At 41.1% G+C, this 57,671-nt stretch carries 55 protein-coding genes, 1 tRNA gene and 1 pseudogene (2 of these 57 only partly in view); 37 read left to right on the top strand and 20 right to left on the bottom strand.

The window, feature by feature from the left end; all coding sequences use genetic code 11:
- Positions 1 to 432, bottom strand: partial view of a DUF2062 domain-containing protein gene (locus tag LRQ06_RS02515; RefSeq protein WP_232764865.1) — the 5' portion only. The gene continues 78 nt to the left of window position 1, outside the view; the window shows 432 of its 510 coding nt (coding positions 1-432); its start codon is at positions 430 to 432; the stop codon falls past the left edge of the window.
- 8 nt (positions 433 to 440) lie between these two features.
- Between LRQ06_RS02515 and LRQ06_RS02510 the strand changes: the two genes are divergently transcribed.
- The 5 genes from LRQ06_RS02510 to kdsB are packed head-to-tail and all read left to right on the top strand — an operon-like array spanning position 441 to position 6,387.
- The gene (locus LRQ06_RS02510; RefSeq protein ID WP_257794076.1) at positions 441 to 2,690 is read left to right on the top strand and encodes a DNA internalization-related competence protein ComEC/Rec2; all 2,250 of its coding nucleotides are present in this window, start codon (positions 441 to 443) and stop codon (positions 2,688 to 2,690) included.
- A 32-nt stretch (positions 2,691 to 2,722) separates the two neighbouring features.
- A complete protein-coding gene (gene msbA, locus LRQ06_RS02505; RefSeq protein WP_232765459.1) occupies positions 2,723 to 4,471 on the top strand; it encodes a lipid A ABC transporter ATP-binding protein/permease MsbA in 1,749 nt (582 codons plus the stop codon).
- 2 nt (positions 4,472 to 4,473) lie between these two features.
- Positions 4,474 to 5,469, top strand: a complete 996-nt coding sequence (gene lpxK / locus LRQ06_RS02500) for a tetraacyldisaccharide 4'-kinase (protein ID WP_232764863.1) — start codon at positions 4,474 to 4,476, stop codon at positions 5,467 to 5,469.
- Positions 5,459 to 5,638, top strand: coding sequence for a Trm112 family protein (locus LRQ06_RS02495; RefSeq protein WP_232764862.1), 180 nt, complete (start codon positions 5,459 to 5,461; stop codon positions 5,636 to 5,638). The genes lpxK and LRQ06_RS02495 overlap by 11 nt, the downstream gene beginning before the upstream one ends.
- The gene (gene kdsB / locus LRQ06_RS02490) at positions 5,638 to 6,387 is read left to right on the top strand and encodes a 3-deoxy-manno-octulosonate cytidylyltransferase (protein ID WP_232764861.1); all 750 of its coding nucleotides are present in this window, start codon (positions 5,638 to 5,640) and stop codon (positions 6,385 to 6,387) included. The genes LRQ06_RS02495 and kdsB overlap by 1 nt, the downstream gene beginning before the upstream one ends.
- A gap of 111 nt (positions 6,388 to 6,498) precedes the next feature.
- Here the strand turns inward: kdsB and LRQ06_RS02485 are convergent, their stop codons facing one another.
- From LRQ06_RS02485 to pflA, 5 genes are all read right to left on the bottom strand, one after another.
- On the bottom strand, positions 6,499 to 8,034 hold the full coding sequence (locus tag LRQ06_RS02485) for a SpoVR family protein (RefSeq protein ID WP_232764860.1): 1,536 nt from the start codon (positions 8,032 to 8,034) through the stop codon (positions 6,499 to 6,501).
- Positions 8,035 to 8,048: 14 nt separating this feature from the next.
- Positions 8,049 to 9,320, bottom strand: a complete 1,272-nt coding sequence (locus tag LRQ06_RS02480) for a YeaH/YhbH family protein (protein ID WP_232764859.1) — start codon at positions 9,318 to 9,320, stop codon at positions 8,049 to 8,051.
- A 140-nt stretch (positions 9,321 to 9,460) separates the two neighbouring features.
- Positions 9,461 to 11,395, bottom strand: coding sequence for a PrkA family serine protein kinase (locus tag LRQ06_RS02475; protein WP_232764858.1), 1,935 nt, complete (start codon positions 11,393 to 11,395; stop codon positions 9,461 to 9,463).
- A 285-nt stretch (positions 11,396 to 11,680) separates the two neighbouring features.
- Complete coding sequence (locus tag LRQ06_RS02470) at positions 11,681 to 12,181, bottom strand: YfbU family protein (RefSeq protein ID WP_232764857.1); 501 nt, start codon at positions 12,179 to 12,181, stop codon at positions 11,681 to 11,683.
- A 186-nt stretch (positions 12,182 to 12,367) separates the two neighbouring features.
- On the bottom strand, positions 12,368 to 13,108 hold the full coding sequence (pflA, locus tag LRQ06_RS02465; protein WP_232764856.1) for a pyruvate formate lyase 1-activating protein: 741 nt from the start codon (positions 13,106 to 13,108) through the stop codon (positions 12,368 to 12,370).
- A gap of 208 nt (positions 13,109 to 13,316) precedes the next feature.
- Here pflA and LRQ06_RS02460 point away from each other — a divergent pair, with 208 nt between their 5' ends.
- Complete coding sequence (locus LRQ06_RS02460; protein WP_232764855.1) at positions 13,317 to 15,197, top strand: methyl-accepting chemotaxis protein; 1,881 nt, start codon at positions 13,317 to 13,319, stop codon at positions 15,195 to 15,197.
- 84 nt (positions 15,198 to 15,281) lie between these two features.
- Here the strand turns inward: LRQ06_RS02460 and pflB are convergent, their stop codons facing one another.
- The gene (gene pflB, locus LRQ06_RS02455) at positions 15,282 to 17,558 is read right to left on the bottom strand and encodes a formate C-acetyltransferase (protein ID WP_232765458.1); all 2,277 of its coding nucleotides are present in this window, start codon (positions 17,556 to 17,558) and stop codon (positions 15,282 to 15,284) included.
- Positions 17,559 to 18,151: 593 nt separating this feature from the next.
- On the opposite strand from pflB, the gene LRQ06_RS02450 reads away from it, so the two are divergent.
- From LRQ06_RS02450 to LRQ06_RS02435, 4 genes are all read left to right on the top strand, one after another.
- A complete protein-coding gene (locus LRQ06_RS02450) occupies positions 18,152 to 18,922 on the top strand; it encodes an ABC transporter ATP-binding protein (protein WP_232764854.1) in 771 nt (256 codons plus the stop codon).
- 46 nt (positions 18,923 to 18,968) lie between these two features.
- Positions 18,969 to 19,745 carry an L-arginine-binding protein AotJ gene (aotJ, locus tag LRQ06_RS02445; protein WP_232764853.1) on the top strand — a complete coding sequence of 259 codons (777 nt, stop codon included), beginning with the start codon at positions 18,969 to 18,971 and terminating at the stop codon, positions 19,743 to 19,745.
- Positions 19,746 to 19,830: 85 nt separating this feature from the next.
- On the top strand, positions 19,831 to 20,571 hold the full coding sequence (locus tag LRQ06_RS02440) for an ABC transporter permease (RefSeq protein WP_232764852.1): 741 nt from the start codon (positions 19,831 to 19,833) through the stop codon (positions 20,569 to 20,571).
- Positions 20,572 to 20,573: 2 nt separating this feature from the next.
- Positions 20,574 to 21,251, top strand: coding sequence for an ABC transporter permease (locus LRQ06_RS02435; protein ID WP_232764851.1), 678 nt, complete (start codon positions 20,574 to 20,576; stop codon positions 21,249 to 21,251).
- Between the two features lie 84 nt (positions 21,252 to 21,335).
- Here LRQ06_RS02435 and xthA read toward each other — a convergent pair whose 3' ends face one another.
- From xthA to dinG, 8 genes and pseudogenes are all read right to left on the bottom strand, one after another.
- The gene (gene xthA, locus LRQ06_RS02430) at positions 21,336 to 22,148 is read right to left on the bottom strand and encodes an exodeoxyribonuclease III (RefSeq protein ID WP_232764850.1); all 813 of its coding nucleotides are present in this window, start codon (positions 22,146 to 22,148) and stop codon (positions 21,336 to 21,338) included.
- A 123-nt stretch (positions 22,149 to 22,271) separates the two neighbouring features.
- Positions 22,272 to 22,475, bottom strand: a pseudogene (locus LRQ06_RS02425) (tyrosine-type recombinase/integrase); the annotation flags it as partial.
- 84 nt (positions 22,476 to 22,559) lie between these two features.
- Positions 22,560 to 22,814 (bottom strand): ogr/Delta-like zinc finger family protein, encoded by a 255-nt coding sequence (locus LRQ06_RS02420; protein WP_232764849.1) that lies wholly within the window; start codon positions 22,812 to 22,814, stop codon positions 22,560 to 22,562.
- A gap of 71 nt (positions 22,815 to 22,885) precedes the next feature.
- Positions 22,886 to 24,004: a hypothetical protein gene (locus LRQ06_RS02415; RefSeq protein ID WP_232764848.1), complete on the bottom strand. Its 1,119-nt coding sequence runs from the start codon at positions 24,002 to 24,004 to the stop codon at positions 22,886 to 22,888.
- Positions 24,005 to 24,501: 497 nt separating this feature from the next.
- Positions 24,502 to 24,906, bottom strand: coding sequence for a hypothetical protein (locus LRQ06_RS02410; protein WP_232764847.1), 405 nt, complete (start codon positions 24,904 to 24,906; stop codon positions 24,502 to 24,504).
- A gap of 730 nt (positions 24,907 to 25,636) precedes the next feature.
- Positions 25,637 to 25,813 (bottom strand): pleiotropic regulatory protein RsmS, encoded by a 177-nt coding sequence (gene rsmS / locus LRQ06_RS02405; protein ID WP_232764846.1) that lies wholly within the window; start codon positions 25,811 to 25,813, stop codon positions 25,637 to 25,639.
- A 2-nt stretch (positions 25,814 to 25,815) separates the two neighbouring features.
- A complete protein-coding gene (gene priC / locus LRQ06_RS02400; RefSeq protein ID WP_232764845.1) occupies positions 25,816 to 26,370 on the bottom strand; it encodes a primosomal replication protein PriC in 555 nt (184 codons plus the stop codon).
- A 45-nt stretch (positions 26,371 to 26,415) separates the two neighbouring features.
- Positions 26,416 to 28,500, bottom strand: coding sequence for an ATP-dependent DNA helicase DinG (gene dinG / locus LRQ06_RS02395; protein ID WP_232764844.1), 2,085 nt, complete (start codon positions 28,498 to 28,500; stop codon positions 26,416 to 26,418).
- A gap of 505 nt (positions 28,501 to 29,005) precedes the next feature.
- Here dinG and LRQ06_RS02390 point away from each other — a divergent pair.
- Together LRQ06_RS02390 and LRQ06_RS02385 are read left to right on the top strand one after the other, a co-directional pair.
- Positions 29,006 to 30,037, top strand: coding sequence for a porin (locus tag LRQ06_RS02390; protein ID WP_232764843.1), 1,032 nt, complete (start codon positions 29,006 to 29,008; stop codon positions 30,035 to 30,037).
- Between the two features lie 114 nt (positions 30,038 to 30,151).
- Positions 30,152 to 30,790: a YccT family protein gene (locus LRQ06_RS02385; protein WP_232764842.1), complete on the top strand. Its 639-nt coding sequence runs from the start codon at positions 30,152 to 30,154 to the stop codon at positions 30,788 to 30,790.
- Positions 30,791 to 30,835: 45 nt separating this feature from the next.
- Here LRQ06_RS02385 and LRQ06_RS02380 read toward each other — a convergent pair whose 3' ends face one another.
- From LRQ06_RS02380 to LRQ06_RS02365, 4 genes are all read right to left on the bottom strand, one after another.
- Positions 30,836 to 32,056 carry an EAL and HDOD domain-containing protein gene (locus tag LRQ06_RS02380; RefSeq protein ID WP_232764841.1) on the bottom strand — a complete coding sequence of 407 codons (1,221 nt, stop codon included), beginning with the start codon at positions 32,054 to 32,056 and terminating at the stop codon, positions 30,836 to 30,838.
- Positions 32,057 to 32,145: 89 nt separating this feature from the next.
- On the bottom strand, positions 32,146 to 32,538 hold the full coding sequence (locus LRQ06_RS02375) for a YchJ family protein (RefSeq protein WP_232764840.1): 393 nt from the start codon (positions 32,536 to 32,538) through the stop codon (positions 32,146 to 32,148).
- Positions 32,539 to 32,719: 181 nt separating this feature from the next.
- A complete protein-coding gene (lpxH, locus tag LRQ06_RS02370) occupies positions 32,720 to 33,454 on the bottom strand; it encodes a UDP-2,3-diacylglucosamine diphosphatase (protein WP_232764839.1) in 735 nt (244 codons plus the stop codon).
- An 82-nt stretch (positions 33,455 to 33,536) separates the two neighbouring features.
- A complete protein-coding gene (locus tag LRQ06_RS02365; RefSeq protein ID WP_232764838.1) occupies positions 33,537 to 34,034 on the bottom strand; it encodes a peptidylprolyl isomerase in 498 nt (165 codons plus the stop codon).
- Positions 34,035 to 34,193: 159 nt separating this feature from the next.
- Between LRQ06_RS02365 and cysS the strand changes: the two genes are divergently transcribed.
- From cysS to nadA, 16 genes are all read left to right on the top strand, one after another.
- Positions 34,194 to 35,576, top strand: coding sequence for a cysteine--tRNA ligase (gene cysS / locus LRQ06_RS02360; RefSeq protein WP_232764837.1), 1,383 nt, complete (start codon positions 34,194 to 34,196; stop codon positions 35,574 to 35,576).
- 91 nt (positions 35,577 to 35,667) lie between these two features.
- Positions 35,668 to 36,189, top strand: a complete 522-nt coding sequence (gene ruvC / locus LRQ06_RS02355) for a crossover junction endodeoxyribonuclease RuvC (RefSeq protein ID WP_232764836.1) — start codon at positions 35,668 to 35,670, stop codon at positions 36,187 to 36,189.
- Positions 36,190 to 36,294: 105 nt separating this feature from the next.
- Complete coding sequence (gene ruvA, locus LRQ06_RS02350) at positions 36,295 to 36,915, top strand: Holliday junction branch migration protein RuvA (RefSeq protein WP_232764835.1); 621 nt, start codon at positions 36,295 to 36,297, stop codon at positions 36,913 to 36,915.
- Positions 36,912 to 37,916 (top strand): Holliday junction branch migration DNA helicase RuvB, encoded by a 1,005-nt coding sequence (gene ruvB, locus LRQ06_RS02345; protein ID WP_232764834.1) that lies wholly within the window; start codon positions 36,912 to 36,914, stop codon positions 37,914 to 37,916. Before ruvA ends, ruvB begins: the two co-directional genes overlap by 4 nt.
- Before the next feature lie 437 nt (positions 37,917 to 38,353).
- Complete coding sequence (gene cydA / locus LRQ06_RS02340) at positions 38,354 to 39,940, top strand: cytochrome ubiquinol oxidase subunit I (protein ID WP_232764833.1); 1,587 nt, start codon at positions 38,354 to 38,356, stop codon at positions 39,938 to 39,940.
- An 18-nt stretch (positions 39,941 to 39,958) separates the two neighbouring features.
- Positions 39,959 to 41,095, top strand: a complete 1,137-nt coding sequence (gene cydB / locus LRQ06_RS02335; RefSeq protein ID WP_232764832.1) for a cytochrome d ubiquinol oxidase subunit II — start codon at positions 39,959 to 39,961, stop codon at positions 41,093 to 41,095.
- A 19-nt stretch (positions 41,096 to 41,114) separates the two neighbouring features.
- Positions 41,115 to 41,228: a cytochrome bd-I oxidase subunit CydX gene (cydX, locus tag LRQ06_RS02330; RefSeq protein ID WP_232764831.1), complete on the top strand. Its 114-nt coding sequence runs from the start codon at positions 41,115 to 41,117 to the stop codon at positions 41,226 to 41,228.
- The gene (locus LRQ06_RS21000; RefSeq protein ID WP_257794075.1) at positions 41,218 to 41,520 is read left to right on the top strand and encodes a cyd operon YbgE family protein; all 303 of its coding nucleotides are present in this window, start codon (positions 41,218 to 41,220) and stop codon (positions 41,518 to 41,520) included. The genes cydX and LRQ06_RS21000 overlap by 11 nt, the downstream gene beginning before the upstream one ends.
- 145 nt (positions 41,521 to 41,665) lie before the next feature.
- Complete coding sequence (gene ybgC, locus LRQ06_RS02320) at positions 41,666 to 42,064, top strand: tol-pal system-associated acyl-CoA thioesterase (protein WP_232764830.1); 399 nt, start codon at positions 41,666 to 41,668, stop codon at positions 42,062 to 42,064.
- The gene (gene tolQ / locus LRQ06_RS02315; protein WP_232764829.1) at positions 42,064 to 42,753 is read left to right on the top strand and encodes a protein TolQ; all 690 of its coding nucleotides are present in this window, start codon (positions 42,064 to 42,066) and stop codon (positions 42,751 to 42,753) included. The genes ybgC and tolQ overlap by 1 nt, the downstream gene beginning before the upstream one ends.
- A 2-nt stretch (positions 42,754 to 42,755) precedes the next feature.
- Positions 42,756 to 43,202: an ExbD/TolR family protein gene (locus tag LRQ06_RS02310; RefSeq protein ID WP_232764828.1), complete on the top strand. Its 447-nt coding sequence runs from the start codon at positions 42,756 to 42,758 to the stop codon at positions 43,200 to 43,202.
- A gap of 9 nt (positions 43,203 to 43,211) precedes the next feature.
- On the top strand, positions 43,212 to 44,267 hold the full coding sequence (gene tolA, locus LRQ06_RS02305) for a cell envelope integrity protein TolA (RefSeq protein ID WP_373054803.1): 1,056 nt from the start codon (positions 43,212 to 43,214) through the stop codon (positions 44,265 to 44,267).
- 18 nt (positions 44,268 to 44,285) lie between these two features.
- A complete protein-coding gene (gene tolB, locus LRQ06_RS02300) occupies positions 44,286 to 45,644 on the top strand; it encodes a Tol-Pal system beta propeller repeat protein TolB (RefSeq protein ID WP_232764826.1) in 1,359 nt (452 codons plus the stop codon).
- A gap of 35 nt (positions 45,645 to 45,679) precedes the next feature.
- Positions 45,680 to 46,198, top strand: coding sequence for a peptidoglycan-associated lipoprotein Pal (gene pal / locus LRQ06_RS02295; protein WP_232764825.1), 519 nt, complete (start codon positions 45,680 to 45,682; stop codon positions 46,196 to 46,198).
- Positions 46,199 to 46,217: 19 nt separating this feature from the next.
- Positions 46,218 to 46,988, top strand: coding sequence for a tol-pal system protein YbgF (gene ybgF, locus LRQ06_RS02290; RefSeq protein ID WP_232764824.1), 771 nt, complete (start codon positions 46,218 to 46,220; stop codon positions 46,986 to 46,988).
- Positions 46,989 to 47,141: 153 nt separating this feature from the next.
- Positions 47,142 to 48,203 (top strand): quinolinate synthase NadA, encoded by a 1,062-nt coding sequence (gene nadA, locus LRQ06_RS02285; RefSeq protein WP_232764823.1) that lies wholly within the window; start codon positions 47,142 to 47,144, stop codon positions 48,201 to 48,203.
- Positions 48,204 to 48,278: 75 nt separating this feature from the next.
- Here nadA and LRQ06_RS02280 read toward each other — a convergent pair whose 3' ends face one another.
- Positions 48,279 to 48,839 (bottom strand): UPF0149 family protein, encoded by a 561-nt coding sequence (locus LRQ06_RS02280; protein ID WP_232764822.1) that lies wholly within the window; start codon positions 48,837 to 48,839, stop codon positions 48,279 to 48,281.
- A gap of 373 nt (positions 48,840 to 49,212) precedes the next feature.
- Here LRQ06_RS02280 and LRQ06_RS02275 point away from each other — a divergent pair, with 373 nt between their 5' ends.
- From LRQ06_RS02275 to citF, 9 genes are all read left to right on the top strand, one after another.
- On the top strand, positions 49,213 to 49,662 hold the full coding sequence (locus LRQ06_RS02275; protein WP_232764821.1) for an L-alanine exporter AlaE: 450 nt from the start codon (positions 49,213 to 49,215) through the stop codon (positions 49,660 to 49,662).
- Positions 49,663 to 49,792: 130 nt separating this feature from the next.
- Positions 49,793 to 49,880: transfer RNA gene (locus LRQ06_RS02270), tRNA-Ser, on the top strand.
- Between the two features lie 314 nt (positions 49,881 to 50,194).
- Positions 50,195 to 51,052, top strand: a complete 858-nt coding sequence (locus tag LRQ06_RS02265; protein ID WP_232764820.1) for an ion transporter — start codon at positions 50,195 to 50,197, stop codon at positions 51,050 to 51,052.
- 165 nt (positions 51,053 to 51,217) lie between these two features.
- Complete coding sequence (locus LRQ06_RS02260) at positions 51,218 to 52,141, top strand: aldo/keto reductase (RefSeq protein ID WP_232765456.1); 924 nt, start codon at positions 51,218 to 51,220, stop codon at positions 52,139 to 52,141.
- 343 nt (positions 52,142 to 52,484) lie between these two features.
- Positions 52,485 to 53,762 carry an Nramp family divalent metal transporter gene (locus LRQ06_RS02255; protein ID WP_232764819.1) on the top strand — a complete coding sequence of 426 codons (1,278 nt, stop codon included), beginning with the start codon at positions 52,485 to 52,487 and terminating at the stop codon, positions 53,760 to 53,762.
- On the top strand, positions 53,734 to 54,183 hold the full coding sequence (mntR, locus tag LRQ06_RS02250) for a manganese-binding transcriptional regulator MntR (protein ID WP_232764818.1): 450 nt from the start codon (positions 53,734 to 53,736) through the stop codon (positions 54,181 to 54,183). Before LRQ06_RS02255 ends, mntR begins: the two co-directional genes overlap by 29 nt.
- An 853-nt stretch (positions 54,184 to 55,036) precedes the next feature.
- Positions 55,037 to 55,333: a citrate lyase acyl carrier protein gene (gene citD, locus LRQ06_RS02245; protein ID WP_232764817.1), complete on the top strand. Its 297-nt coding sequence runs from the start codon at positions 55,037 to 55,039 to the stop codon at positions 55,331 to 55,333.
- A complete protein-coding gene (citE, locus tag LRQ06_RS02240) occupies positions 55,330 to 56,205 on the top strand; it encodes a citrate (pro-3S)-lyase subunit beta (RefSeq protein WP_232764816.1) in 876 nt (291 codons plus the stop codon). The genes citD and citE overlap by 4 nt, the downstream gene beginning before the upstream one ends.
- A gap of 9 nt (positions 56,206 to 56,214) precedes the next feature.
- A protein-coding gene (citF, locus tag LRQ06_RS02235; protein ID WP_232764815.1) for a citrate lyase subunit alpha crosses the window boundary here: on the top strand, positions 56,215 to 57,671 show its 5' portion. It continues 55 nt past the right edge of the window; the window shows 1,457 of its 1,512 coding nt (coding positions 1-1,457); its start codon is at positions 56,215 to 56,217; its stop codon lies off the right edge, out of view.

Genomic DNA, 57,671 nt, shown 5'->3' with positions numbered 1-57,671 from the left:
AGCACAAACTAAACCACAAATCATACAGCCAACCAATAGTGGGGTTGCAATAGTGGACATTTGTTCATAAAGGAATTGCCAGGATAATTCAAAATGAAAATGTGTTGGTGGCTCACTCAGAACCCAAGCCCCCAGTTTATAAGCAAAATAAAAGAGAACCGGCATTGTGATGGGGTTACTTACCCAGACAAGAGCAATAGAAAGAGGCAGATTCACTCCACACAGAACAGCAAGGCCGGCAGACATGATCATTTGGCTTGGAAGAGGGACGAACGCAATAAATAGCCCGATAGCAAATGCGCCAGCTGCAGAGCGACGGTTTAAACACCACAAATTGGGGTTATATAACAGGCTGCCAAAAATTCTGAGAGCTTTTTGTTTTTTGATTAACTCTCTGTCTGGCATAAAGCGCTTAATAAATTTTCTAGGCATTGGAAATTATGACTCTCTATAAGAACTTATGGTTTCTTAGTTCTTTTTGTATGACTTTTTTTACCATACCTTACTGGCCGTTAATGCCGTCTAAAATATGGATTATAATTTTTAGTTTTCAATTGTTCTTTTGTTGCGTATTTTCTCAATTACGCTGGGTTTCTGGGGTAAGTGTCGCATTAATCCTTATTATTGCAAAGGGTAATATTCTTCAGTACCAACACGACCACCTCTTCCAGTTTGGTCAGAATATTACCATAACTGGAAAAGTTGACAGCTTTTTTAAAGAAAATAACTTTGGTTTTAGGGGGAGAATTGAGGTATATCAGGTTAACGATTATCAATTCCCCTGTTACCTGAGACCTCGGATACTGCTGTATGTTCCCAATGGCTTAAAATTACACGACAAAATTCACGTTGAAGCAAAGTTGAAGTCGATTGTCGGTTTGAAAAATGAAGCAGGGTTTGATGCTGAAAATTATTATTTTTCACGCGATATTATCGCCAAGGCTTTTGCCAGAAAGGTCGCGAATAAATTTCAAGATGATGCTTCCGGGTATCATCTGCGAAGCTGGTTGTATGAACATTTTCTGGATAAAACTAATAACCTGAAAAATCAGGGGCTTGCCCGGGCAATATCATTTGCCGATCGTTCCGGATTAACAAAAACTGACTGGAACTATTTGAAAACCAGTGGATTGGCTCACCTTGTGGCGATTTCAGGGCTACATATTGGTATTGCTTATTTAATTGGTTATGGCATTGGTGGAATCGTGATTCGGTTTGGGAAAATCTCGTTATGGTTCCCTGCTTTTCTGGGCTTTCTCACTGCCTTTATTTATGCCTGGCTGGCCGGTTTCAGTGTTACAACTTCCAGGGCTTTGGTTATGGTTGCTATTAATGTTGTTCTATCTATGACCAGAGTCAAAGTCGTGGCGAGTTACCGGCTGCTATTAACGTTATCTCTGACCCTTTGTTACGCACCATTTGCTTTGTTTTCTTCCAGCTTCTGGCTTTCTTTTATCGCGGTTACTCTTGTTTTTATCAATGGCCATTCAACGCAACGATATCAGATGAAACTGACCAGATTGATAGTCGCCAATTTATTCATGGCTCTTGTTATGATGCCTGTCAGTGCCTGGTTCTTCGGTGGTATCAGCCTGCTATCTGGTCTGTATAATTTTATTTTTATTCCGTTATTTACTTTCTTTATTGTTCCTTTGTTATTTCTTCTTTTATTAATGACCGCATTACAGGTTTCACAGTTTGGATTATTGTGGACTGTATGGGATCACTTGTTGGGATTTGTGCCTTATTTTAGTACGTTATCTGAGGATTACTGGGTTCCGGTTTCATCTGTGCTTACGTTATTTATGATTTGTGTAAGTCTTGTCTTTTTTGTTCGTGGAATGCTCGGAGTAAAGAGCTTCTCTCTGATGTTGTTAACCGTATTCTTAATATTTGAGTGTCGTCATGAACCTGACTCCATGTGGACTCTTGATGTTTTGGATGTCGGACAGGGGAGCGCCATGATTTTGCAAAAAAACGGACATTATCTTTTATATGATACAGGCAAAAGCTGGCCCGGTGGCAGTATTGCTGAATCGGTTATTTCTCCCGTACTTTCCGGCAGGGGGGTTAAAAAACTGGATGGATTAATCATTAGCCATGTTGATAACGACCATGCAGGAGGTGAGCAGAGTATTGTTAAAAAGTGGGGACCGGACTGGATCTTAAGCAGTCGTAAAGAAACAACAGATAGACAGTGTATTGCCGGGGAACAATGGCGTTGGCAAGGGTTGATATTGAAAGTGATTTGGCCGGAAGAACGGATTCTTGTTCCCAGAAACGCCCATTCATGTGCCATCAGAATATCGGATGAAGACGGTCACTCCGTACTGATGACCGGCGATATTATGAAAAAAAATGAATGGGAAATCGTAAGCAAAGTGAGCCCGTTACAATCAACGATTTTGATTGTGCCACATCATGGAAGTGGTTCCTCATCTTCTGAAGATTTTGTGAAGGCAACACATCCTGAATACGCTATTGCCAGCCTTGCAAGAGATAATCCATGGTCTTTTCCTAAAAAGCAGGTAGTTGAAAAATATCATAAAATGAATGCAATATGGCTTGATACCGGACACACCGGACAAATTCACATTACTTTTTTTTCAGATAATTACCAAATCGTGACAATGAGAAACGTTAAGGGGGAGCAATGGTATAGGCAGATGCTACGTAAAAAGGTAGAATAACGGCTCGAATGAAAAAGAGAATACAACGATTTATGTCTAACGGAAAGGATGAAACCACCTGGAAAACGTTTAAGCGTTTGTGGACTTACATACGCCATTACAAATCGGGTTTAATTGTCGCTAGTATTGCACTGGTTGTTAATGCTGGTTCAGATACTTATATGGTGTCATTACTGAAGCCTCTTCTTGATGAAGGCTTTGGGTCAACCGATTCCAATTTCCTGAAAATCCTTCCATTTATTATTCTGGGAATGATTATTTTAAGGGGTACAAGTGGTTTTGTGTCCAGTTATTGCCTTAGCTGGGTTTCCGGGCATGTGGTTATGCGCATGCGACAGAATCTTTTCAATAAATTTATGCATATGCCGGTGAGTTTTTTTGATAAAGAGTCTGCCGGTGGGTTACTTTCCAGAATTACGTATGATTCTGAGCAGGTTGCTGGAGCGACCAGCCGAGCATTGGTCAGTATTGTCCGGGAAGGCGCCAGTATTATTGGCCTGCTGTTTTTGATGTTCTGGAATAGCTGGGAGCTGTCATTAGTATTGCTCATCGTTGCTCCGATGGTCGCTTATGCGATACGTGTGGTGTCCAAGCGATTCAGGCATATTTCCAAAAACATGCAAACTGCAATGGGTGAGGTGAGTTCTTCGGCCGAACAAATGCTGAAAGGACATAAAGTTGTTCTTAGTTATGGCGGCCATGATGTGGAAAGAGCCCGCTTTGGTTCCGTTAGTAATAAAATGCGACAACAGACGATGAAGCTGGTTGCCGCTCAGTCCATTGCAAACCCGGTTATTCAGTTGATTGCTTCTATTGCGGTTGTGACAGTTTTGTTCCTGGCCAGTGTCGATTCTATCCGGGATCAGTTGACAGCCGGGACGTTCACTGTTGTTTTTTCTGCTATGTTTGGGCTGATGCGGCCACTGAAAGGGTTAACAGGGGTTACATCCGAGTTTCAGAGGGGAATGGCAGCGAGTCAGACATTGTTTGATTTAATGGATCTGGAAGCTGAAAAAGATAATGGGGCATTGATCAAAGATCACGTAAATGGTGATATTAGTGTAGAAAACGTTACTTTTACTTATCTGGGGAAAGAAAAGCCTGCGTTAAAGAATGTGTCGTTTTCACTTCCTAAAGGAAAAACGCTGGCATTGGTGGGGCGTTCGGGTTCCGGCAAAAGTACCATCGCTAACCTGTTTACCCGTTTTTACGATGTGGATGAGGGTGAAATCAAGTTAGATGGCGATAATATTCAGGATTATCAGTTAGCTAATTTACGTCAGCATTTTGCATTGGTATCGCAGAATGTGCATTTATTTAATGACACCATCGCCAATAATATTGCATATGCTACGGATGATAAATATAGCCGGGCAGAAATTGAACATGTCGCAAAGCTGGCTCATACCATGGAGTTCATTCAGAATATGCCGGATGGGCTTGATACGGTCATCGGTGAAAACGGGGCCAGCCTGTCAGGTGGTCAGCGTCAGCGTATTGCTATTGCCAGAGCGCTTCTTCGTAATGCTCCGATACTGATTTTAGATGAGGCAACATCGGCTCTTGATACGGAATCGGAACGTGCTATTCAGTCTGCATTGGAAGAATTACAAAAAGATAAGACGGTTTTAGTTATTGCGCACAGGCTTTCCACTATTGAAAATGCTGATGAAATATTAGTGATTGATGAAGGTGAAATTGTGGAAAGGGGAACACATTCTGAACTGGTTAATCTGAATGGACCGTATTCTCAATTGTGTAAGATTCAGTTTGGTGACTAATTGTGATTGAGAAACTTTGGTTTCAACGCTCTTTAATTGCCTGGCTTTGTTTCCCGGTTTTGTATCCTCTCAGCAGACTGTATAAGTGGATAAGTGTTAAACGAAAGAATGACTTTTTATCTGGAAAGAAAGTCTCTTACCGTAGTCCTGTTCCTGTGGTTATTGTGGGTAACATTACGGCTGGAGGAAACGGTAAGACTCCGGTTGTCATCTGGCTTGCTGAAACTCTCAAGGCAAAAGGATATAAACCGGGGATTATTTCCCGGGGTTATGGTGGGAAGTCAGAACATTATCCGTTAAGGGTTTCGGATGGCGTTCAGCCGGCAGAGTGTGGTGATGAGCCGAAATTAATTGCTGTCCGGACCGGTTTACCTGTTATTGTTGCACCAAAACGGACTGATGCAGCCAGAGAGTTATTACAGTACGATGTCGACATCATTATTTCCGATGATGGACTACAACATTATGCGTTGACCCGTGACATTGAGCTGATCGTTGTTGACGGGAAGCGGCGTTTTGGTAATGGGCATTTTATTCCTCTGGGACCGATGAGAGAGTCATTGGAAAGGTTGGATAGTGTTGATTTTATTATCAACAATGGTGCGGAGAAATCCCGGGAGATGTCAATGACCCTGTGCCCTGAGCGGGCTGTTAACTTAGTCACCGGAGAGACAGAAGATGTAGCAAGTCTGTCCAGTGTAATAGCGTTTGCCGGAATCGGTCATCCTCCGCGTTTTTTTATGACACTAAAAGGGCTGAATACAGATATTGTGGAAACGGTGTCTTTTAGTGACCATCAGGTATTTACTGAAGCTGACTTAGCCCCCTTTCTGGCACATGACGGAGACGTTGTTATGACAGAAAAAGATGCAGTGAAATGTCGTCAGTTTGCCAAAGATAACTGGTGGTATCTTCCTGTGAGTGCTAAGTTCAGTACCACGGATGAAGCAAAGATTATTCACAAAATTGAAGAGGTCATAAAGCAGTATGGACCATAGACTGTTAGAAATTGTCGCATGCCCTGTATGCAAAGGTAAATTAGCGTATGACAAGGAGCGTCAGGAGTTGGTTTGTAAGTTTGATCGACTGGCATATCCTATCAAAGGTGGTATTCCTGTGTTGTTGGAGCCAGAAGCAAGAACGATGTCGATGGATGAGGGACGATAATGTCTTTTACTGTTGTTATACCGGCCAGATATCAGTCTACACGTTTACCGGGTAAGCCATTAGCTCTTATCGGTAAGAAACCGATGATTCAGTGGGTCTATGAACAGGCGATAAAATCCGGTGCGGATGATGTCATTGTTGCAACGGATGACGAACGGGTGCAAAAGGCTGTTGAGAGTTTTGGTGGAAAGATTTGTATGACATCTGCTTCTCATGAATCCGGTACGGAAAGGTTGGCTGAGGTTGTGAAAAAAATGGGTATTGAAGACAATCAGATTGTTGTTAATGTCCAGGGGGATGAACCCCTTATTCCGCCTCAAATTATTTGTCAGGTTGCCAGAAATCTGGCAACCAATTCGGCACCGATGGCGACGCTTGCCGTTGAAATTGATACTGAAGAAGAAGTGTTTAATCCTAATGCTGTTAAAGTTGTTACTGACGCTCAGGGATTTGCCATTTATTTTAGCAGAGCACCGATTCCATGGGACAGAGCTAATTTTTCAACGACAAAAGAAATCGTCGCTCCGTTAAAACGTCATATTGGTATTTATGCTTACCGGGCAGGCTTTATTGAAAAATACATTAATTTGCCAGCCAGTCCTATAGAAAAGATCGAAAGTTTAGAGCAACTGCGTGTACTGTGGCATGGAGAAAAGATCCATGTTGATATTGCTGAGATAGCGCCACCTCCGGGTGTAGATACACCGGACGATCTTGAAACCGTCAGACGGGTAGTTACCCACCAGTAAATCGTTGTTTTATGATGTAGTGTAAAGTGAAAAAGGAGCCGGTTAGTTAAGCTCCTTTTTTGTTGTGTGCCCGGTGTTCTTATCCACGTTGTTTTATTGGATAGGCCAGAGCTAGTCCTCGTGTTTTAATGGGCAGGTTCCTAAAATATTAGAACGCCCGGAGTCTGTTTTCTCTTCAAGAGTGACATCAAATCCCCATAGTCGATGAATATGCTTCAGAACTTCTTTATAACTCGGGTCAAGAGGAACCCGGTTATGCGGAACGTATTGCAATGTCAAGGAGCGATCACCCCGAATATTCACGTTATAGACCTGAATATTGGGTTCCAAATTACTCAAATTGTATTGGGCTGCCAGTTTTTCCCGAATTTTTTTGTATCCGGATTCATCATGAATAGCGCTTACCTCAATAAAGTTTTTCTCATCATCATCACTGATGGAAAATAGTTTGAAATCGCGAATTAATTTCGGGGATAAATACTGACTGATGAAACTTTCATCTTTAAAATTTTGCATTGCGAAGTGAACCGCATCCAGCCAGTTGGTGCCTGCCAATTCAGGAAACCATTCTTTATCTTCATCGGTTGGTTCTTCACAAATCCTTTTTATATCCCGGAACATCGCAAATCCCAGAGCATAAGGATTAATGCCGCTGTAATACGGGCTGTTGTATGCCGGCTGTGCAACAACGCTGGTATGACTGTGGAGAAATTCAATAATGAACCGTTCTGAAACCAGCCCTTCGTCGTACATATGATTCAAAATGGTGTAATGCCAGAATGTGGCCCAGCCTTCATTCATAACCTGGGTTTGTTTCTGAGGATAAAAATACTGGCTGATTTTTCTGACGATGCGTACCACTTCTCTTTGCCATGGTTCCAAAAGAGGGGCATGTTTTTCAATAAAATAGAGAATATTTTCCTGTGGTTCGCTTGGGAAACGGACTTTTTCATCTTCTTCCAGCTCTTTGGCTTTCGGTAATGTTTTCCATAGTTCATTAATTTGAGATTGCAGATAAACTTCCCGCTCTTCCTGACGTGCTTTTTCTTCCGCGATGGAAATTTTTTCCGGACGTTTGTACCGGTCTACACCAAAGTTCATCAATGCATGGCAGGAATCAAGAATTTCTTCAACTTCTTTTACACCATATTTTTCTTCGCATCGGGCTATATAACTTTTGGCGAACAGCAGGTAGTCAATAATAGAACCGGCATCAGTCCAGGTTTGAAACAGATAATTTCCTTTAAAGAATGAATTGTGGCCGTAACAGGCGTGAGCCATGACCAGTGCTTGCATGGTAATGGTATTTTCTTCCATCAGATAAGCAATGCATGGATCTGAATTAATGACAATTTCATAGGCCAGCCCCATTTGACCGTGACGGTAGCCTTGCTCTGTCTGGATGAACTTTTTACCGAAAGACCAGTGGTGGTAGTTTATTGGCATACCAATACTTGAGTAGGCATCCATCATCTGTTCTGATGTAATGACCTCGATTTGGTTGGTATAAGTGTCCAGCCGGTAGTGTTCAGCAATTCGTTTTATTTCAGTATGATATTGCTCAAGCAGATCAAATGTCCAATCCGGGCCATCCGATAACATTTTACTTTTTTTCTTCGGAGTGGCCTTTTTTGTTTTCGTTGTCATAACCAATACTCCTGTTACGCGTCTTCTTTGTGGAACAGCTCTCTGAAAACTGGATAAATGTCTTCGACTGACTGAATATTTTTCATGTCAAAATTATCAAGTTCTTCGAGATGCTGGTATTCATGCCATAAAGTTTGATGAGAACGACGGGTGATCTCTATGTAGGCATAATATTGACATTTTGGCAGTAGATCTTCTGATAATAATGAGCGGCAGCGTGGGGAGTCGTCTGCCCAGTTATCGCCGTCAGATGCTTGTGCGCCATAGATATTCCATTGATCTACAGGATATCGGTCTTCTACGATTTCTTTCATTAATTTCAAAGCACTGGATACAATGGTTCCTCCTGTTTCCTGAGAATAGAAGAATTCGTGCTCATCGACTTCTTTTGCCTGTGTATGGTGGCGTATAAATACGACTTCGACGTTTTTATAGGTTCGGGTTAAGAACAGATAGAGCAAGACATAAAAACGTTTTGCAATGTCTTTGGTCGCCTGATCCATTGAGCCGGATACATCCATCAGGCAAAACATGACAGCCTGACTTGATGGTACCGGACGTTTTTCGTAATTTTTATACCTTAAATCGAAGGTATCAATAAACGGGACACTTTTGATTTTGTTTCTTAGTTCTTCAATTTCTTTTTTCAGGCGTTTTTGTTCCAGTAATTCTGGAGGCTCATGTTGTTTGATTCGTTCTAATTCGTCTTCTAACTCATGTAACAACCGACGTTTTCCTGCTGTCATTGCCGTTCTTCTGGCGAGAGACTGCTGAAGTGAACGAACAACCGAGATATTGGTTGGCACCCCTGATGTCTGAAAACCTGCCCGGTGAGTTTTCCATTCAGTAATTCGGTTTATTTGTCTTTTTTCCAGATTAGGCAGTGCGAGATCTTCAAAGAGAATATCAAGGTACTCATCTTTTGATATTTCAAAAACAAAATCGTCAGTCCCTTCACCATCCTGGCTGGCATCACCTTCGCCAGCGCCACTACCAGAGCCTCCACTTCCTTGCGGCCTGTCAATTTTATCACCGGTAATAAACTGGTCATTACCCGGATGTACTCTTTCTTTGAAACCACCTTTACCCTGATGAAAAATAGGTTCACTAATATCCTTTTTCGGTATCGTGATTTCTTCACCAGTTTCTGTATTGGTAATAGAGCGACGATTGACAGCATCTGCTACCGATTCTTTGATTTTCTGTTTATGACGACGTAAGAATCTCTGGCGGTTCACCGCGCTTTTATTCTTACCATTCAGCCTTCTATCAATAAATTGCGCCATGAATTTCCCCTCATTCGTTTCTTCTGACCAAAATACGTGCCAGAAGGTGCACCCAAACCGAAAAGCTGGTTAATCAGAGGAGGAAATCGGGTTTCCTCCTCTGTGAGTGCATTTATGCAGCATCAACCAAATGCAGCGAATTATGAAGATTTGCGTACACGCAGATACCATTCAGAAAGCAGTCTGACTTGTTTCTCTGTGTAGCCTTTTTCCATCATACGCGCGACAAAGTCGTCGTGTTTTTTCTGCTCATCAGATGAGGTTTTTGTATTAAATGAAATAACAGGTAGCAGCTCTTCTGTATTGGAAAACATTTTTTTCTCAATAACTGTACGGAGTTTCTCGTAACTTGTCCAAACCGGATTATTCCCGTTATTGTTTGCTCTTGCTCTCAGCACAAAGTTAACAATTTCATTCCGGAAATCTTTCGGGTTACTGATACCTGCTGTTTTTTCGATTTTTTCCAGCTCATTATTTAGTGCTGAGCGGTCAAACAGTTGTCCAGTTTCCGGATCCCGATATTCCTGATCCTGTATCCAGAAGTCGGCATAGGTGACATAACGATCAAAGATATTTTGTCCGTATTCAGAATAGGATTCCAGATAGGCTGTCTGGATTTCTTTGCCAATAAATTCCACGAAACGTGGGACCAGATAACCTTTCAGAAATTCAAGGTAACGTTCTGCTGTTTCCTGAGGGAACTGCTCCCGTTCTATTTGTTGTTCTATCACATAGAATAAGTGAACAGGGTTAGCAGCAACTTCTGTTTGATCGAAATTAAATACACGGGACAGAATTTTGAAAGCAAAACGGGTAGAGAGTCCGCCCATGCCTTCGTCTACTCCTGCATAATCGCGGTATTCCTGATAACTTTTTGCTTTTGGATCCGTGTCTTTTAATGTTTCGCCGTCATAAACACGCATTTTAGAAAAAATTGATGAGTTTTCCGGTGCTTTTAAGCGGGACAAAACACTAAATTGCGCCAGTGTTTCTAATGTACTTGGTGCGCACGGTGCATTCACCAGTTCACTGTGATCAAGCAGTTTCTGATAAATTTTCACTTCTTCGGAAACACGTAAGCAGTATGGCACCTTGACAATGTATACGCGGTCCAGAAATGCTTCGTTGTTTTTGTTATTACGGAAGGTCTGCCACTCCGATTCATTTGAGTGCGCCAAGATCATCCCTTCATAGGGTAATGCGGATAAACCTTCCGTACCATTATAGTTTCCTTCCTGAGTTGCAGTCAGCAGAGGATGAAGCACTTTTATTGGTGCTTTAAACATTTCCACGAACTCCATCAGGCCCTGGTTCGCACGACATAGTGCACCGGAATAACTGTAGGCATCAGGATCGTCCTGAGAAAAATGTTCTAACTGGCGGATATCCACTTTACCGACAAGGGAAGAGATATCCTGATTATTTTCGTCTCCCGGTTCTGTTTTAGCAACTGCCAATTGATCCAGAATTGACGGACGGACTTTAACGACTTTAAATTTAGTGATATCGCCACCAAATTCGTGAAGGCGTTTGGCGGCCCATGGTGACATGATGGTTTTCAGATAACGTTTATCAATACCATATTCTTTATGAAGAAGATCTCCGTCTTCATTCACATCAAATAAACAAAACGGGTGATCATTCACCGGACTGCGAATGCCATCTGCCGTCAGGATATAGATTGGCATTTGTTGCATCAGATCTTTTAGTTTCTCCGCAAGCGAAGATTTACCGCCACCGACAGGTCCCAGTAAATATAGAATTTGTTTTTTCTCTTCCAGGCCCTGAGCTGCGTGTTTCAGATATGATACGATTTGCTCGATGGAATCTTCCATTCCGTAGAAATCCTTGAAAGTGTCATAGCGAGCTATCACTCGGTTAGAAAAGATACGGCTCAGCCTGGGATCTTTGGACGTATCTACTAACTCGGGTTTACCTATAGCCATAAGCAGGCGTTCCGCTGCATTGGCATAAGCACTTTTGTCATCCTTACACAGATCCAGAAATTGCTGCAACGACAGCTCTTCTTCTTTTGCTGCTTCGTAGCGCGCACGGAAGTGGTCAAAAATACTCATAGTGAATTCCCCTCTAAAATGTCGAAATGACATGTAACCGTTTAAACGCAAACTGTTAACATTTTAAGCCTAGTCTCAAAATGACAATTCTGCTTAAAAAATATGTGTTTATTTAAAAAAAGTTTCTTCACAAAGAACCGAATGCCATGCGGTCAGGAGAAGAAAATTAGTGTAATAAACCGTATAAATAAGAGAGAGGAGAAATAATATTTTGGCGATATAAGTTAGGTTAGTGAGGTGTTAAAGAAAAAGAAGAGATTAACAGAACCTCTTCTTTATGTGTTTTCATGAGCAAAGTATCTGGCAGAATTCAGACGTTGAAAGATGATATTGACGTGGACAATCTTTCCATGTTTTTAACATGCGACGATATTTATCAAGCATGGGCATCTGGCTATTAAAATAATGGTCTTCTTTATCGAAGTGAGTATACATACCTTCAGAGTCAATTAAAAAACGTACGTAATGGACTAACTCTGCTTCAGTGGAAAGGTCAAAACCAAGGAAATGAAGGCGACGTTCATCGACATCTGTTTGTTGCTCTGCTGAGAGATTTTTATAGCTTTCCTGCATGGCATGGTACATTTCTAAAATATCAATAACCTCATTGCAATCTTCCTTATGCAGACAACCAAAATGCTTACTCAATTCTTTCATATTGAGCTCATATCCTCGCTCAACAATAGTTTGTAATCTTTTGTATTTGCATGAATTCTCTGGGTCTAACTGAGACATTAGATAATATTGGTTCGATAAAATGAGTCGTTGAGCATTCGTCATTTCCATAGTGTGTACCTATTAATATCAAATTAAAAGTTATCTGTTTCCGATGGATTCAGAATAGCGTTAACTACGTGCTTGAAATATGATCTGAACACACTATTTCCCGATAAAAATCGATTTTTTACCGGGAAGTTGATTTAGATTAGATTATGGGAAGTAAATGTTATCAGTTTGTTTATAAACGTTTATTTAATATTTTACATTATCTTTGTATTGAAGAAGAACATTTTGAATTCTGTCCATTGTTTCTTTTGGGGGAGGGTTTACTCCCTCAAGAGGATATTTGATGCCTAATGCTTCCCATTTATGAGCTCCCAGCTTATGGTACGGCAATAACTCAACTTTGGAGATGTTCAGCATGGGTCTGATGAATTGACCAAGTAAATGTGCAGATTCGTCATCGTCAGTGTAACCCGGTACAACGACGTAACGAATCCAGGTATCTTGGCCTCGTTTATTTAAATACTCAGCAAACTCTAGTGTTCTTTTATTCGAAACACCAACAAAATCATGATGTATTTCGTCTTTCATATGCTTAATATCCAGCATAACAAGGTCTGTAACATCTAAAACTTCGTCAATCACTGGTGTATATTTTCGGATGTATCCGTTGGTATCCAAACAGGTATGGATACCAACATCATGAGCGGCTTTAAAAAGATCTCGAACAAATTCAGGCTGGAGCATTGCTTCCCCACCTGAGCAGGTGATACCACCACCAGATGCATTCATAAAATGCCGGTAGGACTTCGCTTCATCGATGATTTCCTCGACGGTCACTTCTTTTCCTCCGTGAACATCCCAGGTATCCCGGTTATGACAATACATACAACGCATCAGACAACCTTGAGTAAATACGATAAAACGGATGCCCGGACCATCAACAGTACCACAGGTTTCATAGGAGTGAATTCGACCAATTGCTGACATGACTTAATCTCAATATTTTTGTTTTAGTTATTTTATTACATTTTCATTTCTTTATGTAGGGATATGTCTGGATAGTAAGAAATAATTTGGTGTTCTCAGTGTGTAAAAAAAGTGATAATTTTGTCAAAAGTGTGTTAATTTTGAGATTGGAAGGTTTTTATAGGCTCGGGTTAAAGTTGTTGTATTTATCCTTGGAGAACTGAATTACATGGATGTGAAAAATTTATCTCAGAAACAAAAAATGGTTACTTTTACTATTTTATTGTGTATTGGGTTTCTGGTGACGGCAATGTTTATTAGTTCCAGACTGTCACATATGACCGTGAAATATGATCAGAGTGGCGTTATTTCGCGAGGGGCTGGCAGTCTGTTTGAAACTCAGGCGGATTTATTACTCATTGCCTCCCAGGCAGAAAAATTGTCTAGTGGCAGCGTTGATAATTTTAAGAAAAAACTATCGGGGCTAAAAAAAGAAGTGAACACAGACATTCAGTTTTTGGATCAGTTCGGGTTTTCTGAAGAATCAAAAAAACTGGGGGCAGCAATTAATCAGTATAATGCGACATTAATGCCCTGGATTAAAATTAAGGCAGAGCTAGGTTTTACAAAAAAAGAAGGGTTAACCGGAGCTATACAGGCAGCAATCATTGGTATTTCAAATAAAATTCACGAAACAGGAATGGTGACTGTTTTAAGTGAATTTCAGGACTTTATAAAAGCACAACAAAATTTTCTTGAATCTCCATCAGAGAAAACAACCCGCTTACTGAAAAGGGCAAAAACGCAATTTTTAAATATTTCCAAAACGTATGCCATGCTTGACCTTTATGGTAAAGACCTTGCGGACCTGGAGAAAAAGTTTGACCGGGCAGTAATACTATCAGGGCAATTAAAAAAACATGCTGCTGAGGTCGATAAAGTTAGAATAAGTGCTCAGACGTTTATTGAAAATGCATCGTCAAAGTTGATTACTAAAAGCCGGGAATATCAAATTATTGCGAACAGTAACGCAGAGGAAGCAAAATTATCCGTCTTGATTGCCTGTTTTTGTCTGGCTGTTCTGACGGTTTTTATCTTCGTCTTGATCAGTTTTTCTTTAACCCGTTCTCTCAGACAGACAAAAAATGTGCTTGATAAAGTCAGCAAAGGAAATTTATCTCAGCGATTAAATGTTACTGCGAATTTAAAAGATGAGTTTAACCAGCTTGCAATAGCAATTAATGATACTTGTGAGCATCTTGGGAAACTGGTCCGAAGAGTTCAGTCAAGTAGTGAAGAATTATCCGGAGATTCTGCATCGTTAAATACCGGATTAGATCATTTGATCCGGGCTCAGTCTGATGTGTTACATCAGGCAGAAATATTGGCATCTGCAACAGAAGAAGTCAGTGTAACAGCGCAGGAAGTTTCAAATTCTTTAGAGTTAGTTGCTGATGTTAGCCGTCAATCAGCGGTAGCAGCTGAAAATGGGGGAATGGTTATTGAGTCCGCTATTATGAGTCTGGAAGATGCCGGGAACATTTTAAAGAACGCGACAAGTCATACCAAGCAGTTAGAGGAAGCGTCGGCTAAGGTAGATTCTGTAATGGAAATTATTAATGGAATTGCCGAGCAAACGAATTTGTTGGCTTTGAATGCTGCGATTGAAGCTGCCCGGGCCGGAGAACAAGGACGAGGTTTTGCGGTTGTTGCAGATGAAGTTCGCAGTTTAGCCGTCAGAACAGTTAATGCTGTCTCTGAAATTTCTCAGACGATAGCAACAATGAAAAGTGAAAGCAGTAATGTCATTCAGTTTATGGAGCAGTCGGAGAGTACTGTCCGCATCGGGCAGGGGAAAGGACAGGAAGCAAGACATGCGTTAACGGAAATTACCGAGAAAGCCAATGAAGCGACTAACCAAACAGATGTGATTTCTGCTTCAATTAAAGAACTGGCTCAGACCAGTCAGTCTATGGCGAATAGTATGGCAGAAATTTCTTCCTTGATGAAAAGCTTAGAAGAACATCATGAAACGTTAAGAACAACCAGTCAGATCGTTGATGATCGTTCTTCTGGTTTATCTCAGGATTGTATGCAGTTTACGGTGTAATCGAATGATTTAATAAGTGTTATTTAGCCAATAAGAAAAAACCCGCCTGATGGCGGGTTTTGCTTTAATCAAATATAAGAAATATTACATTGATTCAGTAAATGTACGAGTGATTACGTCTTGTTGTTGCTCTTTAGTCAAAGAGTTAAAACGAACAGCGTAACCAGATACACGGATTGTCAGCTGTGGATATTTTTCAGGATGTTCAACAGCGTCTAGCAGAGTTTCGCGGTTTAGCACGTTTACGTTAAGGTGCTGACCACCTTCAATACCAGCTTCATGGTGGAAGTAACCATCCATCAAGCCAGCAAGGTTCGCACGTTGTGCGTCTTCTTCTTTACCAAGCGCGTTTGGTACGATAGAGAAAGTATATGAAATACCATCTTGAGCGTCAGCAAATGGTAGTTTACCTACTGAAGTCAATGATGCTACAGCACCTTTTTCATCACGGCCGTGCATTGGGTTTGCACCAGGACCGAATGGAGCGCCAGCACGACGACCGTCAGGAGTGTTACCAGTTTTCTTACCGTACACAACGTTAGAAGTGATAGTAAGGATTGACTGAGTAGGGATAGCATCACGGTAAGTTTTAAGTTCACGGATTTTGTTCATGAATACGCGAACAAGTTCACATGCGATGTCATCTACGCGAGGGTCGTTGTTACCGAATTTAGGGTAGTCGCCTTCGATTTCAAAGTCGATTGCTAGACCATCTTCGTCACGAACTGGTTTAACAGTTGCGTATTTGATTGCTGATAGAGAGTCAGCTGCAACAGAAAGACCAGCGATACCACATGCCATAGTACGTTTAACATGTAGGTCGTGAAGAGCCATTAGAGACGCTTCGTAGCTGTATTTGTCGTGCATGTAGTGAATAGCGTTCAATGCTGTAACGTATTGTTTTGCCAACCAGTCCATGAAGTGATCCATTTTCGCCCACACGTCGTCGTAGCTAAGTACTTCGTCAGTGATTTTTGGCATTTCTGGACCAACTTGGATTTTCAGTTTTTCGTCCATACCACCGTTGATGGTGTAAAGCATGGTTTTTGCAAGGTTAGCACGAGCACCGAAGAACTGCATTTGTTTACCAACAACCATTGGTGATACACAACATGCAATTGCGTAGTCATCAGAGTTGAAGTCTGGACGCATTAGGTCATCGTTTTCATACTGGATAGATGAAGTATCGATTGACACTTTAGCACAGAATTTTTTGAAGCCTTCAGGTAGTTTTTCAGACCAAAGAACAGTAGTGTTTGGCTCTGGAGAAGGACCCATTGTGTATAGGCTGTTTAGGAAACGGAAGTTAGTTTTAGAAACTAGAGTACGTCCGTCAAGACCCATACCACCGACTGACTCAGTTGCCCAGATTGGGTCACCAGAGAACAATTCATCGTATTCAGGAGTACGTAGGAAACGAACCATACGTAGTTTCATAACGAAGTGGTCAACAAGTTCTTGAGCTTGTTCTTCAGTTAGTTTACCAGCAGCGATATCGCGTTCAATGAAGATATCTAGGAATGTAGAAGTACGACCTAGAGACATTGCAGCGCCGTTTTGAGATTTAACAGCAGCTAGGTAACCGAAGTAAGTCCATTGGATTGCTTCTTGAGCAGTTTCTGCTGGACGGCTGATATCGCAACCATATTTAGCTGCCATTTCTTTGATTTGGCCAAGAGCACGGTGCTGTTCAGCAACTTCTTCACGAAGTTGGATAGTTTCACGAAGATCAACACCATTTTCTAGATCATCTTGAAGAGAAGTAAATTGTGCAAATTTATCTTTCATCAAGTAATCAATACCGTAAAGAGCGATACGGCGGTAGTCACCGATGATACGACCACGACCGTAAGCATCAGGAAGACCAGTTAAGATACCAGCTTTACGACATTTAAGAATTGAAGGAGTATATACGTCAAACACACCTTGGTTGTGAGTTTTACGATATTCAGTATAGATTTTTTTAACTTCAGGGTCTAATTCGCGGTTATATGCTTTGCAAGAACCTTCAACCATGCGAATACCACCGTTAGGGATAATCGCACGTTTCAGAGGAGCGTCAGTTTGAAGACCAACGATTTTTTCAAGGTCTTTGTTGATATAACCAGCATCATGAGATGTGATGGTAGAAATAACGTCAGTATCGAAATCTACAGGAGCGTGTGTAGAGTTTTCTTGTTTGATACCTTCCATTACTTTAGCCCAAAGCGACTTAGTTGCTTCAGTGCCTTCAGAAACTAGGAAAGATTCGTCACCTTCATAAGGTGTATAGTTTTTCTGAATGAAGTCTCGTACGTTTACTTCGTTTTGCCAATCACCTTCAGCAAAACCTTCCCAAGCTTTAGCAAATTGCTCTGCCATGACATACCTACCTTTATTAGTAGAAAAAACACGCACTGCTGTTGCTGTTGAGCAAGCTTTTCCTGATTTGAGGAACGCAGTGCACTCTCTGATTAAAAAACAATATAAAAAGCTAATAACAACTATAGATATCAACCATTGATATTGCATTTGGATTGTTCACTTTGAAGCACAGTTTTTTATTGCGACTCAACGATGGAGGTAAGCTTATATTAAAAAAAACAAGCAAACCTTAAACTAAATCAATAAATATTAAAAAAACCGAAGAGTCTTTGGTGATAATTTCAACAATATGACGAATAAATAGAGGATTTTGTATCACTGGCAGTAAAAAGATTGATGTTAAGAATGATAAAAATATGTAGTTACTCTGTATGAGAAATTTTATCAAACTAAAGTGTAAAGCTGCGTTTATTTTGATTTTTAGCATTTTTATTGAAGTTTTGTGCTAATTTGTGAATATATAATCACATAAAATATCTGCTTATGCTTTAGTGATAGGTTAATAATTTGTTGAATCTTCCCCGTTCAGATGCTAGTTTGTAGCGATATTTGCTAAGTTAAACCAGTTAAAGTCCAAGGAGCAACAGCGCATGAGTCGATGTCCAGCGCTTAGTATTCAGAATCTCCACAAAACCTTCGGAGATAATGAAGTCTTAAAAGGAATTTCATTAGAAGCTCATAAAGGAGATGTCGTTTCCATTGTCGGCTCTTCAGGATCTGGTAAAAGTACTTTCCTTCGATGCATTAATTTGTTAGAGACTCCGACAGCCGGTGATATCTGGGTAAATGGCGAACAAATAGAAATGAAGGTTAACAAACGAGGTCTCTATCTACCGGGCAATCAGAAGCAGGTACAACGAATTCGTTCCCGTTTGGCAATGGTATTTCAGAGTTTTAACCTCTGGTCTCATATGACCGTTATCGAAAATGTTATTGAAGCTCCGGTACATGTTTTGGGTATCAGTAAAGATGAGGCTATTGTTTCGGCGGAACAGTTGCTGAAGAAAGTAGGGCTTTATGAGAGAAAAGATTATTATCCCAGCCATTTATCCGGTGGTCAGCAACAACGTGCGGCCATTGCCAGAGCTTTGGCGGTTAATCCGGAAGTGATGCTTTTTGATGAGCCGACCTCGGCTCTGGATCCTGAATTGGTCGGAGAAGTGTTGGGTGTCATGAGAGATTTGGCTGATGAAGGGAGAACCATGTTAGTGGTTACTCATGAAATGGCTTTTGCCCGTGATGTTTCCAATCATGTGATGTTTCTTCATCAGGGAAAAGTAGAAGAACAGGGTGATCCTGAAAAACTGTTTAATTCGCCGGAGTCTGAGCGTTTCAAACAGTTTATCTCTTCGGTGTACTAAGATGAGTAGTGTCGGATAAAAAAACAATAATTACAGGAGTATAAATATGAAAAAATGGCTATTGATGGCAGCTATAGCGGCTGTTTCAACCACTGGGGTTGCTCAGGCAAAAGATTGGAAGGTGGTACGTTTTGGAACTGAAGGGGCATATCCTCCGTTTAACTGGACGGCAGCCGATGGTTCATTAAAAGGGTTTGATGTTGATATCGCTAATGCCTTGTGTAAACAGATGCAGGTGAAGTGCAAAATTGTACAGCAGGATTGGGATGGAATTATTCCTTCGCTTCTTGCTCGTAAATATGATGCCATTATTGCAGGTATGTCTATTACAAAAGAACGTAAGAAGAAAGTTGATTTCACGGACAAATACGCTTTGATGCCAAACAAGTTTATCGCGAAAAAAGGTACGCATATTACGTTCACAAAAGCAGGTTTGAAAGGCGTTAAAATTGGTGTTCAGCGTTCCACTACTCACGATACGTATTTAACGGATAATTATGGTGGTTCTGTCGATATTGTGCGTTATGGTTCTTTTGATGAAGCGTATCTTGATCTGGCAAACGGCCGAATCTCTGCTGTGTTGGGAGATGCCTCTGCGCTTGAGGATGGTGTTCTGAAGAAAAAAGGCGGAGAGAACTACCAGTTTGTCGGCCCGACTCTGACTGACCCGAAATGGTTCGGTGATGGTTTTGGTATCGCGACCCGGAAGCAGGACAAAGATTTGACTGCGAAGTTGAACAAAGCGATCAAAGCGTTGAGAGAGAATGGCGAATATAAGAAAATTGAAGCCAAATACTTTAACTATGATGTATATGGAAACTAATTTTTAATTAGTCATTGTATGGGGAGGTGTGAAAGAGTCGCACCTTCTCAATCCTGTCAAATCATTCCCCGATCTAGAAGTTATAATGTTGGATCTTAAAGGTTACGAAGGGGCCATTTTTAATGGTGCTCTGTTAACAATAGAAGTTGCACTTCTTTCTCTTCTTCTGGCTGTATTGCTGGGTTTATTAGGTGCTGTCGCGAAATTATCGTCTAACCGGGTTGCGAAAGTCATTGCAACCCTATATACGACAGTGATCCGTGGAATACCGGATCTTATTCTCATGATGCTTATTTTCTTTGGTGGGCAAATACTCCTGAATAACAGTTTGTATGCCGTGAATGAATGGCTGAATAATTATTTCTTATCTCAGGATCCCAGCCATGAATGGGTATCGTATCTTCCAGATTACATTGATGTCAGTCCTTTTATTGCCGGTGTTCTGACAATAGGCTTTATTTTTGGTGCCTATATGGCGGAAACGTTCCGGGGGGCAATCCTCGCCGTCGATGCCGGAGAGTTGGAAGCCGCGAAGGCTTATGGCATGGGGCCCTGGTTGTCATTCCGGCGGGTTTTATTTCCTCAAATGGTCAGGCATGCTCTTCCCGGCTTTGGTAATAACTGGCTGGTGCTGTTAAAAACGACGGCTCTGGTTTCCATTATCGGTCTTGAAGATATGGTCAGGATGGGCGCCGTTGCCGCAGGTTCGACCAAAATGCCTTTTACCTTTTATATGACGGTCGCGATCATCTTTCTGTTTTTCACCAGTGTTTCGACGGGCTTTTTGCGCCTTGTGGAACGAAAATATAACGCACATACGAAATAGTTATGGATTTTTCAATTGTTATAGCAAGTTTGCCTCTTTACTTAAGTGGATTATGGACCACTGCCTGGTTAGTGCTTTTATCTTTAGTGATTGGTCTGACCGTTGCTATTCCTCTTGCCCTTATCCGAAACAGTAAGTGGGCCATTCTTTATGGGCCGTCCTGGTTATATATCTACTTTTTTCGTGGCACGCCGTTATTGATCCAGCTTTATCTTATTTATTACGGTTTGGACCAGTTTATTCCGGTAAAAGGGACGTTATGGGAAAATGCCTGGTTCTGCGCTTTAGTGTCGTTTGTTCTCAATACTTCTGCTTATACGGCAGAAATTATTCGTGGGGCAATTAATGGTCTGGACAAAGGTGAGATAGAAGCCGCAAAAGCATTTGGCATGAGCACGACTCAGATTTACCGGAGAATTATTTTGCCCAGCGCTTTGCGGCGGGCTTTACCGGCTTACAGCAATGAAGTGATTTTTATGCTTCACGGCAGCGCTGTTGCGGGTATTGTCACCATTATTGATTTAACCGGAGCCGCCAGATTAGTGAATGCGCGTTATTATGCGCCTTTTGAGGCCTTTATGACTGCCGGTATTTTCTATATGTTCCTGTCGTTTATTCTTATCGGTACGTTTAAGCAGGTTGAGAAACGGGTATTGGCTTATCTGAAACCCAGAAATTAATTCTGGCATAATAAAAAGAAAGACGGAACAGCAGACGTGTTCTGTCTTTCTTTCGATACCATCTTAATACCTGTTATTCCGTCTCTACATTTCTTTAAATACAGACCAGATAGGGGCGTGATCAGACGGTTTTTCGATGCCTCTCAGTTCGTAATCGATGTCTGATTCAATGCACTTTTCGGCAACAGAGGATGTCGCAAGAATCACATCGATTCTCAGCCCCCGGTTGTCATCAAATCCTCTTGAACGATAGTCAAACCACGAATACCGTTCAGTCTGTTGCGGATTCACGACACGGTATGTATCGGCCAGTCCCCAGTCACAAAGTGTCTGAAACCATTCGCGTTCTTCCGGTTGGAAAGAACATTTGCCGGTTTTTAACCAACGTTTCCGGTTCGGTTCTCCAATACCGATATCGGTATCTTCCGGGCTGATATTGATATCACCCATAATAACCAGATTTTCTTCATTGGAGTGATGGGTATTCAGATATTGGTTCAGGTCAGAATAAAACTGCCGTTTATAAGGAAATTTTATGTCGTGATTGATATTTTCTCCCTGAGGGAAATATCCGTTCATCACTGTCAGTGTTTTTCCTGACGGAGTTTCAAACGTCCCGATAATCATTCGTTTCTGATGTTCTTCGGTATCGGTCGGAAACCCTTTCTGGATGGAAACTGCCGGATTTCTGGAGAGTAGAGCCACACCATAATGGGCCTTTTGACCATGAAAATACACGTTATACCCCATGGCCTCAACCGCATCGATCGGGAACGCTTCGTCATGTACTTTGATTTCCTGCAAGCCAATAATGTCAGGGTTATGTTTGTCGATAATTGCCTGTAATTGATGTAATCGTGCTCTTAAGCCATTAATGTTAAAGCTGATTATTTTCATATGTGGTTCCTACCCCTTTGAAAGCTTGCTATCCCTTGATGTATAAGGGATTGTCATTTTTATTAATTCCGGTTTAAACCGGTTTTTAACGCCAGATTACATTCTCTGTCGCCATTTTTATACCTATAAATTAAGGCCGGCAATCGGGTTTAACCGGACAACAGATGATAAATGATTTGGTGAAAAATGGGCATAAATCATTGTCTGTTCGATCTTAGAATGACCGAGAGTTTCTTTTAAGTCGAGAATGTTACCACCATTTCTCATAAAATTTGTCGCAAAGGTATGACGAAGTACATGAGTCGCTTGTCCATCGGGCAGCGTAACCCTATGCCATTAGAAAACCGAGATATTCTGAAAGAAGCGATGGAATTGATCCTGGACGCTGTGCGCTAAGCACCGAAGGTTTTACTAAGTAGAAAAGTTTAATTGTTCCTGCAGTTTCTTCCGTTCTTCGGAGACTAACGCGTTTATTAAGTTGAATGACAGTTGAGATGTTGTTTTTGCAGACGTACTTAATGTGTGACTGAAATTTAAATTTATCACAAGCGTATGACCACATTCCGGGGTCGAGCAAGAACAATACAGGTTACTATATTTCGCAGATCTATGGTTTGATTTTTGTATTATGGCCTTGCTTTCACATTCAGGACAAAGTACTTTCATAACAAACACCTAGCTATTTAACGTACTTATGATACGTCAAATAGCTGTTGTATTATACAGTGATAAAAAAATTATTTTCCCTCTTTTTTATTTAATAAAGTATTAAAAATTGATGGATCAGAATAGGAATATGTTTTTAGGCTATTATCCATAGAATCTAAAATGATTTTTGCTTTCTCTAGTTTATTTGCTTGTATATATGAATCAGCTAATTCTAGTTTTTTGTTAAATAAATCTTTTTTGCTGTTTACTAAACTCGTAAGAAAGGTATTACATACACCGGATATACTATTATTTGGACTATCAGTTTTTAAATAATTAATGCAAATTATTGGTAAATCATCTGAGTTTATTATGCTTTGAGTGATTTGTTGAACCGCATTCTGCACATTCTGTATGCTCTGTGTGTTAGTAGCGTTTTCACTTTGAGATGTTTGAACAACAGATGCAGTTGCTGAACCAGATGCTATCATCGATTTATTATTCTCGATTGATTGCTTTAATGATGCTATTAGAGATTGTTTGTTGGCAATTTTTTGTTGGTTAGAAGAAATTACGGTTTGATTAGCATTGTCTCCATTGTTTTTTTCAGCTTCAATTTCAGTTGTCAATGAGGCTATTTCAGTTTGTAGTTTCTCAATTGATGCTTCGCTTTGCTCTATATCTTGAGATAAAGATGCTGAACCTGATGTGCTTATGTATGTTACCGGTGTTTTTATCGTTCCGGTAAGTTGTTCTATCGCTAGTAGCGCTACCATGTTTTTTTGGTATCTACGAATTAGTAGATTATATTCATCATCGTCGATAAAACCACTCATTCTGGCTTCACATAAACGATACATGCCATCTCTAAGTAATTGTATGCTTTGAGTTCTTAATCCAGTATATGTTGAGCCTTCCTGAAATGCATTGGCTAGCTTAACTTTATCGGGAATGCTAATTGATGTTTCTGCTGCAAATGCAGACATTGCATCCGGACTCGGTTCAGCACAAACAAAGGTTCGTTCAGATATAAGATTATTGTTTTTATCTGTCGTTTTATGTTTCGAAACAATGATACCTCTTTGTTTTATATCGATTAATGCTCCAGTTCCATCATCTATATTGAGAGGGCGATGGACACTGGTAAAATTAGCACACGCAGTCAGTATAAAAGTACAAGATGCAACTAATATTGTTGATATATTCATAATTTACCCAGCCATGATGTATTTATTTTATTTTCAGAATGATTGATATTTATTTCATATAAATAAATTATAGAATAGCTGGTATCGGTTTCAGTTTTTATTATCCAAACTGAGTGAAAATGATAGCCTGATCTCTTGATTAATTTCCAAGTTACTATTCACCTCATCCATGATTATTTCACAAACCGGAATGATCTCATCTTTCGCATACTCCCATCTCATCTTTCCCGGCCAGAAACCGGAGACCGACTAATGGTTGCGCAGTTTAAGCAAAGCCTACATCCGCACCCAATCAGGTCGGTACCATCATGGGGCATTGAGAAGACAGCTGGATAATGAAGGGTCTGTTAAACCCAATTACTAAAATGTAAATAGTGTTAGAAGGGCAAGAACAAGCAATAAAAAGCTCAACCAGTATATTTTTGAGTTGAGCTTTTCGATCTTTATTCCATTATGTGTGATAGCGAATAAACAAAAATGTCATATCACAGAAAGAGCTAATTTTTTGTTGCATACCAGCCTTTTATTGGGTTTGGCGACTCAGTATTATCGTTGTTTTGAAGATATGAAAATGTTCCAGCCATTGCATTACTGTTGTTACCCTCGAAAGCATATCCAGTAAACGTTAGAGGTGGTGTTGTCATCGTCGCCGTATTACTTTGCTGTGTAAATTTAATTACGTTGCCGTAATAAGCTCCAACTAACTTTGTTTCGACTGGTTCGTATTCTGTATCAAGCATTGTCCCGCTAATGAGATTTCCATTTGTTAGTGTCAAAGTCACATCATATGAGTGACCATCCACATTGAATTTCCATGAACCCGCAAAGTCACCAGTAAAAGCATATACTGTAGATGAACTCAGTAAAAGAAGACCAAGTGAAAGATACTTAGTTATTTTCATACTTACCTCTATTGAATAATATTTCTTAATTCATTGATTAAAGAAGCAAAAGCTTCATAGAGATATTACCTGTATTCATTTTATTTCATAATTCATCTAGTGTGGAATAAATTAATATGCAATAGATATCACAATAATTAACATTTTAATAAACAAACATATTATTATCTGTTTTATTAAGAATCTCTTGACAGGAACACCCACATAATCCGCTCTGCACTACACCCGCCTGCGATGTTTTTGATCAAAAAATTTTGAAATTTTATTTTCGCGAAATTCCCTATAGCCAACTTAGGCTCAGGTCTTACAGAATAAGGGGGTTGAAGGACAGATTTACTCTGAAAAAGCACTTTTCAAAAAAATAGTTTATTAGCTTAGAAGCCATTTCTCATCAAATACAAATGGGAATTCAGGAGTGAACCCCAATGGTTGGACACATAAACTAATTCTTTAAGTGGCTGATCCAGCTTATATTGCGTAATCTGCCTGCCGAAGTAGACTTCATCAGGAGTGAGGTCATTGAGTCTCTGATGGTTACGTACTTCATTCTGTAGTCATAGTTATAAAGCCCGCTTAACTTGCTATCAACTACACCGCACTCAAACAGACCACCGTAATCACAAATGCCGCTGGTTGTCAGGTTTAAGCAATTGTTATGTGGTTATCGTTTCCCTTTAAAACTGATTATTTTCATATGTTGAGCATTCCTATTATGTGGGGATAACAACTTCTAAAGTAGAGCGTTGGCTTCTGCATTATCTGATTTTGCGGATTTGGCCAAAAGGTCTTTTTTGACAATTTCTAATGCTTTCAACGCAATATGTGGATCTACTTCATTTGTTTCAAGCAGATAAATTAAGTCTACAGCGAGTTGTACTTCTTTTGGCGCATTATCTATTGATGTCATTATTATCCTTTCCTTTCTCTTAATGCGATTTTTTTCTCTAACTGATTTTTAGATTGTTGGCATCGGGATAGTCGCAATTCAAGATTGAGAATTTGCTGTTGAATTGGTTGCTTCTGAGATTGCGAACTGAGAGTCAGTTCACTCGATTTATCCTGAATCATCATTTTCAGTCTTCTTTCCCAATCCTGATGCTGAGCCAACTGCTGGTATAAATCATCGACAGTGTATCCTTTAAAGGATACTTTCGGCTCTTTACGTCTGAGTCCTAATGTGGCCAATTCTCTTTGTATTGCACTGATTTGGTTGAGTAATCGCTCACTAAGATACTCAATCGTCTGATTATTGTTATGTTTAAGAGAATTTAATGCTTCTCTAAGTTCATGATAGGTATTTTTCAGTTCCTGTACACAAGGAAACAGAAGTTTTGAATTACAACTGAAGAGCGTTTTGTCAAAACGCGCTGAATTGTGCTCCCCGAATTGATCGTCGATTGCTTTAGCAGAGTCTTCCATAGAATGAATGAGTTGTTTTAATTCTTCGAGTTTGTTTATTTTCATAATTTCGGTTTCTAATGGCTGTCTTCTGCGAATGGCGCTAAAAATTTAGGAAATATATTCTATTGTCCTTTTTAGTGGAGGCAATGAGTCAAGTAAAGAGCGTCCATATCGTTTTGACACAATCCTGCGATCCAGTATAACCACTCTTCCTGAATCACTTTCTTTTCTGATAAGCCGACCAACGCTCTGAACAAGTTTTTTACTGGCATCAGGAACAGCAATTTGTAAAAAGGCATTTCCACCTTTACTTTCAATGTATTCGGCATGTGCCTGCTCAATGGGGGATGTCGGTACTGAAAAAGGAATTTTAGTAATAATGACGTTTTCCAGTAAATTTCCAGGCAGATCGAGCCCTTCAGAAAAACTGCCGGTACCAAAAAGAATCGAGGTTCCGCCCATCTTTATAGTGAAAGAATGGGAGTTGAGTAACGATTGTCTTGAGGATTTTCCTTGCACTAACAGTTGCCATTTCTTCCTTTTTAGCTTTTTTGATATTTTTTTTGTAACAGCTTCCATTTGCCAATAAGAAGAAAACAGAACCAGATTTGCTTTTTTCTCTTCTATATAAAAAGGTATTTTTTCTGCCAATTCATCCGTGAATTTATCTGAAGAAGGTTCTGACTCCATGGCGGGGATCAGTAATTCAGCATGGTTCTGATAATCAAAGGGGGAGGCCAGTGCAAGAAATTTTACGCCATCTTGTTCTTTATTGCTGATTCCGGTCTGAAAGCAGAAATGATCAAATGAGTTCAACGCTCTTAATGTTGCCGAGACAAATACCGCACCGACGCACCGGCTCCATAATTGCTGATCCAGTTTCCAACCGACTTCAAGAGGAGAGGCATTAACGATGAAATCATCCTGGTTGTCTTGTTTATATTCAATCCAGCGGGCTAGAGGTGCTCCATATTCTTTAGCGGGCGTTGCCATCATACTCCACACACGAGTCAGATTATCCATTCTCAACAGGTAAAAACTGAGCTCATTTAGTAGAGGGTCGGCTACTTTAGTGGATAAATTGCCTTCTTTTACCCGTTCTGCAATGAGATCCGTTATTTTCCCTAAGTTTTGATTGGCTTTTTTTGTCAGTGTTTTCAGATCTCTGGCAATGCTTTCCAGCCATTCTGGTAATTCTCCATGCTCAAAACGCCAAATGTTTTCGTGAAAATAAGACTGCGTGATGTTTTGTTTTACGTCTTTCAGGAGTGGAATAATTTGCTGAATGGCATCGGTAAGTTCATTCCGGAATCGATAGGCCCGGGATTCATCCAGATTTTTCAGATATTTCGCGGAATTTTTGTTGAGTGTTTCCAGCCAGTTAGACGCGCCTTTTATACTTGCCGCTGCTGCAGAACTGTCACGTGAAATAGAGGCAATGTGGTGTGCTTCATCAAAAATATAAATACAATTTTCGGGGTCAGGAAGAACTACACCGCCTCCCAGCTCTGCATCAGCTAAAACCAGATGGTGATTTGCAACGATTATATCGGCAACGTCCAGTTCCTGACGGGCTTTCTGATATGGGCATTGATGGTGCTGGTGAAACCCATGATGACAGGAGTGTTTGTCACTGACGATAAGACTCCATAGTTCATCAGGAATAGTGGATGACCAGTTATCTCTGTCACCATCCCATTTATTTTTACAAATTGCAGCATACAGCTCCTGAATTAAAGGCTGTATTGTTTCATCAGGTGGAGAATCTAATAATCCCAATTGCTGGTCCGGCTGATCCGTTGCAAGGGTTGCCAGCCTCTGTTTACAGCAATACCTCTGACGCCCTTTCGCAATACGGAACTGAAACTCTAATGGACTTACCCTTAATAAAAGAGGTAAATCTTTAGTGATAAGTTGTTCCTGTAATGCTACGGTTGCCGTTGAAATTATAAGCTTACGATTGTTTAAAATTGCTACCGGAATCGCAGCCATTAAATAGGAGAGGGATTTGCCAATTCCCGTTCCGGCCTCTGCAACCAATATCCGGTTTGATGAGTGATATGAACCGCAGAGTGTTTTTGCTATCTCTGAAGTTAAGTAATTCTGAGCTCTTCTCGGGACAAATTTTTCTAAATGATGTTGCAGATTTTTGTAACTCTGCTGAATGCTATTTTGAATGTTTGGGCTCAGCATGAATCTCTCCGTTATAGTAGCCGGAGAATATTATCACATTTCTATTTCTATCCAGAAGTTCCCTAAAAATTATATTTTAGGTGAAAAAATAAGATCTTCTTCACAAAAAAAATCGTCGGGACAATCACTTATTATATTTTTAGACCTAAAAAATTATTATTCATAGCCTTTTTTATTTTTTTGTTTATAAAACTCCAAAATTTACCTTTATTATATTGATTTTTGGTTTTTTATTCTTTATTTGAGCAAAATTAAGTGCGTCAGTTTTGTTACGGTGTCGCTTAAAAAATAGCCAGTGCAGTGTAGAGGGGTATCTATCTTATTGAATATAAAGATTTTTTATTATTTCTTTATTGATTTTTATAATATTTGACATATAGGCAATTCTCTTGCAATCTAGTCAGTGAAATTAATGGAGACATTAAAAACTTTTTTAGTGTCGTCAAAAAAACAAAAGGGATCCAAATATAGGAATTCCTAATTTAAGAAAAGGCAGTGGATTAATATGAAAAAGACTCTAGTAGCTCTTTCTGTTCTGGCAGCGGCAGCAGCTGGTTCAGTAAACGCAGCAGAAGTTTATAACAACGATGGTGTTTCTGTATCTCTTTCAGGTGCAGGTGAAGTTCAGTTCTACCAGACTTATGAAAAAGAAGGTACTGACGTTTCTCAGGAAATTCGTATCGATGATGCACAAATCGACTTAACTGTAGGTGTTGATATCACTGATGGCCTGACTGCAGTTGCTGGTTTGAACCAGACATTTGAAGCAAATTCAAATGATGATGATACTAACCGCAATGTTAAAAGTGACGGTGCGTACGTTGGTTTTGCAAGCGATACTTTGGGTACAGTTACATTTGGTGACCAGTACCTAATTACTGATGATTCAGGTATCGGTGCTGACTTTGAAGTTGGTTACGGTCAATACGGACAAGAAACTACCAACGGCACTGACGTAATTAAATACGTTTATGACAACGGTCAGTTTTACTTTGGTATTTCTCATGACCTAGATGAAGGCGATACTGACAATACAACAGATGAAACATCTACTGATGGTCGTATTGGTTTCCGTGCCGGTGGTCTTGATGCTCGCTTGTACGTATTCAAAGGTGAGTCTGTTGACTTCGGTAGCGACATTGCTGGAAATGACTTCAGTGCTTCAAAAGGCGATGAAGACGGTTACAATCTAGAAGTTGTTTACACATTCAACGATGCATGGAGCATGGCAGCTTCTTACGGTAATGACAGCAAAGACATCAATAATGCAGAAGTTAGTGATGTGAATATCTTTGAAATCAATGCAACTTACACAATGGACCAAGTAAACGCATTTTCACTTGGCTACGTAAATGCTGATGATGATGCGTCAGGCGTTAGAGCTGAAGCAAACAACTTATACGGTGTATACGTACGTACTCTGAACTCAAACGTTCGTGCATACGCTGAAGTTGGTTATGTTGATGTTGATCAAGAAGATGTAGCTGATTCTGACTACGATCTAGCTTACACTGTTGGTATGGAAGTTTCTTTCTAATCTTACCTGACAGAAAAGTCTATTTTATAAGCCGCCATCAGGCGGCTTTTCTTTTATCTAAAATAAAATAACTATATAATTTTGTTTTAGATTGTTTCACTTAGGAGAATTTAGATGAAACTAAAAACTGCGGTAGTGAGTAGTTTTATAGGAATATTGTTTTCATTGGGTGCTCATGCTGCAACGGTGACAGCAGTGGATGGCTTACAGTTGCTGGCAATTGATGGTAATGAAATAGAGCAATCCACCTTTAATGAGGTGAAATCCGTTGATGTAAATGGCGGAACCCATCAGGTCGTTTTTCGTTACTATAAAAGCCTGAGAAAAGGCGGTATTAACCAGATATTCAGTACTCAGCCTTATATTTTTTCAATAGATTTAAAGGATAATGATCAACTGAAAATTTTAGTACCAAAGCTATCGGCTTACTCTCAGGCTCGTGCCTATTTTCACCGTAAGGTGGACTGGAAAGTCAGTCTGAATAGTGGAGATGCACAGAGTGTCGATGCGGTTAAGTTAGCCGGTCAGGGAATTATGCCGTTTGCTGATATCGAAAAAGTGGTGGCAGATTATAATACCAAGCAAGGTAATGAGTTTGCACCGGTTCAGCAAGCTGCACCAAGCATTGCAAATCAAAAAATCCATACTAATCCGGCTGACGATTCACTGGTTCAGACGGTTCAGATGTTGTATCAAAATGCATCCGCTGAACAGAAAAAACGGATCCGTATGTGGATTGCTGCTCAGGATTAATCATTAATCTTATTGCACTTTTTGAAATCAGCATATGTAATGTTGTTAACCAACATTACATATGCTGATTTCAGACACTTTGCTGATGGCAGTATCGTAACATTGTGCGGCCACTTCTATATTGGTATTTAACTGTTCTAAAATAGTCAGTACTGTGCGCCAGTCTGCGTGGTCATAGGCCAAAGCGAGTTCCAATATCATTCCCAGATTCCCGTCGCGATTTATCAGTGCACTGCGCACTCGTTCATCGAGAGGCATATCATTAATTAAATCAGCAAGAGGCTGGTCGAGTATGCTGTCCAGAAAACAGAATATTCCGACTAAAAAGGCGCTGTTATGTTCGTCTTTTAATGACGGAACATGTTTTGCGATTTCCTCACAGAAATACGCATTCTGAAGCGACAGAGTAAACAGGTGTCTTGGCTTTCCGTAGGCACTGGCGGCAATCGCAATCAATGCCACAAATTGTCGTAAACGTTCTTCGCCAAGATAAGCAATTGCCTGTTTGAATGATTTAATCTTAATGAGAACATGAGGTGAATTGTTAACGAGCGTAAGTAATTTATAAGAGAGACTCACATCTTTGGAAATAATGGATTCAACGCGGTTAAAGTCGATTTCAAAGTTTGCCATTTCTTTGCAAAGTTGAATCGTTGCAATCAGAGAAGGGTCGATTTTCTCTTTTTTAATCATTTCTGGTTTACTGAAAAAATATCCCTGGAATAAGTGAAAACCGGCATCTGAACACGCTTTGTATTCAGGATACGTTTCAACACGCTCAGCAATAAACTGGATGTTTGTGCAGGATAATTTTTCTATTAACAATTTGGCTTTGTGGCTTGGGATCTGAGTAATATCGAATTTAATGTAATCAATATATGGCAAAAAAGGCTTCCATTCGGCATTGGGAATAAAGTCATCAAGCGCCAGTTTATATCCTTTTGTTTTTAAATCCTGTATAGCGGTTAATAATTCATGCGTCGGTTTACAATCTTCCAGAATTTCGACCACCAACCTTTCTTTTGGTAGTAATGTTGGAGTTTGTGACGTCAGGCTTTTATACGGGAAATTAACAAAAGTGAGCCGCCCATCGGCGACCCGCTTATGTAACGCAAAAAAGTGTTCGGAGATTAGTCGGTTTGTTGCCTGCTCAGAATCAATATTAGGGAAAACATTTTCAGGACCGTCACGGAAAAGAAGTTCGTAGCCCAACACTTCTTTCTTAACGTTGAATATTGCTTGTCTTGCCACATAAGAATATTGCAATGTACTTGTCCTTTTGTGTTTATGCTATAAATAACATATTGATATTATACAACTTATCGATTTTTAGCAATAATGAACTATAAGACGTACTATTCAGTTGGGAACACACCATCAACGTAGTACCAGCTACTATCAATTCTTATAAAACGGGATCTTTCTTCTAATACAAACGTTTCTCCTTGTTCACGGTAGAAAGCTTTAAAATGCACATATCCTTCGTTTTCTGATGTTATCTGACTTTTCTTAATGGATAATTTTATCCAGTTTATCTGGGTGCCTGATTCAATTTCCTTTCTATTAAGTTTAGATGAAATTTCAGGGCTGTATGTATTAATAATATAGTCAGTTAATCCCAGAGCGTACGCAGAATAACGAGACCTCATCAGTTGTTCTGGCGTTTTGGCTCGTGAATGATCGTGATGAATTGGCTGGCAGCAATTTTTGTATTTTTTACGGCTTCCACATGGACATAAATTTCGCATGATTTTGTATTTAGTGATTCTCTGTATTTGTTAGTGAGTGGATGGAATAAATTGTTCAGGTTAAGAGTAACGAGAGTGAATCTGAACATCCATCATAGAAAAGTTTTTTTGGAGTGAATTCTAAAAATTTAAACAGAAATTAATAAAATAATTGATAGCAGGTTGAATTAGCCATCTGATATTAATTTTGATTAATATAATGTTTTAAAATATCTACCTCAAATCGGTTATTGACTTTGAGGGCATAACTATAGTTTCGCCAGTCTCCGAGGACTATTCTGTGCTTTAATTTGCTATCCAAGTTAAAAGTATGATGGTTAGGACGGTGAGTGTGTCCATGTATTAAAAAGTCGACTTTGTGTTTTTGCATCGTTTTTTCTACAGTGCTCTGGGTGACATCCATAATGACATCGTCTTTGTCGTTTTTATCTTGTTTTGCTGAACCTTGAATTTTATTGACGATTTTATTTTTGACCTGAAAAGGTAAAAATTTATACAGAAATTGTATCCAGGGCGTATGAACCTTTGCCCGGAAAGCCAGATATCTGACATCATCGGTACACAGTGTATCTCCATGCATGAGTAAGACTGATTGCCCATAAAGATTTATTACGGTTTCTTCCGCTAATAAGATAACACCCGTTTCTTTCGAAAAACGGTTTTTCAACAAAAAATCACGGTTCCCATGGATGAAATAACATGTCACACCGGATGTGGTTAGTTTTTTAAGGTGGTTTTTTATCTCTGAGGCAAATTGGGTTGGGTCATCATCGCCAATCCAGAAGTCGAACAGATCACCGAGAATATATAGTGCATCTGCATCATAAGCATGTTGTTCAAGAAATGCAAAAAACTCAGTGGTAAGTTGAGGCGTCGAAGGTGAAAGATGTAAATCAGAAATAAATAATGTATGCATTGGCATTTATGTCATTAAACAAAGCACAACGTTTTGTTGTGCTTCGGAATATTAGGATTAAGGGTAAGCGAACTTCAGAGCTTTACTCTTCAATGGTTGTTTTTGTGATAACAACGTCTTCTAATGGTACATCCTGATGCATGCCATATGAACCGGTACTGACCCCTTTGATTTTTTCTACTATATCCATACCGTCGACAACTTCTCCGAAAACACAGTATCCCCAACCATCTGGAGATGTATCTGTACGGAAATCGAGGAAGGTGTTGTCATTGACGTTGATAAAGAATTGAGAGCTTGCTGAATGTGGCTCCATAGTACGGGCCATAGCAATTGTACCGGTTTTATTGCTTAAGCCATTATTAGCTTCATTTTTAATCGAAGCACGTGTTGGTTTTTCTTTTAAACCGGAAGTCATGCCACCGCCCTGAATCATAAACCCATCAATAACACGGTGGAACAAGGTGTTATCGTAAAAACCGTCGCGGCAATACTGAAGAAAGTTCGCACTGGTTTCCGGTGCCTGTTCTTCGTTTAATTCAATTTTAATGTCACCGAAGTTCGTGTGAAGGGTGATCATAGCTATTACCTTTCTGTTTATTGTTTAGAATTGATATTTTAGCGTAGTTATTTCGACAATCAAATCAATGTTATTGAAGATTATGGGTGACCTCGTATAAGTAGGGTTGCTATAATCGGAGGCTGTTTTGTTTAATCAACCTGAATAGATATAGAGATCATGTTAAAAATATATAACTCGCTGACAAGAAAGAAAGAGGAATTTAAGCCTATTACCGAAGGGAAAGTAGGCATGTATGTTTGCGGCGTCACCATTTATGATCTCTGTCATATCGGACATGGCCGGACATTTGTTTCTTTTGATGTGGTGTCCCGCTACCTTCGTTATCTTGGTTATGATTTGACGTTAGTTCGTAATATTACGGATATTGACGACAAAATCATCAAACGCGCAGCTGAAAATGGTGAATCCTGTGATGATTTAACAGAGCGTCTTATTGATGAAATGTATACGGATTTTGATGCGCTAAACATTCTTCGTCCGGATGTGGAGCCGAGAGCAACGCATCACATTCAGGATATTATCAATTTGGTCGCTACGTTAGTTGAGAAAGGTTTCGCTTATGTGGCTGATAATGGCGATGTGATGTTTGAAGTCAGTAAGTATGATGAGTATGGAAAACTGTCCCGTCAGGATTTGGAACAACTTCAGGCCGGATCCCGGGTTGAAGTTGAAGTATCCAAAAGAAGTCCGCTAGATTTTGTTCTCTGGAAAATGTCTAAGCCGGGGGAGCCTTCGTGGGAATCCCCATGGGGATTAGGCCGTCCCGGATGGCACATTGAATGTTCTGCTATGAACTCAACCATTTTAGGTGAGCATTTTGATATCCATGGTGGCGGCTCGGATTTGATGTTCCCACATCATGAAAACGAAATTGCTCAATCCTGTTGTGCGCACGATACACAATATGTAAATACCTGGATGCACAGCGGGATGGTTATGGTCGATAAAGAAAAAATGTCCAAATCATTAGGCAATTTTTTCACAATCCGGGATGTTTTGGTTCATTATGATGCAGAAACAGTTCGGTATTTTCTGATGTCCGGTCACTATCGTAGTTCACTGAATTACAGTGAAGATAATCTGAATCAGGCAAGAGCGGCTCTGGAACGTCTGTATACCGCGCTACGTGGTCTCGATCTGACTGTTGATGCTGAAGGTGGAGAAGCCTTTGTTGCCCGTTTTAAAGAGGCGATGAACGATGACTTTAATACTCCGGAAGCCTATTCAGTGTTATTCGACTTAGCCCGTGAAATCAATAAGGTGAAATCTGAGGATGTTCAGAAAGCCAGTGAATTGGGTGTCCGGTTAAAAGAGCTTGGTGATGTGATTGGTATTTTATCTCAGGACCCGGAAACATTTTTGCACAGCGGCGCCGCTGCTGGGGATGATGTGGCGGAAATTGAAGCGTTGATCAAATTGCGTAATGACTCCAGAGTTGCGAAAGACTGGGCAAATGCGGATATGGCCCGTGATAAGCTGACTGAAATGGGTATCGTGCTGGAAGATGGTTCGGCAGGTACTACCTGGCGACGTAAGTGATAACAGTGGAATCAGTCAGATAAGAGGCATTGAAAAAATATAAAGAGGGGCTGCTGCCCCTCTTTTTCATGTGGAATATACGAGTAAGCAGATGTCGGTAATTTTAGGAATAGATCCGGGTTCCAGAGTAACGGGTTATGGTGTGATTCATCAGCGAGGCCGGAAGCTTATTTATATGGGAAGTGGATGTATCCGAACCAGTCAGAAGGATTTGCCTTCCCGTTTAAAACAAATTTACGCTGGGGTCAGCGAGATCATTTTGCAGTTTAAACCGGATGTATTTGCGATTGAGCAGGTGTTCATGGCAAAAAATGCCGATTCCGCATTAAAGCTGGGTCAGGCCAGAGGAAGCGCTATTGTGGCTGCCGTGAATGCCGAACTGCCAGTGTATGAATACGCTGCAAGATTAATTAAGCAGGCTGTTGTCGGGACAGGCGCAGCAGATAAAACGCAGGTTCAGCATATGGTCCAGCAAATGTTGTCTTTGTCTTCCAAGCCTCAGTCGGATGCGGCCGATGCTTTAGGTGTTGCGATTTGTCATGCAAATACAAATAAGACCTTACTCGCACTTGCCGGCAAAGCAAGCAGTGCGAAAAGAGGGCGCTACCGATAGCGGTTCGGTTATTCTGGCTATTCGGTTATACCTTGTATTACTGGCTATTTATCCAGTTATTTATTATTATCCATAAATAATCAGCGAAATAAGGGTAACAAAAGAGTGATAGGACGTTTACGAGGCATTTTGGTTGAAAAGCAGCCACCGGAGCTACTGATTGAAGTGTCTGGTGTTGGCTATGAAGTTCAGATGCCAATGAGCTGTTTTTATGATTTACCTGATATTGATCAGGAAGTGGTAATTTATACTCATTTTGTTGTCAGAGAAGATGCTCAGCTTCTTTATGGTTTTAATTCTGTCCAGGAGAGAGCTCTGTTCCGGGAGGTCATTAAGGCCAATGGCGTTGGCCCTAAGCTGGGGTTGGGTATTTTGTCCGGGATGTCAGCCAGTCAATTTGTAGATTGTGTTGAGCGGGAAGACATTTCAACGCTGATTAAACTTCCCGGTGTGGGACGTAAAACCGCTGAGCGCCTGGTTATTGAGATGCGTGACAGGCTGAAAGGCTGGAACTCATTTGATTTGCTTCAGTCTCCGGATTCACTACAGAGTGAAAATAAGATCGATACCGGTTCGGGAGCCTCTTCTGTTGATGAAGAAGCGGTGAGCGCGTTAATTGCCTTGGGGTATAAACCTCAAATTGCCTCAAAAATGGTTTCTAAAGTGATGAAACCGGAAATGAGTAGTGAAGCAGTCATTAAAGAAGCGTTAAGAGCAATGTTATGATTGAAGCGGATCGACTAATTTCTGCGGATGCAGAGTTGTTTAAAGATGAAGAAGTGTTTGACAGGGCCATTCGTCCGAAATCTTTATCTGACTATCAGGGTCAGGATCACGTTTGTGAACAGATGGAGATCTTTATCAAAGCGGCTCAGATGAGGCAGGAAGCATTAGATCATCTGCTTATTTTCGGGCCTCCCGGATTAGGTAAAACAACGCTTGCTAATATAGTCGCGAATGAAATGAGCGTTAATATTCGCACTACTTCAGGTCCCGTTCTGGAAAAAGCCGGTGATTTGGCTGCACTGCTAACGAATCTGGAAGAGAATGACGTTCTTTTTATTGATGAAATTCATCGGTTGAGTCCTGTTGTTGAAGAAGTTCTGTATCCGGCCATGGAAGACTATCAGCTCGATATTATGATTGGTGAAGGGCCTGCTGCCCGGTCAATCAAAATAGATTTACCACCGTTTACTCTGATAGGTGCGACAACCAGAGCCGGGTCGTTAACCTCGCCATTGCGGGACCGGTTCGGTATCGTACAGCGCCTTGAGTACTATAATGTTTCTGATTTACAGTGCATCGTAAAACGCAGTGCAGATTGTCTGGGATTATCGATGGATGATACTGGAGCTCATGAAGTCGCCAGACGAGCCAGAGGCACGCCCCGTATTGCAAACCGGCTTCTGAGACGGGTCAGAGATTACGCTGAAGTGAAAGGAAACGGGCATATTTGTTCCGATGTGGCCAATTTAGCGTTGAATATGCTTGATGTCGATGTATTAGGCTTTGATTATATGGATCGTAAGCTACTTTTAGCGATTATAGAAAAGTTTTCTGGCGGACCTGTTGGGTTGGATAATTTAGCTGCGGCAATTGGTGAAGAAAAAGACACCATTGAAGATGTCCTGGAGCCGTATCTGATTCAGCAGGGGTATTTGCAAAGAACACCAAGAGGACGTATAGTGACTGAAAGAGCGTATTTGCATTTTAATTTTGAGAAATAACATTGCATATTTAGTTGCTGATATTTCTTAATAGTATTTAATTGAGGTGTGGATCACAATTTTTACAATATTGTAATGTAGTGATCTATATCCGTAAATTGCCAGATTGTTTATTTATTGTTAATTGCACTCCCTTCTGATATCAAAATTTACATATTTCCTACAATATTTTTCACGTTCGTTTGATTTGAATCATTTTAGTTTTTGATTTTATATTTCATAAAGTTAACACTTGATCTAGATCAATACTTTTATTCCAATAAATTCTTTGAAAGATAAGTGTTTTACAAGTACTATTTTTACTAATTTAGAGTAGGTCTGTTAAAAAAATAAAGATAGAGCCTTCTGATAATAAAGATTTTAATTTGTATAAATTAGTAGCGTTTACGTTACTTTAACTAAAGTAAGTGTCTTTCAGCCGACACAAAGGAGTAATCATGATCGATATAGTGGATCTATCGCGATTGCAGTTTGCAATGACTGCGATGTATCACTTCCTATTTGTTCCGTTGACTCTTGGTATGACTTTCTTACTTGCAATTATGGAATCACTTTATGTGATGACAGATAAGCAGGTTTACAAAGATATGACCAAGTTTTGGGGAAAACTTTTCGGTATCAACTTCGCGTTAGGGGTTGCAACCGGCTTAACGATGGAATTCCAGTTTGGTACTAACTGGTCTTACTATTCTCATTATGTCGGTGATATTTTTGGTGCACCATTAGCCATAGAAGCATTAGTCGCTTTCTTTTTAGAATCCACTTTTGTAGGTCTATTCTTCTTTGGTTGGGACAGATTATCGAAGCGACAGCACCTTGTTACGACTTGGCTTGTTGCGCTTGGTTCTAACTTCTCAGCACTATGGATTCTGGTTGCGAATGGCTGGATGCAAAACCCTGTCGGTTCTGAGTTTAATTTTGAAACCATGCGTATGGAAATGGTGAGCTTTGCTGAGGTGGTCTTAAACCCGGTAGCTCAGGTCAAATTTGTACATACCGTGGCTTCCGGTTATACCACCGGTGCAATGTTTATTCTTGGTGTCAGTGCCTACTATCTTCTGAAAGGTCGTGATTTGGCGTTTGCAAGACGCTCATTTGCTATTGCCGGTTCATTTGGTATGGCTGCAGTTATTTCCGTTATTGTTCTGGGTGACGAATCTGGTTATGAACTGGGTGATGTACAGAAAGTCAAACTGGCGGCGATTGAAGCTGAATGGCATACCGAAGAAGCTCCAGCAGCGTTTACCGCGTTTGGTTTGCCAAATCAGGAAACCATGCATACTGATTATGCCATTAAGATCCCATATCTGATGGGGATTATCGCAACACGTTCCATCGATGAGCAGGTAATGGGTTTGCGTGATTTACGTAAGGAACACGTAGAGCGTATCCGTAATGGTATTTATGCCTACGAATTGCTGCAAAAACTAAGATCCGGCGATAAGTCAATGGCAACAAAGGATGAATTTAATAAAGTTAAGCGAGATCTTGGCTATGGGCTTTTGCTGAAACCGTATACCAAAGATGTTGTGGATGCTTCTGAAGCTCAGATTCAGGCAGCAGCTGACGATTCCATTCCAACCGTATGGCCACTGTTCTGGTCGTTCCGTATCATGGTTGCCTGTGGTGTGATTATGCTCGTTGTTTTTGCGGCGGCATTTATTCAGACCTGCCGACAGAAAATTGAGCAGAAAAAATGGATTCTTAAAGCGGCATTGTTCAGCATTCCTCTTCCTTGGATTGCCGTTGAAGCCGGATGGTTCGTTGCTGAATATGGTCGTCAGCCATGGGCCGTCGGTGAAATATTACCAACTTCAGTTGCTAACTCAGCATTAACTGCCGGTGAGTTGTGGACATCGCTGATTGGTATTCTTGCTTTATATACAGCGTTCTTAGTGGCGGAAGTTTATCTGATGGTAAAATTTGCCCGTAAAGGCCCAAGTAGCCTGAAAACAGGTCGTTATCACTTCGAGCAAAACGCTGATTCGGTTACAGATAAAGTAAACCGTCAGGTAGAAATTTAAGGCAAGGAGAAAAAGCTAATGTTTGATTATGAAGTCTTACGATTTATATGGTGGGTATTAATCGGCGTTCTTTTCATCGGCTTTTCTATTGCTGATGGATTTGATATCGGTGTTTGTGCGCTGGTGCCCGTTATTGGTAAATCCGATACTGAACGTCGGGTAATGATTAACTCTATTGCGCCACACTGGGATGGCAACCAGGTTTGGTTGATTACTGCTGGTGGTGCATTGTTTGCTGCCTGGCCTCAGGTATACGCAACAGCCTTTTCCGGCTTTTACTTTGCGATGCTGATTACTCTGGCCTCTTTATGGCTACGTCCGCTGGGATTGGATTACCGTTCAAAAATTGAAGATCCTAAGTGGCGTAAAATGTGGGATGTCTGCATTTCCATCAGTGGTTTTATCCCGCCTGTTATTTTTGGTGTTGCTTTTGGCAACCTGCTACAGGGTGTTCCGTTTGAGCTGGACGAATTGTTGATTTCAACTTATCACGGTAATCTGTTTGGATTACTTAATCCATTTGGCCTGCTATGTGGTCTGGTCAGCCTGTTTATGTTCCTTCTTCAGGGATCTAGCTGGTTGTTAATGAAAACATCCGGTGCGGTTCATGACAGAGCAAAATCCATTGCTCAGTTAAGTGCTTTGCTGATCATTGTCACTTTCGTCATTGCCGGTTTCTGGGTTCAGCATATTGACGGTTATGTTATTAAAAGTGTGATTGATCCGTTAGCAGCTTCTAACCCTTTAAACAAAGAAGTGGTAAGAGAAGCCGGTGCGTGGATGGCAAACTTTGATAAATACCCATTACTATGGATTGCTCCTATCCTTGGTGTGGCGATGCCGTTCATCGCAATTATCGCAGCGCGTATTGAAAAGGGTTGGTTAGCCTTTATTGCTTCCAGTTTAGCAATTGCCGGTATCATTCTTACTGCCGGATTCTCTATGTTCCCATTTGTAATGCCTTCAAGTATTTCTCTTGATAGCAGTCTGACTATGTGGGATGCAACATCGAGCGAACTGACACTGAAACTGATGACTGGTGTTGCAGTTGTGATGGTACCAATCATTCTTGCTTATACGTGTTTTACTTATTACAAAATGTTTGGTCGCATAAACAACAAGTTTATTGAAGACAACAAACACTCACTATACTAAGCAAAGGAGAATTAATAGTATGTGGTATTTTGCATGGATATTAGGTGTCTTACTTGCTTGTTCTTTTGGTATCATCAACGCATTGTGGTTAGAACACAGTGAGATGATGGATAAAGATAGTGATGGTGAGTGAGGTAGCTCATATAATTGATAAAATTCACGAGCCAATTGATAAATGGTATTTACGTCTTTTATTGGTTGGCCTCGGACTGTATCACGTCGGAACTCTGATGTGGAACCCGGTTACTTATGCCGAAAATATAGGTGGCTTTAATTTTGTGAAGGTCTGGCTTTTGATCCTGGGTATGTGTTCAAGCATGATATTTGGTGTTGGATTTAAGCCAAGAATGATCGTATTTAAAGTTATATTCAGTCCGTATATTTCGTTTATTTTATTGTTATATTTTACAATTATTCTTTTTTAGATTAATTTCTGTTCAAAGGCGCTGAAAAAATCAGCGCCTTTTTTCGTTTTGTGTCATATGTAATGATGAACTACTGTCGTAATAATTCATGTTTAAGGTATAGTATGTTCGAGTAAAATAATTTTTTTAATATTAAGACAGTCATATGGGTATTTTTGAGTGGCCGGTCAGAGTCTATTATGAAGACACCGATGCCGGAGGTGTGGTTTATCATGCCAATTATCTGAAGTTTTTTGAACGGGCCAGAACAGAATATATACGGGAAAAAAGCGGTGTTTCTCAGCAGTCTCTTTTGGAACAAAGTATTGGCTTCGTTGTCAGAAGCGTAATGATAGATTACTTAAAAGGTGCGGTGCTTGACGATAAATTGACAGTGAAAACACATATTTGTGAAAGGAAAAAGGTCTCTCTGACCTTTTGTCAGGAACTAGTTAATGATGAGAATCAAGTATTGTGTAAAGCAATAGTTAAGGTAGCATGTATTAATAATAAAAAAATGAAACCAATCTCAATACCCAAAGATTTCTTTTCGGAGAGTGAGTAGTGAACTCTGATATTTCTATTTTAGATCTTTTTTTACAGGCCAGCTTATTGGTTAAGTTTGTGATGCTGATATTACTTGGAATGTCAGTGTTGTCGTGGGCGATTATTATTAAACGCAGCAAAGTACTGTCTCAGGCTGAGAAAGTGACGGAAACTTTTGAAGAAAAATTTTGGTCCGGAACCGATCTTACTCACCTTTATCAGGAGCTAAAGGCGAGAAGAGATAATATTAGCGGCAGTGAAGAAATTTTTTATAACGGCTTCACGGAATTTGCACGCCTGAGGAAAAATTCATCGGTTGAACCCGCCTTTGTGATGGACGGAGCATCCAGAGCAATGAGAGTGTCAATTTCAAAAGAAGTGGAAGAATTAGAAACACATCTTCCGTTTCTTGCCACGGTCGGTTCGATTAGCCCATATATTGGCTTATTCGGAACGGTGTGGGGTATTATGAATGCATTTATTGCGCTTGGAGCGGTAAAACAGGCCACGCTTTCGATGGTGGCTCCAGGTATCGCTGAAGCATTGGTTGCGACTGCCATGGGGTTGTTTGCTGCTATTCCAGCAGTTATGGCCTACAACCGTTTAAACAATCGCTTGGCTAAGATTGAGCATAATTACGCGACGTTTTCGGAAGAATTTCACAGTATTTTACAGCGTCAGACCATTCCGGCACCTAAGGAGTCGTAACGATGGCTGGTTATCAACCTAAAAAAAGAAAGATGACCGCTGAGATTAATGTTGTTCCTTATATTGATGTGATGCTGGTGTTGCTCATTATCTTTATGGTGACTTCCCCTTTTATTACTCAGGGTGTGGATGTTGAGCTGCCTAAGACCCAGACAGCCAAGCCAACATCTGAATTGGCGGAAGAAGGGGATGGTGGATTTATTATTGTTGAAATTACCAAAGACGGAAGTTTAGGTGTGAGTTTGAATAATGATCCATTCAAACGACATTTGTCCCTGAAAGAAGCCATTGTGATGGTCAGGGCAGAATTATCAATACATCCGAAATCCGTTGTTGCGGTAGGTGGCGATGCTGCAACGCCATATGCCGATGTCGTGAGAGTATTGGATCAGTTAAGTCAGGCGGGAATTCCTAAAGTGGGCCTATTAACCGATGTCCGAGATAAATAGGACCGTTGTTTGTTTATGAAGAACAAAAAAAGTTTTTTTAATCAGTTAGGTAAACCTGTCATATTTTCGCTTGTGCTTCACGTCATTGCTATTGCTTTGCTGATCTGGGGTGGTGATTTTAGTGAACAGCCGAAAGTTTCCTCTGGTGGGATGGTTCAGGCTGTTGTGATTGATCCGAGTGTTATCCGGCAGCAGGCAGAACAAATTAAGGCTCAGCGCGCTTCTGCTGAGAGGCAGGAACAGGATCGTATTAAGAAACTTCGGGAGCAGGCTCAGCGTTTAGAAGCGAACCGCAAAGTAGAAGAGGAGCGTATTCGAAAGCTTCGCGAACAAAAAGCAAAAGAAGAGCAGGCGGCCCGTAAAGCGCAACAAAAGCGGATAGAGCAAGAGAAACAGCGTAAAGCGGAAGAAAAACGGGCGGCTAAAGCTGAAGCAGAACGAAAAGCGAAAGAAGCGGCTCTGAAAAAAGCTGAGCAGAAAAGGATAGCCAGAGAAAAGGCGGCAAAGAAAGCCGAACAGGAACGCATAGCGAAAGAAAAAGCAGCGCAGAAAGCGGCAGAAAAAGCCAGACGTGAAAAAGAGGCTGCCGAAAAAGCAGAGAAAGCCCGAATAGCAAAAGAGAAAGCGGCTAAAGCGGCGGCAGAAAAAGCACGCATAGAGAAAGCTCGTCTGAAACGCCTGGAGCAAAAACGTAAGGAGCAGGAAGCCGCAATGAATAATATTTTCCAGGGACTGGAGAGTGAAAACAAACAGATAAATACGGCTCGTGGTCAACAGATTGCGAGTGAAGTTGAGAAATATGGAGCAATTTATAAACAATTGATCCAGCAAAATTTACGTATTGAAGATAGCTTTAAAGGTAAATCTTGCCGTATTAATTTACGTCTCATCCCGGCAGGGAAAGGGGCATTAGTAGGTGGTGTCAGCATTCTGGAAGGGGACAGCGCGGTTTGTGCAGCAACCCGCAGGGCAATTGCTCAGGTAGAAAGTTTCCCTTTACCAAAGGATGACGCCGATGTGGTTAAAAGGCTACGAAATATTAATTTGCTTGTAGTGCCGGAATAGGAATAAAAGGAAGAGTCTGTGTTAAAACGTCTTATTCTAAGCTGTGTTCTTTTTGCAATGTTTGCCTGCCAGAGTGCAAATGCGGCGTTAGAACTGGTGATAACAGATGGTATTAATTCTGCGCGTCCGATTGCAGTTGTTCCGTTTAAGTGGGAGGGAAACCATGCTCTTCCGCAGGATGTTTCTGCTATTGTAGCGTCCGATTTATTGCGTAGTGGTAAGTTTAGGCCGATACCGGTGAGTGCTATGCCGCAGACACCATATGATGAATCCGATATTAAATATAATGATTGGATCAAACTTGGTGTAGATTCGTTATTAACCGGAACGATTACGCAAGATAAAAATGGGCGCTATACAATCGAATATCAGCTTATTGATTTAATCAAAGGTCAATTTAATTTTTCAGGAGAGCATAAGTCATTAAGTCAAAGTGGAGGATTAATGCCTTCAAAAGATCATGTTCTTTTTCATTTTCTGAGAACAGATTTGCCAGCAAATAGCCTTAGACACTATGCTCACAGAATTTCAGATTTGGCTTTTGAGAAATTAACAGGTGTAAAAGGGGCATTTTCGACCCGAATCGCTTATGTGGTTGTCAACGATAAAGATAGATACCCATATCAACTGCGTATTGCGGATTACGATGGCTATAATGAGCGTCTGGTACTGAGTTCCCGCCAGCCAATAATGTCCCCGGACTGGTCCCCGGACGGACATAAGCTTGCTTACGTCAGTTTCCAGAATGGCAGAGCTGAAATTTACATTATGGATATTTATACCGGAAAGAGAGAAAAAATTTCATCTTATCCGAGACATAATGGTGCGCCTGAGTTTAGTCCGGATGGTAAAAAACTAGCATTAGTACTATCCAAAACAGGTTCGCTAAATATCTATGTGATGGATTTGGCGACCAGAAAACTGACTCAGGTAACGCGGAGTAGATCAAATAATACGGAACCATTTTGGTATCCGGATGGAAAATCTTTGATCTTTACCTCAGATCGGGGTGGTAAACCACAGATATATAAAGTAGATTTATCAACGGGTCGGACAAACCGTCTTACTTGGAAAGGGTCTCAGAACCTAGGTGGTCAGATTACACCGGATGGACGTTACCTTGTTATGGTAAATAAAAATGCTTCCGGTTTTAATTTGGCCAAGCAGGACTTAGAAACAGGATCTTTGCAAATTCTTACAAAGACTTTGCTTGATGAATCTCCAAGTATTGCACCTAATGGTGGTATGGTTATTTATAGTTCGATATATAATGGAACCAACGTGTTATCATTGGTATCTATTGATGGACGATTCAAAGCCAGGTTGCCTGAGACGAATGGACGCGTAGTCGCTCCAGCGTGGTCACCGTTTTTGTAAATTGAAAATTTTAATAAAAAAGTAAGGAAAACAAGATGCAAGTAAACAAGGTTCTAAAAGGACTACTGATTGCTTTACCAGTATTAGCAATGACTGCGTGTAGTTCAAGTGATGATGCTGTTAACGCTTCAGGAGCGGAAACAAACCAGACTTCATCTCAAACCACTGTGGCAACTCCGGTCGCACAATACGGACAGCTGACAGAACAAGAACTAAAAGATAAAGTAATGCAGGAACAAACGGTCTTCTTCGCATTCGATAATTCAACTATCTCATCTGATTATCAGGACATGCTTGCTGCTCATGCTGCATATCTGACTGGTCATCCAAATGTTTCTGTTACTATTGAAGGTCATACTGACGAACGTGGTACACCAGAATACAACATTGCTTTGGGCGAACGCCGTGCTGAAGCCGTAGAGAAATATCTACAAGCTTTGGGTGTACAGGCAAGCCAGATGTCAATCGTAAGCTATGGTGAAGAAAAACCATTGGTTCGCGGACATAACGAAGCAGCTTATGCTAAAAACCGCCGCGCAGTAATTGTTTACTAATCATGTTATAGGCCGTTTTATGTTGTGTAACTTCAAGCGATTAAGTACGTTTGTGTTACTTACCAGCGCAGCAAGTACAGTGCTTGCTGCGCCTGCTCCTGTCTCTGACCTCAATAGCCGTTCTGTTTACTCTTCTTCCGGTTCGACTGGTTCGGAAACCAATGTCCAGCGACTAGAAAGGTTGCTGAGAAACCAAAACCAGGTTCAGCTGCAATTGCAGCAACAACTTGACGATCTATCCTCTGATCTTCAGGAACTGAGAGGCCAGATTGAACGTAATTCTCATGACATTTCTCAGATAACCGATCGTCAGAGAGAGTTATTTGTTGAACTGGATAATTTGCGTCAACAGAAAGAACCGGCGAAAGAACCCCAGTCTACGGCAGAAGATTCGGTCGATACCAGTCACTACGTAGCGAGCGCCGCAGAACAAAAAGCCTATCAGGATGCGATTGATCTGATCCTGAAGAAAAGAGATATCTCTGGTGCAATAGGGGCGTTAAATCAATTCCGCAAAGATTACCCGAAATCGACTTTTACACCTAATGCTTATTATTGGTTAGGCCAGCTTTATTACGCGAAGATGGATGACAAGAATGCAATTAGTAGTTTTAAATCGGTTCTGGTGTTTAATTCTTCAAATAAAAGAGCGGATGCTTTAGTTAAGCTTGGTGAACTGGAAACCAGAAATAATCATAGCGATAAAGCAAAAGCTTATTATGAGCAGGTTATTAAAGAGTATCCTGGTAGTGCGTCAGCAAGGACGGCTCAGGAAAAGCTCGCTAAGTAACTCACAATCAAAAGAATTTAAATGGCATAAATAGGAGATTTGTATCTCCTATTTTTTTGCCATGAAACCTCTCAGAATCCGGTATTTTTATCTGGAATGAATCAGAGTACAATGTGCGGATCAACAATACCGGAAGTTGTACAGAGCAAAATAATGAGCCATATTCTTGACCAAATAGAAACTACATATCCATTTCCACCTAAACCCATTCCTCTGAGTGATGAGGATAAAGCTGAGCATATTAAGAATATCAAAGCACTGCTTGTTGAGCAGGATGCTGTATTAATTGCACATTATTATACCGATCCTGAAATACAGGCCCTGGCAGAGGCCACCGGTGGATTCGTTGGTGATTCACTGGAGATGGCAAAGTTTGGTAATAAACATCCTGCGACAACCCTTCTGATTGCCGGGGTGCGTTTTATGGGTGAGTCTGCAAAAATTCTGACGCCTGAAAAGCGAATTTTGATGCCAAATCTAAAAGCGGAATGTTCCCTCGATCTGAGTTGTCCCGGCGATAAATTCAGTGAGTTCTGCGATGCGCATCCGGATCATACCGTCGTTGTATATGCAAACACTTCTGCTGCAGTAAAAGCGAGAGCAGACTGGGTTGTAACTTCCAGTATTGCGCTGGATATTGTCGAGCATCTGGATAGTGAAGGCCGCAAAATCATCTGGGGGCCGGATCGTCACTTAGGTTCTTATATTCAGAAAAATACCGGCGCAGATATGTTGCTGTGGCAAGGTGAATGCGTTGTTCATGATGAATTTTCCGCAGCGGCGCTGAAGAAAATGAAAGCGCTGTATCCGGATGCCGCGATTTTGGTACACCCGGAATCGCCTTCCAGTGTCGTAGAGCTTGCAGATGCGGTTGGGTCAACCAGCCAGCTGATTAAGGCCGCAAAATCACTGCCGAACAAGCAGCTGATTGTTGCAACCGACAGAGGCATTTTTTATAAAATGCAGCAACTTGTTCCTGAGAAAGAACTGTTTGAAGCACCGACCGCCGGTGCCGGTGCTACATGTAGAAGTTGTGCTCACTGCCCCTGGATGGCAATGAATGGCATTAAAGCCATTGAAGGTGCATTGAAAGAGGGTGGTCAAGAACATGAGATTTTTGTTGATGAAGATGATCGTGTTAAATCTCTGGTTCCTCTGAATCGAATGCTGAAGTTTGCGGAAGAGTTAAATACCACAGTAAAAGGAAACGCTTAATTTCTACCGGTATTTATTCCTCCTGACCTGCCTTATTAATGAACCCCTTACAAACGGGGTTCAATTTTATCACCATTAATTCTGCTCTGAAGCCCGTAAGACAAGACCAGTTAGCATATCTGGCACGGCATCGTAAATCTCTTTAAATTGCTCTAATCCTTCTGCACCATGCTCTGCTAATGCAGCAAGCGCTGTTTCAGGATCGAACAGCATGGAGATGGAAAGCAGAAAACCGCCCAGTAAAGCGCCATTCTCACTGCCTTCTGGCATTAATTCATTCCAGTCATCGTGAGTGAGTTGCCATCCTTGTAACAATCCCTCACAGAAGTCTCTGGTGCTCTCTGAAACGATTTCATCATCATCCAGAGTATAACCATCCGGCCAGATCCACGCCCCTTCCAGAATGGACTGTCTTGCCTCATTCCAGATTTCGATAATGATTCCGATGTATTCTTCTAGCTGCCGTGTACTTGTAAATGGAGGCTGCTCCGTATTGCCCCATAAGCAGGCCAGCCATTCATTGGGAGAAATAATATTGGGCGCTGCTGCCAGCGCAGTGACAAAACCGAGTGTTTTCGCCTCGTTTAATAGAGTGTCATCATTATCTAAAGATGAAAGAAAGCCATTAAGTTTCAAATGTTCACCTGTAATCCGTTGGTTTCATGTGACTGAGAAATACAAACCAGTCATTTTAGCAAGAATTATTTTGTTCTTGCACCCAGTAATAGCCGAAATACTAAGGGCTACCTCAGGTATTTTAATCGCATTTATTTAACCAATTATAAACCTTTTTCGATCATAAGAAATTTACTGTTAACGAGCCAGTTGGCTGTGCTGGTTGAGTTTCTTTTTGTAGCTGTTTATTCAGTAAATATATTTAAATTTGGTTATTAAAACTACATTTTATATGTTTTAATTCCCATAAATTCCAGTTGCACGTTGTTTTTGCAGACATATAAACTGGAAATGATAAAAATATATAGTTTTTTATGTTGAGGAATTGGAATGTATGAAAAACAAAGGTTCTTTCTGCCTTAGAAATGCTGTTGCAGACACATTTGCAATGGTGGTTTTCTGTTTTGCATCCGGAATGTTGATTGAGATATTCATTTCGGATATGACCCTTGAGCAGTCGTTGGCATCAAGAATGCTGTCGATCCCTGTGAATATTGTGATCGCATGGCCTTATGGTATGTTCAGGGATACGGTGTTGAAACTGGGTTCAAAGTTTTCATCTGGTAAGATGATGAAAAATATCAGTGACTTACTAGCTTATGTATTGTTTCAATCTCCTGTGTATGCGGCTATTTTATTTACAGTTGGTGCTTCTTCAGATCAGATAATAACCGCAGTTTCAAGTAATGCGGCTATATCGTGTGCAATGGGGGTGGTATACGGTTATTTTCTTGATAGTTGTCGACGTTTGTTTCGTGTCCCCGGGTATGTGCATGTGATTTGAGTTATTTTTAATCAATATTGCTAATATATCGGCAGTTAGATGCCAACTGAGTATTTTTTTCATATTTAAGCTTGACCAAAGTGAAGAGAATCATTAAATTAGCGACACGCTGAACAACGCGTTCAGTTTCGGTGAGTTGTCCGAGTGGCTGAAGGAGCACGCCTGGAAAGTGTGTATACGGCAACGTATCGAGAGTTCGAATCTCTCACTCACCGCCACATTCGAAACCCTAGCAGAAATGCTAGGGTTTTCTCGTTTTAGGTCAAATAAGTTGAGCTTGCAAATAACAGTGCTCAGGACTGTCGTCATTTTTACTATTTAATCCGTTTTACTATTTAATCCGTCTTCGAGTTGAGGTGTTTATGTGGGAATTTGCCGATTAAATTTTTCTGAACGCTTCAGCCTCTGTTTCTGGTACAGGATATCCTGAAAGTGGCTAAAATAATGACAAGGGTCGGTATTCGCTCGTTATCATCTTTTGCCCGAACGGATTCATGACTCGAAATTTTGTCTTCATAAAGGATTTGTTTTCATGATTTCTTCATTGCACATTCGCTTTAATGCCATTAATAACAACAACTATTTTCAGGGCTTTACCGTTTTAGTTATTGTCCTTGCTGCGCTATCCATTGGTGCCAATACGTTTGAACTTCCTGGCAGTGTGAGCACGGCTATTCATTGGCTGGATCAGTTTATTTTGTTGTTTTTCCTGGCTGAAATTATCATTAAGTTTTTCTCTTACAGCCATAAGCTGGATTTTTTTAAAAGCGGATGGAACTGGTTTGATGCGATCATCGTCATTGGCAGTCTGGTACCGGCTGCAGGGCAGGGCATCCTTATTGCTAGGCTGCTTCGAGTATTCCGCGTGCTACGGTTGGTGTCTGCGGTACCTCAACTGAAACTGCTGATCAACGCGTTGTTTAAAGCGATTCCGAAGATGGGCTACATCGCCGTGTTGATGTTCATTATTTTTTATATCTACGCCGTTGTCGGCAGCTTGATTTTTTCACAAATCAACGAGGTGTTATGGGGAGATGTCTCGATCTCGATGTTGACGTTATTCCGTGTTGCCACGTTCGAAGACTGGACTGATGTCATGTATGAGACCATGAAAGTCTACCCTATGAGCTGGCTGTACTACCTTACTTTTATCTTCCTGACGGCATTTGTTTTTCTGAACATGATGATCGGTGTGGTGATCGAAACCATGACAACAGAACATGCATTAGCCGAACAGGACAAAAACGCTGATGTTCCATTAATCACCCCGGAACATGAACCACGACAGATATTTGCAACTTATAAACAGGTCGAATCGTTACAAAAAGAGCTTACCGAAATTAAGGCTCTATTACGGCAAGAGAAATCCAGCCATTTGAAAGGTAATTAAGATGGCTCACTACTTAGCTCGTCAGTTTTCCTTGGAAATGACACCAGTTAAACTCGGGTAATAGTGATAACTATCCTGACATCGGGAGCGTTGTACTGGTACAGTAGAGCATCATGCATAATTTCCATTAACAACAAAATAAAGAGAAAAATAAAAATGGCAGAGATGAAAGAAGCGCCTCTGGTCGGTGCTGCGCCCGTTGCTCCGGAGGGGCCGGAATTTTCTGAACTGATTCAGGGGTACTGGCGTCTGGGTGAATGGAAAATGACGCCGCAGGAACGATTGTCTTTCCTGAAACAGCATATCGAATTGGGTATTTCCACGGTAGATCATGCCGATATTTATGGCAACTACGAGTGCGAGCGTTTATTTGGTGAAGCATTGTCTTTGGATAAGTCGGTTCGCGAGCAAATACAGATTGTCACTAAGTGCGATATTCAGTTGTGTTCGGATAAGTTTCCTCACCGAAAGGTGAATTTCTACGACACCAGCGGGCATCATATTATGGCATCGGTAAATAATTCGCTGCGCCGTTTACAGGTGGAACATATCGATGTGCTGCTGATTCACCGTCCGGATGCCCTGATGGATGCGGCAGAGGTTGCAGAAGCATTTACTCAATTAAAACAGGCAGGAAAAGTCAATCATTTTGGTGTCTCCAACTTTTCGCCTCGTCAGTTTGAATTGTTACAGTCCCGGTTAGCGTTTCCACTGGTCACGAATCAGGTGGAAATTAACCCGTTGAATTTTGATGTTGTGCACGATGGCACGCTGGACTTGCTACAAATGCATTCGGTTCGGCCCATGGCGTGGTCATGTCTGGCCGGAGGCCGTGTGTTTTCTGATAAGAGTGAGCAGTGCCTGCGTGTGCGCGATGAGCTTGACGCCATCAGACAGGAGGTGGGGGCTGCATCGCTGGATCAGGTGATTTATGCCTGGGTCAGACGTTTACCATCGAAACCTTTCCCCATTATCGGCTCAGGTAACATTGAGAGAGTAAAAGCAGCGGCTGCCGCACTGAATATTGAATTAAGCCGGGAGCAATGGTTTCGGGTATGGACGGCATCAAAGGGTCATGCCGTTCCTTAGTGGCCGGATAAGAGGTGTCGTTGATTAACCACCTCTCTTATCTTGATCCCATTGCACGAAAAGGGCTTATCAGTCACTTTCATTTAATTGGATCATGAAGCGGGCTTACTTAGATTTGAGCCCGTTTTTGTTACTAACGTAATTATTTTTTTGATTTCAGACGCAATCAATCCGTTATATTTATCTCTTATTTTTTCTGTTTTTTTATAATTATATCAGTGATGTATTAGCACTTAATTGGTAACACTTATCATTTCAATAGGTTTAAACGATTAGATTTTAATCAGCAATTTAACCGAATATAAGATTATTAACCAAGGTTAACTTATATGAGGTGAGTTAAATGTTGCAGGCAATTTCGAATAATGCCATCCAGTATCAGGCATCCAATATACTGCGAGGCAAGGCAAAACGGTTTAGCTGGATGGTGATGTTCGGCCCGGCGTTGATTGCGGCCGTTGCGTATGTCGATCCCGGCAATTTTGCGACAAATATTGAAGCGGGAGCTCGGTACGGCTATGCGCTGTTGTGGGTTGTGCTGGCCGCGAATCTAATGGCGATGTTGATTCAGGGCATGTCAGCCCGGTTAGGGGTGGCAACCGGAAAAAATTTAGCTGAAGTCATTCGGGATCGTTATCCAAAACCTGTGGTCTGGTTTTACTGGATACAAGCAGAAGTGGTTGCGATTGCAACCGATCTGGCCGAGTTTCTGGGCGCGGCACTGGCGTTTAAACTGCTGTTTGACATTCCGATGATCTATGGCGCTCTTTTGACCGGTGTTATCACGTATTTGGCACTGCTGACTCAGCGGCTTGGTTTCCGTCTGATGGAAATTGTCATCGGAGCAATGATTCTGGCTATTGCAAGTGGGTTTGCAATGGAACTTCTGTTAAGCCGTCCTGATATGGTCAGTTTAACAAAAGGAATGTTTATCCCGGATTTTCCGGATAGCTATGCGGTTTATCTGGCATCGGGTATTCTGGGTGCGACCATCATGCCTCACGTGATTTATCTGCACTCTGCGTTAGCAAAAGACCGGATCAAAGCGTCCAATAATCAGGAGAAGAAAACTATTGCCAGATTTTATCGTATGGATGTGATTGTGGGCATGGCACTGGCAGGTATCGTCAACATGGCGTTGTTAGCATTAGCCGCATCGGCTTTCTACTCCAACGGTTATCACGATGTGGCAACCATATCCGAAAGTTATCAACTGCTTGCGCCACTAATGGGCAGCAAAATGGCCAGTATTGTTTTTGGTGTCGGTTTGTTGCTGGCCGGGTTATCTTCTTCGATTGTCGGTACGATGTCCGGACAGGTATTAATGCAGGGTTTTGTCCGCTTTACGATTCCGATTGGTGTCCGTCGTCTGGTAACGATGATTCCGGCTCTGGCTGTCATTATGCTGGGCGTTGATGAGCAAAAAGCGTTGGTGGCGAGTCAGGTCGTTCTGAGTTTTGGTATTCCGTTTGCGCTTGTTCCGTTACTTGTGTTTACTGCACGCCGTTCCATCATGGGGGATATGGCAAACAGTAAATCAGTAACCTGGATTGGAAGCTTGATTTGTAGTTTAATCATAGGGTTAAATATCTATGTCATTTATTACACTATCGTATCATAACGTTATGCCAAAATTTAAACAGAGCAGTAATTTTAGTAAAGTGAAAGAAGACCATCAGACTGAATTGGTTGAAGATTATGTAGAAGAAATAGCCGACTTGTTTGCCTCCCGGGGAGAAGTCCGCAGCGCCGATTTGGCGAAACGGTTTGGCGTCAGCCCGGCAGCGGTGTCTAAGTTTATTTCCCGTTTGCGTCAAGCCGGACTGGTGGAATCCGAACCCTACCGTGGCGTATTTTTAACACAGGAAGGTAAGCAGTTAGCGGAAAAAGTAGCCAGAAGACATCATATTGTTTACCAAACCCTGATAAAAATGGGTGTGCCGGAAGCCAGTGCCAAAGCGGATGCGGAAGGCATTGAGCATCATTGCAGCGAAGATACAGTGGAAGCAATGCAGCGTTACCTGATGACTGAGAACAGGTAGATTTCTGCTTTTTTGTTAATGGGCTTTGTTCTTCTTTGTCTCTTATCTTTCGCATATCCTTGTTTCAGTGAAGTGTGATAATACTCCTTTGTGCTCTATAATTGTATTTTTGTTATTTATCAATAGATTATAATGAATTTTAGGTTTGTTGTTATATCAGTTATATACCATTTTGAACAGTGAGCCGAAATAATTAAAACTATTAAATTTATTAATATCTTTTAATCTCGATATGAAATAGATTTAGCTCATCCTTTTACCTGATTATCTGCCTCATCATACCAGCGTTGTAATAGAAGATTTGAGTGTTAGTACACTACGGATCTGATGTATCTCATCTTTTGAATGCATGTTTTGTTAGGGTCTGTTGATCTTTGTTGTCGGTCATATGCTTAGGATAACTAAGCTACATGCCTTGCATCGCGATTAAAATTCGTTCGAATAAACAACGTTAATCGCCAAAGATCAACAGACCCTAGTAGGGGCAAAATGGGCTTAGAAAAATTTTTGTGACGGGTAACAAGCTTGTTAGCTGTGCAAAGATCATAGTGTGGTAACACAAAAGGGATCTTCGGGTTGCAACAAATGACTATATTCAGGTGGATTGGTATCTATGTTTTAGATGCTTCATATGAAAAGTAGGTACAGTCTGTCTGAACTCGGAATAAAGAACACGAGCGATTTTACCGTTCGTAGAGCCTGAGGTAGAGCTCTTGGGGACCAATCACTGATAGTGAGAACAAGGATGACTCTTTTTAGATCTTACCTGAGCGTTTTATGTTTCGGAACCATTGAGTCAGACGGTCTTTATTTCGTTCTGGACGTAGATTAGACAAAATTTAAAGGTTCGTAGATGAATATTACCAATCCTGCTTTTGCAGGAACATTAGAGTCGAGCGATATACAGGTTCGTATCTCTCCCATTCCGGAAGATACCGTTGAGATAGTACTAAACAGCAGCGTACAGAAACAATTTGGCGAGGCGATAGAAAGCTTAATCCGGAAAGTATGTGAAGAAATGAATGTACTTTCAGTCCGTATTGAGGCGGAGGATCGTGGAGCACTGGATTGTGTGATCAGAGCGCGCGTACAGGCAGCGTTAATGAGAGCTTCTAATCAAGCCGATATAAACTGGGAGTCAGTCAAATGAGTAAATTGCGCAGAAGTATGTTGTTTGTACCGGGCGCTAATGCTGCCATGATTAGTAATACTTTTATCTATCGCCCTGATGCCATCATGTTTGACCTGGAAGATTCTGTTTCTATCCGGGAAAAAGATACCGCAAGAATGTTAGTATTTCAGGCCCTTCAACATCCCTTCTATCAGGATATTGAGACGGTTGTACGAGTCAACCCTATTGATTCAGAGCATGGTATTAATGATGTCAATGCGGTTGTTCGTGCCGGCGCAGATGTTGTTCGTCTTCCTAAAACCGATACAGTCGAAGATGTTCTGGAAATGGAACGGGTAATCACAGAAGTTGAAAAAGCTTGTGGTCGTGAAGTTGGCAGTACAAGAATGATGGCTGCAATTGAAAGTGCTCAGGGTGTCAACAATGCAGTGGCAATTGCATCCTGCTGCCCTCGTTTGATTGGTATTGCTCTTGGTGCGGAAGATTATGTGAGAGATCTCCGTACACAAAGAACACCGGAAGGCACCGAACTGATGTTTGCCCGTTGTTCTATTCTTCAGGCTGCAAGAGCTGCCGGCCTTCAGGCATTTGATACGGTTTACTCTGATGCCAACAACGAAGAAGGCTTTGTTCAGGAAGCGGAACATATCAAAACGCTTGGCTTTGATGGTAAGTCTTTGATTAACCCCCGCCAGATTGAATTAGTTCACAACGTATTTGCACCGACTCAGAAAGAAGTTGATTTTGCTAACCGTGTTATTGCTGCGGCGAAGGAAGCGGAAGAACAAGGTTCGGGTGTCGCTTCTCTCAACGGTAAAATGGTCGATGCACCGGTCATTGAGCGTGCCCGGTGGACTCTGGATAAAGCAAAATCAGGTATTAAGGAATAGGCAGTAACCATGAATAACTTAACCTCTAATGAGATTCTCGGTATCCAGCAATCTGGATTGACTCTGTTTTCCGGACAAAACGAATCGACAGCTCAAGCTGCTGACAGCAGTAAAGAAGACGGAAAATTAAAAGACTCCTTACAGCAGGCTATTGAAGATGTTGGCCTGAAAGATGGAATGACCATATCTTTCCACCACGCATTCCGTGCGGGTGATAAAGTCATTAACTACGTAATGGATATTATTGCATCACTGGGAATTAAAAATCTTACTATTGCATCAAGCTCATTGACTACAGAGCACTCGCCACTTTTGACACACATTAAAAATGGCGTTGTAAGTAAAATTTATACTTCCGGTCTGCGTGGCGAATTAGGTGATGCCATTTCCAATGGTTTTATGGAAGAGCCTATTCATATTCACTCTCATGGTGGACGTGTACATTTGATCCAAAGTGGTGAGATCAATATCGATGTTGCCTTTATTGGTGTTCCATGCACGGATGAATTCGGCAATGCAAATGGTGTGAATGGCAAGTCACGTTGCGGTTCTCTGGGTTATGCTCAGGTTGATGCTCAGTATGCAGATAAGGTTGTTCTTCTGACAGAAGCGTTGGTGAACTATCCAAATACACCGGCTTCTATTTCTCAGGATCAGGTGGATGCCATTGTTCAGGTTGAGAATGTCGGTGACCCGGCTAAGATTGGCGGCGGAGAAACCCGGTTAACGAAAAACCCACGTGAACTTCTTATTGCCAAGAAAACCGTTGATGTGATCGTTAATTCCGGATACTTCAAAGATGGTTTCTCTCTTCAGACTGGTTCAGGTGGCGCATCACTGGCAGTAACCCGTTTCCTTGAAAGCGAAATGCGTAAACAGAATGTTTCTGCTGAATTCGGCTTGGGTGGTATCACTGCTACTATGGTTGAATTGCATGAAAAAGGTCTCATTAAGAACCTTCTGGATGTTCAGTGCTTTGACGGCGGAGCAGTCGATTCTTTGGCCAGAAATAAACAGCATGTTGAAATTTCAGCAAATGAATACGCTAACCCATCGTCTAAAGGTGCGGTTGTTGATCGTCTGGATGTTGTCATTCTGAGTGCTCTTGAGATTGATAAGTCTTTTAATGTTAACGTGATCACCGGTTCTGACGGTGTCATCCGTGGTGCATCAGGCGGTCACTGTGATGCAGCAGCCGGCGCTAAATTAGCTATTGTTGTTGCGCCGCTGGTTAGGGGAAGAATCCCGACTGTTGTTGATCAGGTGCTTAACATTGTAACTCCGGGTGAGTCAGTTGACGTTTTGGTAACCGACCATGGTATTGCGGTTAACCCGAATCGTCCTGATGTTAAAAAAGCGCTGGATTATGCAGGTGTGAAAACATTTGCAATAGAAGAACTGGTAGAACGTGCCAGAATGCTGACAGGAACACCTAAACCAATCGAATTTACCGATCGGATTGTTGG

Origin of the sequence: Vibrio salinus, from assembly GCF_021272385.1 — a bacterium.
Lineage (GTDB): Bacteria > Pseudomonadota > Gammaproteobacteria > Enterobacterales > Vibrionaceae > Vibrio > Vibrio salinus.
This window is presented reverse-complemented; position numbering and strand designations above follow the sequence as displayed.

Coding starts and splice junctions, on each gene's coding strand:
- LRQ06_RS02510 (WP_257794076.1), top strand. CDS start 441: ATGACTCTCTATAAGAACTTATGGTTTCTTAGTTCTTTTTGTATGACT.
- msbA (WP_232765459.1), top strand. CDS start 2,723: ATGTCTAACGGAAAGGATGAAACCACCTGGAAAACGTTTAAGCGTTTG.
- LRQ06_RS02495 (WP_232764862.1), top strand. CDS start 5,459: ATGGACCATAGACTGTTAGAAATTGTCGCATGCCCTGTATGCAAAGGT.
- kdsB (WP_232764861.1), top strand. CDS start 5,638: ATGTCTTTTACTGTTGTTATACCGGCCAGATATCAGTCTACACGTTTA.
- LRQ06_RS02485 (WP_232764860.1), bottom strand. CDS start 8,034: ATGACAACGAAAACAAAAAAGGCCACTCCGAAGAAAAAAAGTAAAATG.
- LRQ06_RS02480 (WP_232764859.1), bottom strand. CDS start 9,320: ATGGCGCAATTTATTGATAGAAGGCTGAATGGTAAGAATAAAAGCGCG.
- LRQ06_RS02475 (WP_232764858.1), bottom strand. CDS start 11,395: ATGAGTATTTTTGACCACTTCCGTGCGCGCTACGAAGCAGCAAAAGAA.
- LRQ06_RS02470 (WP_232764857.1), bottom strand. CDS start 12,181: ATGGAAATGACGAATGCTCAACGACTCATTTTATCGAACCAATATTAT.
- pflA (WP_232764856.1), bottom strand. CDS start 13,108: ATGTCAGCAATTGGTCGAATTCACTCCTATGAAACCTGTGGTACTGTT.
- LRQ06_RS02460 (WP_232764855.1), top strand. CDS start 13,317: ATGGATGTGAAAAATTTATCTCAGAAACAAAAAATGGTTACTTTTACT.
- pflB (WP_232765458.1), bottom strand. CDS start 17,558: ATGGCAGAGCAATTTGCTAAAGCTTGGGAAGGTTTTGCTGAAGGTGAT.
- LRQ06_RS02450 (WP_232764854.1), top strand. CDS start 18,152: ATGAGTCGATGTCCAGCGCTTAGTATTCAGAATCTCCACAAAACCTTC.
- aotJ (WP_232764853.1), top strand. CDS start 18,969: ATGAAAAAATGGCTATTGATGGCAGCTATAGCGGCTGTTTCAACCACT.
- LRQ06_RS02440 (WP_232764852.1), top strand. CDS start 19,831: ATGTTGGATCTTAAAGGTTACGAAGGGGCCATTTTTAATGGTGCTCTG.
- LRQ06_RS02435 (WP_232764851.1), top strand. CDS start 20,574: ATGGATTTTTCAATTGTTATAGCAAGTTTGCCTCTTTACTTAAGTGGA.
- xthA (WP_232764850.1), bottom strand. CDS start 22,148: ATGAAAATAATCAGCTTTAACATTAATGGCTTAAGAGCACGATTACAT.
- LRQ06_RS02420 (WP_232764849.1), bottom strand. CDS start 22,814: ATGAAAGTACTTTGTCCTGAATGTGAAAGCAAGGCCATAATACAAAAA.
- LRQ06_RS02415 (WP_232764848.1), bottom strand. CDS start 24,004: ATGAATATATCAACAATATTAGTTGCATCTTGTACTTTTATACTGACT.
- LRQ06_RS02410 (WP_232764847.1), bottom strand. CDS start 24,906: ATGAAAATAACTAAGTATCTTTCACTTGGTCTTCTTTTACTGAGTTCA.
- rsmS (WP_232764846.1), bottom strand. CDS start 25,813: ATGACATCAATAGATAATGCGCCAAAAGAAGTACAACTCGCTGTAGAC.
- priC (WP_232764845.1), bottom strand. CDS start 26,370: ATGAAAATAAACAAACTCGAAGAATTAAAACAACTCATTCATTCTATG.
- dinG (WP_232764844.1), bottom strand. CDS start 28,500: ATGCTGAGCCCAAACATTCAAAATAGCATTCAGCAGAGTTACAAAAAT.
- LRQ06_RS02390 (WP_232764843.1), top strand. CDS start 29,006: ATGAAAAAGACTCTAGTAGCTCTTTCTGTTCTGGCAGCGGCAGCAGCT.
- LRQ06_RS02385 (WP_232764842.1), top strand. CDS start 30,152: ATGAAACTAAAAACTGCGGTAGTGAGTAGTTTTATAGGAATATTGTTT.
- LRQ06_RS02375 (WP_232764840.1), bottom strand. CDS start 32,538: ATGCGAAATTTATGTCCATGTGGAAGCCGTAAAAAATACAAAAATTGC.
- lpxH (WP_232764839.1), bottom strand. CDS start 33,454: ATGCATACATTATTTATTTCTGATTTACATCTTTCACCTTCGACGCCT.
- LRQ06_RS02365 (WP_232764838.1), bottom strand. CDS start 34,034: ATGATCACCCTTCACACGAACTTCGGTGACATTAAAATTGAATTAAAC.
- cysS (WP_232764837.1), top strand. CDS start 34,194: ATGTTAAAAATATATAACTCGCTGACAAGAAAGAAAGAGGAATTTAAG.
- ruvC (WP_232764836.1), top strand. CDS start 35,668: ATGTCGGTAATTTTAGGAATAGATCCGGGTTCCAGAGTAACGGGTTAT.
- ruvB (WP_232764834.1), top strand. CDS start 36,912: ATGATTGAAGCGGATCGACTAATTTCTGCGGATGCAGAGTTGTTTAAA.
- cydA (WP_232764833.1), top strand. CDS start 38,354: ATGATCGATATAGTGGATCTATCGCGATTGCAGTTTGCAATGACTGCG.
- cydB (WP_232764832.1), top strand. CDS start 39,959: ATGTTTGATTATGAAGTCTTACGATTTATATGGTGGGTATTAATCGGC.
- cydX (WP_232764831.1), top strand. CDS start 41,115: ATGTGGTATTTTGCATGGATATTAGGTGTCTTACTTGCTTGTTCTTTT.
- LRQ06_RS21000 (WP_257794075.1), top strand. CDS start 41,218: ATGGTGAGTGAGGTAGCTCATATAATTGATAAAATTCACGAGCCAATT.
- ybgC (WP_232764830.1), top strand. CDS start 41,666: ATGGGTATTTTTGAGTGGCCGGTCAGAGTCTATTATGAAGACACCGAT.
- LRQ06_RS02310 (WP_232764828.1), top strand. CDS start 42,756: ATGGCTGGTTATCAACCTAAAAAAAGAAAGATGACCGCTGAGATTAAT.
- pal (WP_232764825.1), top strand. CDS start 45,680: ATGCAAGTAAACAAGGTTCTAAAAGGACTACTGATTGCTTTACCAGTA.
- ybgF (WP_232764824.1), top strand. CDS start 46,218: ATGTTGTGTAACTTCAAGCGATTAAGTACGTTTGTGTTACTTACCAGC.
- nadA (WP_232764823.1), top strand. CDS start 47,142: ATGAGCCATATTCTTGACCAAATAGAAACTACATATCCATTTCCACCT.
- LRQ06_RS02275 (WP_232764821.1), top strand. CDS start 49,213: ATGAAAAACAAAGGTTCTTTCTGCCTTAGAAATGCTGTTGCAGACACA.
- LRQ06_RS02265 (WP_232764820.1), top strand. CDS start 50,195: ATGATTTCTTCATTGCACATTCGCTTTAATGCCATTAATAACAACAAC.
- LRQ06_RS02260 (WP_232765456.1), top strand. CDS start 51,218: ATGAAAGAAGCGCCTCTGGTCGGTGCTGCGCCCGTTGCTCCGGAGGGG.
- LRQ06_RS02255 (WP_232764819.1), top strand. CDS start 52,485: ATGTTGCAGGCAATTTCGAATAATGCCATCCAGTATCAGGCATCCAAT.
- mntR (WP_232764818.1), top strand. CDS start 53,734: ATGTCATTTATTACACTATCGTATCATAACGTTATGCCAAAATTTAAA.
- citD (WP_232764817.1), top strand. CDS start 55,037: ATGAATATTACCAATCCTGCTTTTGCAGGAACATTAGAGTCGAGCGAT.
- citE (WP_232764816.1), top strand. CDS start 55,330: ATGAGTAAATTGCGCAGAAGTATGTTGTTTGTACCGGGCGCTAATGCT.